Source organism: Microcoleus vaginatus PCC 9802, from assembly GCA_022701275.1.
Lineage (GTDB): Bacteria > Cyanobacteriota > Cyanobacteriia > Cyanobacteriales > Microcoleaceae > Microcoleus > Microcoleus vaginatus_A.
In genome coordinates, this window is record CP031740.1 from 1,173,085 (window position 1) to 1,230,755 (window position 57,671).

A 57,671-nucleotide genomic window follows, 5' to 3' on the forward strand; every position below is an offset into this window, starting at 1 on the left:
GTAGGGTGGTCAGCTTATCGCTGCGCGCCTGAAAATCAAGAACTGCTGACGCATACTAGCACTGTGGAGTCAATCTCAAATCTCAAATCTCAAATCTCAAATCGACTGACGCATCCTACCACTGTGGAGTCAATCTCAAATCTCAAATCTCAAATCGACTGGTGTACCCTACTGTTTATACACTTTGTCGATCGGAATCTCAATCTTAAAAGTCGTTCCGCATCCTATGGAAGAAATGCACTCAATCTTACCTTTGTGCTTTTCCACCACAATCGAGTGCGCGATAGACATTCCCAACCCCGTACCTTTCCCCACAGCTTTGGTAGTAAAAAACGGGTTAAAAATTCGCTCAACTATCCCCTCGGGAATGCCCGTACCGTTGTCTGAAATTTCTACCCTAACAGTGTTCTGGGGGGTTACACCCGTGGAAATAGCAATTCGTCCACTCTTTGTCTCTGATTGTGGAACCGATAACTGGTGATATCGTTCTTCAATAGCATCAATTCCATTAGCAATAATATTCATAAACACCTGATTCAGTTGGCTCGCATAGCACTCCACCAGTGGCAGTTTTCCAAACTCCTTAATTACTTCAATTTCCGGGCGGCTGTCCCGACTCTTCAAGCGGTGCTGCAAAATTAACAAAGTGCTTTCAATTCCCACGTGAATATTGACCGGCTTCATTGCGGATTCATCCAGCCGGGAGAAATTTCTGAGGGACAACACAATTTGCCGGATGCGCTCGGTTCCTACCTGCATCGAACCCACAACTTTTCTTAAATCCTCAGCCATGAAATCCAAATCTATCTCTTGAATGCGAGCGACAATTTTTGAATTAGGTTCGGGATACTCATGTTCGTAAAGACTCACCAGATCGAGCAACTGTTTTGTATACTGGTTGAGATAATCAATATTAGCGTAAATGAAGTTAACGGGATTATTAATTTCGTGAGCAATCCCGGCAACTAATTGCCCCAAAGAAGACATTTTTTCAGTTTGAATGAGCTGAGTTTGAGTAGAGCGCAATTCCAGGATCGCTGACTCTAAATCTCGAGCTTTTTCTCTTTCTCGCGCCTCGCTTTGTCGCAGTGCTTCCTCTGCTTGCTTGCGAGTCGTAATATCCTGGGAAACTCCAATTATTACCTTAGCCTGACCATCCGAATTCCTACTAAAAATAGTATCCCGACTTTGCAGCCACAAAAATTGACCGTTTGCTGCCCGTATCCGGTACTCAATTTCCCTAGTTTCGCCATCTTCAATCCCTCCAAAGCTCGCGAAATGTTTCATTATTTTATGCAAATCTTCGGGGTGTATTAACTGAGGAATGAGTGACGAATCCATCGCTGTAATTTCGTCGCTGGTATAGCCCAAAAGCGCGAACATAGAAGTATTAGTGTAGATATTCCGCTGTTCTTCCAAGTCGTAGAGATATAAAATACCGGGAGTAGCCGATGCTACTTTTTGAATGAACTGCTGGCTTTCTTGCAAAGCTAACTCAGCTTGCTTGCGATCGGTAACATCAACGGCGATGCCGTCCCAAAGAATATCGCCATTTTCTTTAGCTTCAGGACGCGACATTATCTGCAACCAGCGAATCTTGCCTGAAGGTAGCACTATCCGTCCTTGCCACTGCCAAGGTTGCAAAGTCTGGGCAGAAATAGCACCCGATTCCTCATAATTTTGGCGGTCTTCGGGATGAATCAAATCTGTTACCAAAGCCGCATTTTGCAGAACATCTTCTGGTTCTAACTCAAAAAGTTCTCGGCAAGCAGCACTTATGTAATGAAAACAGAAAGAGCCATCTGGACACAACAAAAATTGATAAATGATTCCCGGCAAATTAGCAGACAGCTTTTGGTATCTTGCCTCGCTTTCCCGCAGTGCTTCCTCTGCTTGTTTGGGTTCCGTGATGTCAGTAATTGAACCAACCATGCGGACTGCTTTTCCAGATGCGTCCCACAAAGCTTGTCCCCGACTCAATATCCATTTGTAGGCGCTGTTGTAACACCACAAGCGGTATTCGGTGATGTAATGCGGCGTTTTTCTCTCCAAGTGTTCTTGAAGAAGTTGCTGAGAAATCGCTAAATCATCGGGATGTAAACTCGTATTCCATTTGTTATTGTAATCGCTAATGTCACTATCTTCGTAACCAGTGATTTCCTTAAAGCGCTCGGACACAAAAAGTTCCCCTGTTTGCAAGTCCCAGTCCCAAATGCCGTCATTGTTGCCTTTGAGCGCTAACTGCCAGCGTTCTTCAGTTTGCATCAATTGAGCAGTTCTCTGTTGGACTCTATTTTCTAATTCTTGATTGAGTTGTTGGAGACTTTCTTCTGCCTGGTTGCGTTCGATCGCAATTCCTGCTAAATTATTCGCGGCTTCTATTAATTGCAGATCAAAAAATTTGGGGTAGCACGGTTGGGAATAATACATTCCAAAAGTTCCCAAAACTTGACCCTGCGAGGAGAAAATAGGAGTAGACAAGCAAGCTCTGAGTCCAAAACTCAAGGCTAAATCTCGATAATTTTCCCACAAAGGATCGCTGGCAATATCTGTAACTATCACCTGTTGGCGGGTAAAGGCAGCAGTGCCGCAGGAGCCTACATCCGGGCCGATGGCTCTGCCATGAATAGCAGCATTGTAACTGTCGGGCAAATTGGGCGCGGCTCCATGTAGCAAATGTTTGCCGTCTGGTGCTAGAAGCAATATCGAACCGATGATATCTCTAGATTGCTGCTCGATAATTTCAACTAAGGTATTTAAAGTATCGCCAAGAGAAGCGCCCTTGGCAATCATTTCTAAAATTTGTTTTTGACCGGTCAACCAACTTTCAGCTTGCTTGCGCTCCGTAATGTCGCGGGCTACCCACAGAGCCGTGTTTTTTTTCATGGGCGAAATGGTAGCGGCAAACCACTTTTGTACGCTGGCAATTTCCAGGTTATATTCAAAAGTACAGGTTTGATTTGTAGCGAGGGCGGTGCGAATTTGCTCCAGAAAAAATTCTCCCTTTTCTGGGTCGAATAATTCGCTGATTTTTTTATCTGCCAATTCCGCCGATGGCTTGTACAATAATTGGGGATTTGTCGGGGCAATTTTCAGGCATCGTCCCTCAAGATCGACCTCGAAAATTACGTCGTTCATGGCAGCGAACAAAGCTCGAAGTTCCGCTTCAGAAGCTTGCAGGGCGATTTCAGCTTGTTTGCGATCGCTAATGTCGCGCCCCACTCCTTGACACTCAATCAAGCTGCCCGTACTGTCAAAAATCGCCCGATTCGTCCACTGCTGCCAGCGAGTTTCCCCTGTTTCGAGAACGACGCGGTGTTCACAGCTAACGACGGGGTTTTCTAGGCTTAGAGAACTGAAACTGCGGCTGATAATTTCTTGGTCTTCGGCCGGCATTAAGGGCATAAAAGTATGGCCCTCCAAATCCGATCGCGATTTATTGAAATAGCGGCAGTAGACATCGTTGACAAAAGTCAAAATTCCGCTCGGCAAGAAACGGCAAATCAGTTCGGTTTGGTCTTCAATAATTGCCCGATAGCGAGATTCGCTCTCAAGCAGCGCGGCTTCTGCTAAGACGCGATCGCTAATATCCGTCCCGATACAAAGCAGTCCTGCCAAATTTCCCTTCGCATCTAGTAAAGCTTTATTTGTCCACGCTATCCACACCCTTTCCCCATTGCTGCGGATGTTTTCATTTTCGTTTTGGAAGTATTTTTCCGGCTGTGTCAAACAGCCTCGAATCATTGCCGCCAGGTCACTTTCGGATAAATCTGTTTTCGGTATAATTGTGCCGATCGCACTTTTGCCCATGATTTCTGCTTCTGAATACCCGAAAAAAGTTTCAGCAAACTCGTTAAAAAAAGTAATCTTGCCTTCACTATCTAACTGCACAATCATGCTGTTAGCATTCTCAACTAATTGCCGATACTTAATTTCGCTGGAACGCAGTTTCGCACGACCGTACACCCAGCTAAAAACCGCCACCCCGCTGAAAACAGCCAGCAAGCCACCTCCAAAAACCAGCCAGCCCCGAAACGGCGAATTCGCAGACCATCCTCCCGCCGGAATTGCTGCCAACTGCCAGGAACCGTTGGGCAAAGTCACTTCCAGCATCACGGGATTGTGCTGAAAAATTGACCCGTCACCGAAAAACACTGGGCCGGATGCTCCAGTCCCGTCTTTGCCCCGCAGAGCGTATTGCAGCTTTGCTGAGGAGTCGTTGAGTCCTGCTTCCTCCATCAGGGAATTTTTGTCGATGATCAGGCCTGTCAAGCCCCAGTAAACTCCTGTTTCGGGCTCGGCACCGGAGGGTGTGAGAAAAATGGGCGATCGGCTGATGAACGTCTCGTCCCCCTCCAATAATTTCACTGGCCCGGCTAGCAAAGTTTTTCTGGTGTTGATGACCTCTTGGACCATTTGCCGCTGTTCGGGTAGCGCCGTCAAGTCAACCCCGATCACCGTTTCATTTCCCTCCCGTGGATAAATGTAAGCGACCGTCGTGCCTTTAACTAAAGTGATGGCGCGAATGCCCGGTTGCTGTGCCACCAGAATTCTCGCCGTCGCTGCAAACTCGGCTTCGGTGATGTTGGGGTTGTTGGAAAGGTAAGCCCCCAAACCCCGCATCAAAAACAGGCGGGAATTCAAAGAGCCTTCTAGCTTAGAACGGACTGTGCTGAGGCGATCGATGGTGCTAGCGCGGTTGTATTGAAAAAACCGCCGCTGTTCCGATCGATCTAAAATGCCAACTCCGACCAAAATTGCTATTGATGCCGAAATAGCTGCTAAATACGGTGAAATTTGGAATTTTTTAACCTTAAAGTATTCCATCTGCCGGGGGTTAAGGTATTTTTTTACGTCTTTAGATAGATTTAGTTTAGTTTGATTTCTCTCGCCAAAGGCAAGCTTTCGGGGATACCGGGCTTTTGGCAAGCGGGCGCGAGTTTTTTCTGTTCTAGGAGGCCCGTCGAACGTCGGCGATCTGTAAACCTCTAATCATCACTTCTCTGGACAAAGTTTTAAATCTCAAATCGACTGACCGAAAGTAATGTGGTCATAAGCCCCCGGATTCATTCCTCCGCAGACTCAGGACGGAGACTTTAAAAACCTCCCCATCCTTCCTAACAAGCCCCCGGATTCATTCGCAGGCTCAGGACGGGATCAATCTAAAATCTAAAATCTAAAATCTAAAATTGGTTGACTCGTCATTTATCGGGTAGGGCGCGCCATGCTCCCGCACCACAGCGGTGGGGGAGCGCGCACCCGAAAGACGGAAGTTATTAGCTAAAATAAGGTTAGCAATAATTTTTTTCAGCGCTACGGCTAATCATTCATAGGGGCAATTTGATGCAAGAACAGTTGATGGAAGCGATCGCACCTTACCGCGATCGCGTAGATTATCTAGAAGTTCGCCTCGAACAAAGCGAGTCAACTGCGATTAGTTTTCGCGGCCCTCAGTTAGATGCTGTCAACCGCAGTTTTAGTCTCGCCGGCGGCATCCGCGCCTGTCACAAAGGCGGCTGGAGTTTTGTAACTTTTAACGGTTTAGCAGAGTTAAAAAACCGCATTGAAGAAGCTGTAGTGCAGTCTCGTTTGGTTGGCAGCGAAAAAACTCTACTAGCAGATGTCACCCCGATTCAAGATTATGTAGCGGTGGAATTGGGCCGCGACCCGCGCTCTATTACTCTAGGCGAAAAGCGGAAATTGCTCGAATCTTACAATCAGTTGCTGTTAGATTATGACCCGCGAATTCAGACGACAATGGCAGGTTATAGCGACAGATTTGGGATTACTTATTTTGTGAATTCTCAAGGTACTTGCATCGCTCAAGAGCGCTTGGATGTGACCGGGCGTTTCGGAGCGATCGCCCGCGGGGAGGGCGGTGTCGTCCGCCAAGGGTTTGAGTCGATTCACTCGCGATCGGATTACGATGTATTGACAAATATTGAAGATCGTGTTAAAAGTGCTGCCGTTCGAGCTGTGGGCCAACTAGAGGCAAAATCGGTGAAAGGCGGTCAGTATCCGGTGATTTTAGACCCTTATTTGTCGGGGGTATTTATTCACGAAGCTTTCGGTCATTTGTCGGAAGCTGACGGGATTTACGAAAACCCGAAAATGCAGGAATTGCTGACTTTGGGTAAGCCTGTGGCGATCGAACAATTGAATGTAATAGACGACGCAACTGTGCCGGGATTGCCGGGAACTTTGAAATACGACGACGAAGGCGTGCCGGCTCAGTGCAAGCATTTAATTAAAAATGGAGTTTTAGCGGCTCGGATGCACAATCGCGAGACTGCGGGCAAAATGGGCGAAAGTCCGACGGGAAATGCCCGGGCTCTGAGCGCTACTTTTATGCCTTTGGTGCGGATGACTAATACTGCGATCGAGTCTGGGGAACATTCTTTTGACGAAATGGTTGCCGACATTGAGGAAGGAGTGTATGCAGTACGGATGTTGGGAGGACAAACCAACGGCGAAATGTTTACCTTTGCCGCGGCTCAAGGGTTCATGATTCGCGACGGCAAATTGGCCGAACCGGTCAGCGATGTCACTTTAAGTGGCAATGTATTTCAGACGTTAAAGGATATTGAGTCGATAGGAAATGACTCGGTTTATGCCTACGGCGGTTGCGGTAAAGGCGGCCAGAGCGGTCTACCCGTAAGCGTCGGCGGCCCCCATTTGCGGATTAAAAATGTCGTCGTCGGAGGAAGATAATCCTTAGTCATTAGTCATTAATTATTAGTTCAAAACTTACGCAACTGGCAGAGGGTGAAGGCGTGCTTACGCCCTCACCCTCTGCCAGTCCGGGGCACTGACAAGTTGACAAACCACTCACAATCTACCTACTATTGAGGGCTTCAGCTAGGTCGTTCGGTGTTTGCGAGACTTCAGAAATTACAGAGAAAGTGGGGAAGTGCGATCGCGATTAGAGACTTTACCCGACTTTGCTGATTTTTTGTTTAATTCCCCTTAAGTTGCCTTCATCTCTATCCGATTATTCTGCCTAATCGGAATCTCAATCACAAATTCTGCACCTTGATCTGGCTGCGAAAAACACTTCAAATCTCCGCCGTGCTTCTCCACCACAATCTGATAGCTGATCGATAATCCCAAGCCAGTGCCCTCACCCAGAGGTTTAGTTGTAAAAAAAGGATTAAACAGCCGATTTATTATATCGCTTGTCATCCCCGGCCCATTATCTTTAAAACTGATTCTTACCCACTCGCGATTCAGGATAGAAGTAGCAATCGTAATCGTCCTAGGCTCGTTTTTAATTTGCTCCGGGCTGCCTTTTTTATCATAGTGATTCAAGGCATAAATGCCATTGCTCAGGAGGTTCATAAATACCTGATTCAACTGACAGGCATAACATTCTATTTGTGGCAAATCTCCGTATTCTTTAATAACTTTAATAGACGAAGAATTCAGCTTAGCCTTGAGCTGACTCTGCAAAATTACTAGAGAGCTATCGATTCCCTCATGAATATTAACGGGTTTCATCTCAGCTTCGTCGAGGCGCGAGAAGTTCCGCAACGTTAGCACAATCTGACGGATACGTTCTGCCCCCAATTGCATCGAAGACAGCATTTTAGGCATATCCTCTTTGATAAATTCCAGCTCTATTTTCTCAATTAAAGCTTCGATTTCAGGGTATTTATGGGCATCGTGCTCCTGGTAAAGCGTGATTAAACTCAATAGCTGATGAGTGTAATCATTGACATAATTTAAGTTGCCATAGATGAAGTTAACAGGATTATTAATTTCGTGGGCAATCCCGGAAATTAGTTGTCCTAAGCTAGACATTTTCTCAGTCTGAATAAGCTGAGATTGGGTGCGCTGTAAATTTTGCAGTGCCCGTTCTAGTTGGATGGCTTTTTCTCGCTCTCGCGCTTCCGATTGCCGCAATTTCTCCTCTCTTTCTTGGCGGGAGCGCTCGTTTTCCTTTAGCTGCTGCACATGACATAAAGTTTTGTTAATGGTAATTTCTAAATCCTGAAAATTTATAGGCTTAATCAAAAAGTCAAAGGCCCCGCCATTCATCGCCTTTCTGATATTCCCCAAGTCGCCATAAGCAGATATAACTACTGTTTTGACCATAATAGTAACGAGCTCGTTAAGTTTCGCTAGCAAAGCCATACCATCCATGACTGGCATATTAATGTCTGTCAGGATAATATCTATATCCGGCTGCTCTCGCAACGTTGAAAGCGCTTCTACGCCATTGTGTGCAAAAAAAACTTGGTATTCTCCTGTGCGGATCTTTTGTCTAAATTTCTGGCAAATTAAAGATTCTAAATCTGGCTCGTCATCCACAAATAATATTTTGGCTGACATATTGCGAGCTATTTCGGTCGTAGGCGACATTTTGTTGACCCCTGGGGTTCATTAACTTATTCGACGAGTAATTTTTATCTACTTTACGTCCTATTATAGATGATTTCAGGAGTAATGAAAAGGCTGATTTCTACAATGGCAAACCCGATGGCTGGAATTGGCTCTGAGTTTGGTAAAAGTCGATGGATTAGCTAAGGTTGAGTGTCGCCCTCGTTTGTCTGATTGGAATTTCAATCCATAACTCTGTTCCCTGCCCCACCTCTGAAAAACAGTTCAATGCGCCTCCATGCTTCTCATGTACTATTTGGTAGCTTATATAGAGACCCAAACCAGTACCCTCACCTACAGGCTTAGTAGTAAAAAATGGTTCAAAAATACGGTCTTTCACCTCTGCCGTTATTCCCGGCCCATTGTCCCGAATTTGAATGACGACACGGGATTTTTCCTCTAGCAGAAAAGTGCGAATAGTAATGGTGAGGGGGCAAGCGAGGATGTCATCTAGTGACCGGTGTTTGTTGTACTCATTTAAAGCATCAATCGCATTAGAAAGGATGTTGATAAACACCTGGTTGAGTTCTCCAGCATAGCATTCCACTAAAGGCAGATTGCTGTACTCCTCGATCACTTGAATCTCTGGACGCGCTGCCCTTGCTTGAAATCGATTATGCAAAATCAGCAGGCTGCTTTTTATCCCCTCGTGAATGTCAACCGACTTTATGTTAGCTTCATCCAGTCTTGAGAAGTTACGCAAAGACAAAATAATCTTCTGAATGCGGTCAACACCCCCTTTCATCGACACCATAATTTGAGGTAAATCTACTATTATAAATTCCAAATCTATGGCTTCGATTTCAGCTTGAATCTCAGAATTGGGAGGGGCGTACTGCTGATAGAGATGCAGCAGGTGCAGTAGGTCTTGAATATAATCACTGACGTGGCTGATATTGCCGTAGATAAAGTTGACGGGGTTGTTGATTTCATGGGCAATCCCCGCAACCACTTGACCCAAAGAAGACATTTTTGCAGTCTGAATCAGTTGAGCTTGGGTCTTTTTTAGGTCTTGCATACAGTTCTGTAAATGCTGAGCTTCTTCTCTAGCGCGAGCTTCTGACTCCCGCAAGCGCTGATTTTCTTTTACCTGTTGCACCTCGCGCAGCGTTTTGTTGAGGGTAATTTCTAGATCCTGAAAATCTATAGGCTTGGTTAGAAAGTCAAAAGCACCGAAGTTCATCGCATTTCTTATATTTTTCATGTCGCCATAGGCTGATATAACTATTGTTTTGAAAGCCAGGTTTATCTGATTAAGTTTAGAGAGTAAAGTCAGGCCATCCATTTCAGGCATATTAAGATCGGTCACTATTATATCTATATCCGGATGTTGTTTCACTTTTTCCAGCGCTTGTACGCCATTGTGGGCAAAAAAAAGCTGCCATTTTTCGGCGCGGATTTTTTTTCTAAATCTCTGGGAAATTAGAGATTCTAAATCGGGTTCATCATCCACAAATAGTATTTTTGCTGACATATTAATTTTTCAGGGACTCTTAAAAGTCATAAAAATTTAGCGTTCCATAAGGACAGAAGTAAAATGCAATTGAGCACTTTTAACTCGACTGAGGTACTGCTTTCAATTACCAATTACCCATTAGCAATTACTAAATATGTTTCCTTGTGAATTTACTCCAAGTTGAGTATTTTATTTTTGAGTGTATCAAAATTAACAGGCTTAGTAATATAGTCATCAGCTCCATAAGCCATTGCGGTTTGGTAATTTCTATCATCTCCATAAGCCGTAATCATAAAAACTTTTAAATCGGGAAACTTTTCTTTGAGAATCCTGAGTAGTTCGAGTCCATTCATTCCTGGCATATTAATATCCGATAAAATCAAGACAATAGACGCTTCAGCCTGGTTTTCTAAGTAGTTCAAAGCTGCCTCTGCAGACAGGCAAAAATGAAATTGAATTTGCCCGGCTTTGATTTCTTTCCTAAATTTCTGCTTGAACAGTGACTGAATATCTTCCTCGTCGTCTACCACCATTACTTTCATTTTTTTTACTCCTTAACTTTCGCTACTTTTTTGGTAATGTGATTATAAACTCTGTGTATTTTCCTACTTCTGTTTCGACTTTTAGTTCTCCGCGATGTTGCTGGACGATAACATCCTGACTGATAGACAGACCTAGACCAGTACCTTCGGCTGGTGGTTTTGTAGTAAAAAAGGGATTGAAAATTTTATCGAGTACCTCTGGTTTTATACCTGAGCCATTATCGCGAATGCGGATTTCAATCGCCTCACCAAGATTTCGAGTTTTCACGTCAAGCAGCGGTGAAAATACTTCTCCGATTTCTTGTTTCTTTTTATAGGCTGCATAGCAAGCATTGCTAATAATGTTAAGAAAAACCCTGCCGATGTCTTGTGGCACGACATCTACTTCGCCAATGTCATTGTCATAGTCTGTTTCTATGGTAATGTTAAAAGCAGGTTCCTTCGCTCGCATCCCGTGATAGGCTAAATTGATATATTCGGCTAATAAACTATTTATATCTGTAGCTTCCCAGTGACCGCTTTGTCCGCGAGAATGCAAAAGCATATTGCCCACGATTTTGTCTGCTCTTTGACCGTGTTGATTGATTTTTTTAAGATTAGCTGTGAGATCGGTTAATAGCTCGGCAATATCCTCACTGGTTTCGGGATCTAAACGTTCTGCTTGATTTTCAATTTTTTCAAACAGTTCTTCTGTTAATTCAGCAGAAAGTTCTGAGAAATTGTTGACAAAGTTTAAGGGGTTTCTGATTTCATGGGCAATGCCTGCGGTTAAACTGCCCAGAGAAGCTAGTTTTTCTTGCACAACAATTTGATTTTGCATAGCTCTGAGATTTGCTTCTATCCGCTGGCGCTCTTCAATCTCATTCTGCAATTGCTGCACAGTATGGGTGAGTTCAGATGTACGATTCTCAACTTTGATTTCTAGTTCCTCATTCGCTTTTTGCAGGGATTCTTGGGCTTGCTTGCGCTCGCTGATATCGCGCAGAATCACCACATATTCTTGCATACCTTGATTGGAAAGCGAAGCATTTTGAGAAAATCGGTCGGAGATGGCAACTTCCAGGATGCGCGAGTCGCGATTGGGTAGGTTAAGAGCTTGTTCGCTGCGGCTGGGCCACCGATCGGGCTCAAAAGCTAATCCGGGCAGTAGTTTGTTCAGGGGATGCCCTAGGAGTCCAGTGGTGTCGATTCCGAAAACGCTTTCAGCAGCGGGATTAGTCTGACGAATTACACCTTTTTCATCCAGCACTACAATAGCATCTAGGGCAATGGTAAAGAGTTGTTCTGCTCCCTCTCGTGCTTCGTTCATGGAGACGACCTGGGGTAAGCTCGTCCAGCAGGCAACGGCCACGCCGACAAAGCCTATGGTCATCACCAGAACAATCAAAAGATTATTGGCAGCATCACCTGGAAGTCCGTCTAATGTGGCTCTAATCACCCAGGCGATCGCGGCAGTGCTACAGATCAAAAAGATCAGGATGCCTACCTGAAGCGCCACAAAATCCTTAGTTATCCTGTAGGACTGACCCCGATAAAGCTTAATCCACCATGCAGGATGGAATGGCGCAAAGGAAATGCGACGGATAGCCGCATCCACTGCCAAAATAGCCACAGGAAACAGCAAGCCGATCAGCAGGTCTTGCCAGTTCCAAGCCAAGCCTCCAACAATCAGGACAACTGTTTCCACCAGGAAAAAGCCTCCAGACCACCAAGGCCATAGCACTTCTGGCCTATCCCGACGCACCCATAGCCCCAAATGGACTGTCATAAAGGCGGTCAGCGAAGCAGTAGCGCCCACCATTACTAAACGCGCTATATCTCCCCAAGCGAGACAGATGAGACTGAGCAAGAACGTCAGCACCAGGGCTGGGCCGAGCACGCCCCGTGGGGAGACAACACCGAATACTGGCGATATGTGCCCGTCCAAGGCAAGTTGGTACAAAACGCGGGGAGTGTTGGAAACCGCTGTGGCGGAACTTAGGAGGCAGCCCGCGACGATCAAAAGCGTCACCATAAATGAGGCCCACGGCCCCCAGAAGAGTTTAGCTGCGGATAATAGGTTTAAGAATGTGTCGTCTTTTAATCCAGGTTCTGTTGCCAAGCGCATCAGTACCCAGGAACCGACCAGATAGGGAATAGGCATCAACCAAGCCGCAAAGGTCAGAAACCGCAAAGTCTCCCCCGGTCGTTGGCTATCAGCGACAAATGAGGCAGCAGTTTCACCGGCGTAAGTAGCGTAGGCGCCAAAAAAGAACCATTTTGCCCATTCAACCCAGGAAAAGCTAGGCCAACTGTCGGGAAAAAAGCCGGGGCTAGCTGGGGATAGTAATAACCAGCCGATGCCTTGAGTGCAAAAAACTAAGAGGAATCCTACAGCGGGTAGAACGAAACATAAATGCAGGATACTCAAGGCGCGGGTGCCACTAAACGCCACAATAAAGGCGAGTACCGTAAAGCCAATTTTCAGGGGTATCTCAGGACATGAAATCCCTAATGGTTTCAGGTTGGCTTGGATCAGGGCTGTGAGGATCAGGGCGTTGACGGTTGTCACCGATAACCAAGCAAAAAAGTATCCCATCGCCCCATACCTACCCAACCAGGGATAGTTACTTAGCAGCCGCGCCGTATAGTTGAGCGTTCCCCCTGCCATCTCTGGCCACTTCCTGCCCAAGCTTTGCATCTGAAAGTTCAGCAGCATCCCCACAATTGTTGCTGGTACCCAGACGAAGATAGCTTGAGGCCCAAGAGCAGCGTGTATAGCCGGTGCAGCGCTAATCCATAGCAGAGGACCCGTAAGGCCGAACCCCCAAGTTTCCAGTGTCGTTAGGGTGGGCTGGAGGCGCATGGGCGATCGCCTATTAAGATTTTCTGTTGGGGAAGGCTGAGTTGGTTCTGAATGGTAGCCGTTTGCTGGCTGGTGTCGGATGTCTGTCGCCATCAATTTTACCTAATTACATTTTATTTCTGACTTCTGACTTAAACTAATTTCGCGTTTTTTAGCCATATTGAATTTGCCCGGCTTTGATTTCTTTCCTAAATTTCTGCTTGAACAGTGACTGAATATCTTCCTCGTCGTCTACCACCATTACTTTCATTTTTTTTACTCCTTAACTTTCGCTACTTTTTTGGTAATGTGATTATAAACTCTGTGTATTTTCCTACTTCTGTTTCGACTTTTAGTTCTCCGCGATGTTGCTGGACGATAACATCCTGACTGATAGACAGACCTAGACCAGTACCTTCGGCTGGTGGTTTTGTAGTAAAAAAGGGATTGAAAATTTTATCGAGTACCTCTGGTTTTATACCTGAGCCATTATCGCGAATGCGGATTTCAATCGCCTCACCAAGATTTCGAGTTTTCACGTCAAGCAGCGGTGAAAATACTTCTCCGATTTCTTGTTTCTTTTTATAGGCTGCATAGCAAGCATTGCTAATAATGTTAAGAAAAACCCTGCCGATGTCTTGTGGCACGACATCTACTTCGCCAATGTCATTGTCATAGTCTGTTTCTATGGTAATGTTAAAAGCAGGTTCCTTCGCTCGCATCCCGTGATAGGCTAAATTGATATATTCGGCGAGTAAACTATTTATATCTGTAGCTTCCCAGTGACCGCTTTGTCCGCGAGAATGCAAAAGCATATTGCCCACGATTTTGTCTGCTCTTTGACCGTGTTGATTGATTTTTTTAAGATTAGCTGTGAGATCGGTTAATAGCTCGGCAATATCCTCACTGGTTTCGGGATCTAAACGTTCTGCTTGATTTTCAATTTTTTCAAACAGTTCTTCTGTTAATTCAGCAGAAAGTTCTGAGAAATTGTTGACAAAGTTTAAGGGGTTTCTGATTTCGTGGGCAATGCCTGCGGTTAAACTGCCCAGAGAAGCTAGTTTTTCTTGGACAACAATTTGATTTTGCATAGCTCTGAGATTTGCTTCTATCCGCTGGCGCTCTTCAATCTCATTTTGCAATTGCTGCACAGTATGGGTGAGTTCAGATGTACGATTCTCAACTTTGATTTCTAGTTCCTCATTCGCTTTTTGCAGTGCTTCTTGGGCTTGCTTGCGCTCGGTGATATCGCGCACGATCGCCACATATTCTTGGAGATCCTGATTGGAAAGAGAAGCTTGTTTAGAGAATCGGTTTGAGATGGCAACTTCGAGGATGCGCGAGTTTCCATCGGGTAAGTTGAGGGTTTGTTCGCTGCGACTGAGCCACTGCTCTGGCTGAGCCGCTAATCCGGGTAGTAATTTGTTCAGGTAAGACCCAATTAGCCTTGTAATATCTATTCCGAAGACGCTTTCAGCAGCGGGATTAGTCTGACGAATTACACCTTTTTCATCGAGCACTACAATAGCATCTAGGGCAATGGTAAAAAGCTGTTCTGCTCCCTCTCGTGCCTCGTCCATTAAGACAACCTGGGATATGCTCGTCCAACAGGCAACGGCTACCCCGACAAAGGTGATACTCAAGACTAGCACTACCAAAAGATTAGAGGCAAGACTTGAGTTAGCCTCTAAGGGGATACCAAACAACCAGCCGACCGTAACGGCGCTAGAAACCAGTAAAATCGCGACTACAACCTGAAACGCCACAAAATCTGGTATCAAGCTCTTGCGATCTTGCCGATAACACTGAATCCACCATTCTGGATGAAACGGTGCAAAGGGAATGCGACGGATAGCCGCATCCACTACGAAAACAACCACAGGAAACAGGAACCCAATCAGCACATCTTCCCGACTCCAAGCTAAGCCTCCAACCAGCAACAGCACACCATCAAAAATCAAGAAGCCTAATGCCAACCAAGGCCATCGCACTTCTGGAGATCGTCGCCGCAGCCAGAGTCCGAGATAGAGTGACATCAACGTTACCATGAAGGCAACAGAACCAATCACCAATAGCCGAGTTAGATCTATCCAAAATAAACCGATCAAATTAATTAAAACGCAAAATATCAAGCCCGGTTGCAGAACACCTCGTCGGGAAACGATCGCAAACACGGGTGCAACATATCCATCTAAAGCGAGTTGGTACAAAATTCGGGGAGAGTTAGAAACCGCAGTGGCGCAAGCTAGAAAACAGCTTGAAGCCAGCAACAGTGTCACGATTAATGAAGCTGACGGGCCCCAAAATGGTACGGCGGCTGCTAATAAATTCTTAAATGAGTCTTCCCCCAGTCCTTCAGCGGTGGCTAAGCGCATCAGTACCCAGGAGTTGGCTAGAAATATGGGAACAATTAGTGCAGCAGCTAAGTTCAGAAACCGCAAAGTTTCACTGGGACGACGGCTGTCGGCGACAAACGAAGAAGCGGTTTCGCAGGCGCAAGTAGCGTAGATCGCGAAACACGACCACTTAGCCCAGTCCACAAAGGTTAAGGTTGGCCAACTGCTGGGGAAAAGTCCGGGACTCTCTGGAGATAAAGCTAACCATCCCATCCCTTGAATGCCAAACACCAGTAGAAATCCAATTGCTGGGAACACGAAAAATGCGTGCAGTATTCCTAGAGCGCGAGTGCCGCTAAATGCCACAATATAAGCGATCAGTGTGAATCCAAGTATGAGAATTGTTCTGGGACACGGAATGCCCAATGGTTCCAGGTTAGCTTGGATGAGGTCTGTGATGACGATCGCATTCACTGAGGGATATACTACCCAACTCAGGAAGTAAGCGAATGCCGCATAGCGACCCAGAAAGGGATTGTTCCTCAGTAGCCTGGTGATATAGTTGGGCGTTCCCCCTGACATCTCTGGCCAATGTTCCCCTAAGCGTTTCACTTGTAGGTTGAGCATTACCCCCAACAGCACCGCGGGCAGCCAGACGAAAATTGCATTTGGGCCCAGAGCGGCGTACATTGGTGGTGCAATTGTTACCCATGCGATATGACCGCTCAGGCCAAAGCCCCAGGTTTCAATAGAACTCAGGCTTCTCTGGAGGCGCATGGGCGATCGGCTATTCAGATTTTCTGTTGGGGAAGGCTGAGTTGGTTCTGAATGGTAGCCGTTGGCTGGCTGCTGTCGGATGTCTGTGGCCATCAATTTTACCTATATATCATTTTGTGGATGTTGCAGTCGCTACCCGATGTTCCGCTTTATAGAGTGCAACTTTTTTGTGGGAAGTATTTTTGCTAGTCTTAAGTTTTGGCAAAGCTGCCTTCCCCAGTCAACCATTAAAATCTATCTCAATCCCTCTTCACTATTACATTATTACATTTTATTTCTGACGGATTTGGGCTACTTTCTGGTTATTTTAGCCATATTAAATTTCTTCTGCTTTGATTAATTTCCTATTTTTTTATTAACAGTGGCTGGATATTTTCTTCTTCGTCGTCTACCACCATTACTTTCATTTTTTTTACTCCTTAATTTCTGCTACTTTTTTTGGCAAGGTGATTATAAACTCTGTGTATTTTCCTACTTCTGTTTCGACTTTTAGTTCTCCTTGATGTTGCTGGACGATAACATCCTGACTGATAGACAGACCTAGACCAGTACCTTCCGCTGGTGGCTTTGTAGTAAAAAAGGGATTAAAAATTTTATCGAGTACCTCTGGTTTTATACCTGAGCCATTATCGCGAATGCGGATTTCAATCGCGTCACCAAGATTTCGAGTTCTCACGTCAAGCAGCGGTGAAAATACTTCTCCCATTTCTTGTTTCTTTTTATAGGTTGCATAGCAAGCATTGCTAATAATGTTAAGAAAAACCCTGCCGATGTCTTGTGGCACGACATCTACTTCGCCAATGTCATTGTCATAGTCTGTTTCTATGGTAATGTTAAAAGCAGCTTCCTTCGCTCGCATCCCGTGATAAGCTAGATTGATATATTCGGCGAGTAAACTATTTATATCTGTAGCTTCCCAGTGACCGCTTTGTCCGCGAGAATGCAAAAGCATATTACCAACGATTTTGTCTGCTCTTTGACCGTGTTGATTGATTTTTTTAAGATTAGCTGTGAGATCGGTTAACAGCTCGGCAATATATTCCTTTGTTTCGGGCGCTAAACGTTCTGCTTGATTTCCCAGTTCTTCAAACAGTTCTTCGGTTAATTCAGCAGAAAGTTCTGAGAAATTGTTGACAAAGTTTAAGGGGTTTCTGATTTCGTGGGCAATGCCTGCTGTTAAACTGCCCAGAGAAGCTAGTTTTTCTTGCACAACAATTTGATTTTGCATAGCTCTAAGATTTGCTTCAATCTGCTGGCGCTCTTCAATCTCGTTCTGCAATTGTTCTACAGTATAGCGGAGTTCAGATGTACGATTCTCAACTTTGATTTCTAGTTCCTCATTAGCTTTTTGTAGAGATTCTTGGGCTTGCTTGCGATCTGTTATGTCGCGCAGAATCACCACATATTCTTGTAGCTCCTGATTGAAAAGCGAAGCGTCTTGGGAAAATCGGTCGGAAATGGCAACTTCCAGGATACGTGAGTCTTCAGCGGGCAGGTTCAGGGTTTGTTCGCTCCGGCTGGGCCACCGTTCTGGCTGATTTGCCAATCCGGGGAGTAGTTTGTTCAAGTGACGCCCGATTAATTGACCAGTGCTTAACTCAAATAGACGTTCAGATGCTGGGTTAGCCTGACGGATCATCCCATTTTCATCCAGCACGACAATCGCGTCTATGGCAATTACAAACAGTTGTTCCGCCGCCTCTCGTGCCTCGTCCATCGAGACGACTTGGGGTAAGCTCGTCCAACAGGCAATGGCCACCCCGATAAAAGTGACTGTCAAGATCAGCACTACCAAGAGATTAGAGCCAACGCTAGAGTTACTATCTAATGTGGATCTAACAACCCAGCCAATACCGACGGCGCTACAGACTAGCAAAATCAGGACTACAACCTGAAACGCCACAAAATCTTCGATCTGGCTCTTGCGCCGGGCCCTGTAATGCCGAATCCACCAGGCCCGATGGAACGGAGCAAAGGAAATGCGACGGATAGCCGCATCCACTGCCAAAATAGCCACAGGAAACAGAACGCCGATCGTCAGGTCTTGCCAACCCCAGCCCAAGCCTCCGACCACCAAAACAACTCCATCGAAGACGAAAAAGCCTGCCCCCCACCAAGGCCATCGCACTTCTGGCGATCCTCGCCGCAGCCACATTCCTAGATAGAGCGCCATCAGCATAATCACGTAACTAGCAGAACACACCACCACGATCCTGGTTACATCTCCCCAAACCAGACCGATCAAACCGAGTAAAAGGGAAAATACCAGGGCCGGTTCCAGGACGCCCCGTCTGGAGATATAAGCGAAGACGGGTGAAACGTGACCGTCTAGAGCGAGTTGGTACAAGATGCGCGGAGAGTTGGAAACGCAAGTGGCGGAAGAAAGAAGACTGCTTGATGCCAGTAGGAGTGTGACGATCAATGAAGCTGACGGGCCCCAGAATGGTGATGCCGCAGCTAAGAGGTTATTAAACGAGTCTTCGCCCAGTTCTGGGGAGGTTGCTAAGCGCATCAGTATCCAGGAACTCCCCAGATACACGGGTGGAATCAGCCAAGCGGTTAAGCTCAGAACCCTCAAAGTTTCCCGTGGAAGGCGGCTGTCGGCGACAAACGAGGAAGCCGTTTCACAGGCGCAGGGACCGTAGATCGCAAAGAATGACCACTTGGCCCAGTCAATAAAGGTTAAAGTTGGCCAACTGCTGGGGAAAAGTCCGGGGCTATCTGGGGAGAAAGCTAACCATCCCATGCCTTGAATGCTAAACACCAGTAGGAATCCCATTGCCGGGATAATGAAAAATGCGTGCAGGATCGCTAAGGCGCGACTGCCGCTAAACGCCACAATGTAAGCGATTAATGTGAACCCAATTCTTAGCAACGTTTCTGGACAGGCAATGGCCAATGGTTCCAGGTTGGCTTTGATTAGTTCGGTGAGGATGATCGCGTTGACTGAGGGATATACAGCCCAGGCGAGGAAGTAGGCGATCGCCGCATAGCGACCCAGAAGCGGAAAGTTGCTCAGCAGCCTGGTTATATAGTTGGGCGTTCCGCCTGACATTTCTGGCCACTGTTCCCCTAAGCGTTTCACTTGCAGGTTCAGCATCACCCCCATCAATACGGTGGGCAGCCACACCAAAAAGGCATTTGGTCCGAGGGCCACGTGCATTGACGGTCCAATGGCAACGGCTGCGATAAGACCAGTCATCCCAAAGCCCCAAGTTTCAAGGGGACTTAGGGTTCTCGGCAGGCGCATGAGCGATCGCCTACTAAGATTTTCTGTTGGGGAAGGCTGAGTTGGTTCTGAGTAGTAGCCGTTTTCCGGCTGGTGTCGGATGTCTGTCGCCATCAATTTTACCTATTATTTTGGGGATTTTGCTGTCGCGACCCTGAGTTTCAGCTTTATAGCTTTTAACTTATTTCTGTTAAGCATTGTTGCTAGTTTTAAATTTTGGCAAAGCTGCCTTTCCCAATCCACCCTGAAAATCTATCTCAATGGATCTTCAATATTACCAGGACTTACGCAACTGTCACAGCTCGGTGTACCAGCACCAAAAAAATATACAATAAACATCGAACAAGAAGTTTTAGTTGCTCAATTAAATAACTTAATAGTAGCCCGTGTTTAATTTGATCTATTGTTTTACTATTTTTATCGGCTAAAGTTTTGAGCGCCTAAGCCACACAAGTTGATGACAAGCAATATGATTTGTTTGAATTCTAGCTTGACGGAAGTGGCAAGATTCTCTCCCGGTTAATTGCTTGAGTTCACTAGGAAATTGCTCCATTTTCCAACCAATAGCACACACATGAGTGTACGTTATTCGTGCGCTTATTGAGTTTGGTCGTTAGTCGCGACTGTCAAGTTGTCAGTGCTCGGGACTGGTGAAGGTGATGGGTGAGGGCGTGAGCACGCCCTCACCATGTGTCAGGGGCTTTAGTCTTGTAGTTATTAGTAGGGTGCGCCTCGGCGCAACTTACTACTACAGATAGTGTAAAAATAGAACGAATGCAGCGTAAATCTTGTTCTTTCCTCTTCCTTCTTCGTTCTGACTTCAGAACTTACGCAAAAAATGGTTCAATCGGCTATTGGTAGAGGCTCTGTGCGCCGAGGCGCACCCTACAAATAAAGTTTGTGCGTTCAGGAGTGTTTTTTCTTGCTTCTTTTTTCTTCCTTCTCAATAAAAAACCCCGGTTTCTTGAAGAAACGGGGGTTTTTCCTACCAACTAACAGAGGAGTCACAATTTAACAGGTAGCGGTTGCCGGAATTCTGCATTTCTCGCACAACCCTCTAAACCAAACTACTGGCAAATTCTAGTTGCAGCTTCTTTAAAGCTGTCTCATTTCCTCTTCAAGCACCCGAACCAAATCTTGATTCCCACTGGATCTCGCTACTTCGATGCGGTGAATCAGTTGCTTGTGAATGTTAGCGCGGTGGGTTTCTGCTACTTTTTTTACGTTTTGACGATTTGTGTTCATGGTGGACGTTCCTTATATTAATTTTGGTGTACCTGCTACTTCTCTAATATAGCGCTAAATTCCAAAAAGTATCTAAATTTACAAAAAATTTACAGTTGTTGACCGCTCGACCAAACTCCTGTATAAGATTGGTCATAAGTCAATAGCGAGGTCTTGACAATCAAAAAAAAAGGCAGAACGCTAGAGCTGCCGAAGGCAGAAAGCTAGAGCTGCAGAAGGCAGAAGGCAGAAGTAGAAATTCTCCCCATCTCACAACATTTACTCAAAGGGTAAGGTACTTATGACGTACCCAACATTTACTCAAAACTCACAACTTGCTTCAGCGCCTCTACCAACTGCTGAAGGTGTGCGATCTCGTGAGTTGCCATCAGCGAAATCCGAATTCGACTGACACTTACAGTCGGAGGCCGAATCGCCGGAGCAAAAATACCCATGTCCTTGAGTTTGCTCCCTACTGTTAAAGCTGCCGCTGCATTTTTTAACGGAAGACTGAAAATAGGCGAGAGGGAATTGCTAATTGGTAATTGGTGATTGGTAATCGCGCAATATTTGAAAGTTTCGATATTTTGTCGCAACCGAACTCGGCGTTCTGGTTCTTGCTGTACAATCCTCACAGCTTCCAAAGCAGCCGCCGCATCAGCAGGCGTCAATGCTGTAGTATAAATCCAAGTCGCAGCTCGATTACGCAGAAAATCAATTAAAGCAGCAGAGCCCGCAACGTAACCACCTAAACTTCCCAAAGCTTTGCTGAGTGTCCCCACTTGAATCAGTGGTGTTCCCGTACACCCGAAATGTTCTGCACAACCGGCACCGCTAGCACCGAAAACTCCTGTAGCGTGAGCTTCATCTACTAATACCATGCAGTTAAAGGTTTCGGCCACAGCCAACAACTGCGGTAGCGGACACAAGTCCCCATCCATGCTAAAGACGCTATCGGTAATAATTAAACACTTGCGGTATCTTGCGCGATTTTGCTCTAGCTTGACCTTTAAATCCTCAAGATTGCAGTGATTGTACTCTAGGGCAGTTGCACCACTGAGTGTGGCTCCGTTTTTCAGACTCGAATGGTTGTACTTGTCAGATAATATTAAATCGCGCTTGCCGACAACGGATGCGATCGCCCCTAGATTCGCCAAATATCCCGAACTGAATACTAAAGCATCTTCAGTTTGTTTTAAATTAGCAATAGCTTGTTCTAGCTGTCGGTGCAAATCGCGGTGTCCGCTGACCAACCTCGAACCCGTCGCACCCGTACCAAATTCCTTAGTTGCAGCCATAGCAGCTTGAATTAACCTGTCATGGCCGGCAAGTCCCAGATAATCGTTGCTGGCAAAGTTAATCAGCCTGTGGCTTGCTAACTTTACCACAGGCCCGGGGCAACTATCGATCGATTGTGGTGATCGATACCAATCGGCACGGCGAATTGTCTCCAGGGCCTTCTCTATCCAAGCGTAAGGGTCTGCGTTCATATTGGAAAGCGATCGGGTAATACGTTATATTAGCTGGTGATCAGTTCCTCCCTATCACAGAAGCATATGCCACTCACTAAAAAATACAGATTAGTCACCCGCAGCGATTTTGACGGTCTTGTCTGTGCCGTTTTGCTCAAAGAACTCGATATGATCGACGAGATTAAATTCGTGCATCCTAAAGATATGCAGGATGGAAAAATCGCAATAACAAATAACGATATTAGCACCAATTTACCCTATGTTGAGGGAGTTCATCTAGCTTTCGATCACCATTTCAGCGAAACTCTCAGACACGAGAAAATCAAAATTAACCACATCATCGATCCCTATGCAGCTTCTGCAGCTAGGGTACTGTACCAATATTATGGAGGCAAAGCAAAGTTTCCTGATATTTCTGAGGCGATGATGGCGGCCGTTGACAAATCAGATTCCGCTCAATTTGCCCAAGAAGAGGTTCTACATCCGCAAGAATGGGTGCTGTTAAACTTCATAATGGACGCCAGAACCGGGTTGGGAAGGTTTAAAGACTTTACCGTTTCCAATTATCAGTTAATGATGCAGTTAATCGATTACTGCAAAAATCATACCATCGATGAAATATTGCAGCTTCCTGATGTGAAAGAAAGAGTAGACCTCTATTTCGATCAAGAAGAAAAATTTAAAGAGCAAATACAGCGCTGCGCCCAAGTATATAATAATTTAGTTGTTTTGGATTTGCGTAACGAAGAGGTGATTTATGCGGGGAATCGTTTTGTAATTTATGCTTTGTTCCCCGAATGCAATATATCGATTCACGTACTTTGGGGACTGAAACAACAAAATACTGTTTTCGCAGTTGGCAAGTCAATCTTTAACAAAACTTCTAAAACTAATATTGGGGAGTTAATGTTAAGATATGGTGGCGGCGGACACCAGAATGCCGGAACTTGTCAGATTGAGAATGATAAAGCTAGCAAAGTTTTGACAGAGTTAATTGCCCAGATAGAGCAAAATGGTTAAATTGGCTTTATCTTTTTTGCAGTCAGGACTTGAGTCTTTGATTATTTTATTTTTCACGACTGAAGTCCTTACTACAAACGGAGATTTTCAGGACTGAAGTCCTTACTGCAAACGGGAGTTTAGTCCTCAAGGTTTTGAGCTGGCGGGTTCTGGGTATTGAGATTTTCTGAACTGTTGCCTTTGACTGGTGGCAAATGGTCTACCAAACCCATATCAAAAGCGATATCCGGCAACTCATCAGCGTTATATTTTCCTGGCTCAAACAATCGCCCCGGAGTAAAACAAGGCTGTTTCAATCGTACCACTTCCCCCGGTGAAAACATTCCCCTAAACATTTTGCGTTCGAGTCCCATAATTTCCGCTCCTAAAACAATTCTCGCATTAATCTTAGCAATTTTTGAGCGGCAGCTTCCCAATTAAACAAGTCCGCCGTCTCTCTAGCTTTTTGAGCTACCTGAAAACGCATCGGGTCTTCAACAATTTTTCGTAACTGTTCGCGAACAGACTGAACATTTGGCTCTGCCCAATGAGGAGCATTTGTAATTTTTAGATACTGAGTATCGTAACACTTTCCGACGGGAATTAGATCGTAAGCAATGGGATAGCAGTTATTAGCATTGGCGTACTCAGTCGGGCCGCCATACATAGTCATAGCCACAGGTAAACCGGCAGCAAAGGCATCCAAAATTTTAATCGCAAAACCCTCGCCGCGAAAAGGAGCTAAAAAAGCATCGGCTGACAAGTATAAATCAGCTAGTTCTGCTTTATTACAAAATTTAGGCATTATCCGAATTCTTGACTTGAACTTGCCGAATTGTTTTTCAATATTTACGAGATGTTCCACTATAACATCTGAATGTTTGCCGCCATCTTTGATTATTAACTCTACCTTAGAATCATCTCTAAACTCTTCCCAAAAAGCTTGAATGGCGAGATCCGTGCCAAATCTATACAAATCAAAAGAATTGGTCATGTGCAGAATATACTTTACATCTTTTTGGTCTTTTTGCGGTCGGGAAAAATAGAGTTGCGAGATTAAAGGATTGAAACCTAGAGGCATGACTGATACTTTGTCAGGCGGACATCCAGCTTTTATTAAGACGTTTTTAGAATATTGGCTGACGGCTAGTTTGTGGGATAAGTTATTGACAGCATCGTAAATCCAGTAATCATAATCATCAGTGTTTTTGGCGAATTCGTAATTAATAGCAAAAAGTTCTAAATTGAGATGTCCCTTGAGTTCTTTTAAAAAATAAGGTTTCCAGTAATGAGACCATTTTATCTGAAATAAGTCTGATGGTTCGGTGTTCATCCACTTTTCTAGCAGGTGGTTTTCTTCAGTTGTGGAATTGTCGCTGATCTGAGAGGCAATTGTTGAAGGTTCGACAGAAATTGGAATTCCCATTTTGTCTAAAGTTTGCGCCAGGGATAGCGTAATATCAGCGAAGGAGTTAAAGTGTTGAAAACCAACGTTAAAGTGAACCATATTTATTGGTTATTACTTATTAGTTATTGGAAACAAAGCCTCCGGGTATGTATTCCCAGACCGAGCCTGGGAACAAGACTAGAACACTAAAATACCACCATAAAAATTAATAAATAAAAAATAACAACTAACTAACTAATGACTAATTGGCCGATCGCACTAAAATGACTGTACAGTCGCACCCGCGCGCCACAGCTTCCGGGATGTTGCCGTGAATCACCTGCTTCAGCAGCCCTTCGCGGCTAGCTCCCAGGACGATCGCATCGCACTGATCGTTCTGAGCCAAATCAATTAAAGCATCAGAAACCGATTTAGCGCAAACCGAAGTCGCTATTATCGAACAGCTAACCCGGCGCTTGATAAACTCCGCCGCTTGCTTTAATTCACCGCGATCGGGTTCTGCACCAGAAGGCTGGTGAACCTGACACAATTTAATCTCCGGTACAGCACTCGCAGCCACTAAAGCAGGTAGCAGCCGCAAAGCCGCAGCTTGCTTGTAACCGCCGCGAATAGGCACCAACCAGCGGTGCAAACCCATCAGCGTGTGCAGTCCCAATTCTGGCCCTGGAATGTCTGAATTCGGCGGGGAAAGTTCAGTCTCAGGAGTCGCTGATGAATCTGAGGATCTCGCGAATGCGGGATTATCTGCGCCGTCAACTTTTTCGGGATTTAACTCCCATTCTATAGACGCATATTTCCGCCCGCTGAAAGTGGCGGAAAACTCATTTTTCTTGCGTTTTGCTAATAGTTTTTCGCTCCACTTCACCAAAACCACCTCGCAGCCTGCTTGCCTAATTACGGTATCGACAACATCCCCAAAAATGCGTCCTTTTGTGGAAAATTCGCCTTGCCAGCCCATCAAAATTAAATCGATATGTCGCTCCCTAATTGTCTCCAAAATCGCGTTAGGCACGTCGTGAGCTACCCGTATTTGGGTGTGTACCGGCAAGTTCCAATTGCGAACAATTCGCTCGGCTTGTTGCAGCAGGCGGCGGCTTTTGGTTGTCCGCACTGCGCTTTCTGAGGGGGAACTGTTGCGCGGTACTATGATGATTTGCAGGCATTCTAATTCGTAATTGCGATCGCGCGCAATCGCCGCGGCCAGCCGCAGCAAAGCGGGTGCTGTTTGGGGGTTGGAAAGCGGCACTAATAAGCGGCCGTTTCCGACTTGCGGAGCCCTGGTTTGATAGACAACATAGGAAGGTTCTGGATGCGGGCCCTGGGTTGTTTCTCCGCTGAGGCGATCGGATTCAACTCGGATAATGTCGCTGCGGGTAATAATTCCCACCAAACGGCGACCTTCTATGACTGGCAAACGGCTGATATTGTAGTTGTTGAGCCTGTACAATACCTCGCTTAAAGTATCCTTTGGTTTGACTGCGATCGGCTGTACAGTCATAAATTCTTTAAGCAGCGAGTTGCTGGATAAATTGCGCTCGCTGGCATTTGCCAAATCGGTTTGACTGACAATTCCGACTAATTTGCCATCTTCAACTACTGGAAATCCTCGGTGGTGCGATCGCGAAAATGCCTGCATCACTTCATCGAAAGTCAGCAGACTCGAAAGAGTTTCAACTCGGCGCTGCATCACGTCCTCTGCGTACAAGTCGCTCAAAGTATTGCTGGCAGCTTTTGCCTTTGTCAGTTGAATGCCGTTAAACTCCAAAAGGTGATTGTACAGCGAGCCGCTCTCTACCTTTTCTGCCATTAAATAAGCAACTACACAACAGATCATCAAAGGCAGCACTAATTTGAAATCCGCCGTAATTTCAAACACAATTACTACCGCAGTAATCGGCGCTCTAGTAACCGCGCAAAAAAACGCTCCCATTCCCGCCAAAGCGTAAGTTACCGGCGAACCGACGCCCAGGGAATCTGCCTGCACAATGCCCACCATGTGACCTAGTGCAGAACCCATAACTAGGGAAGGGGAAAACAATCCTCCCGGAGCCCCAGAAGCCGAGGCAATAATTGTTAGAAAAAAGTGAGCTATAAAAGCAATTAAACTCGTTATGCCACTTGCTTCGCCGGTCAGCATAAACTCCCGCAAACCCGTATTATCGCGGAAAGTTTCTGGGAGAAAACCTATTACTGCACCGCAGATTAGGCCAGCTATAGCAATTCGCGCTGGTAAGGGTAATTTGAGCGATCGCCTGTTAAATTGCAAGCTAGCAATAATCCCTTTCGTGAACAAAGCTCCCAGCAATCCAGCTAAAATTCCTAGCAGTATGTAGAAGGGAATTTCCTGAGCCTCAAAACTGCTTTGGTACTCGCGAAGGTTCAAATTTAAACTATCACCGCCCAAAAGCTGCGACACAACTGCACCGATAAATGAAGCGATAATCGCAGTCCCTAAAGTCAATCCCGAAACGTCGTACAGCAGTTCTTCAACTACAAACAAAACTCCTGCAATGGGAGCGTTGAAACCCGCAGCCAATCCCGCAGCAGCACCGCAAGCTATCAATTGTCGGCGGTAGTCTGGGGAAGTTGGCATCAAGTGACCTATCCAGCCGGCCAAAGATGCTCCTATTTGGACAGTTGGGCCTTGCCTGCCTAAAGTTAAACCGGAACCAACGGCTAAAATAGTGGTCAGAAGTTTGGCGACGGCTACTCGCAAATCTAAGGCAAGATTGACGCCGCCCAGAGCAGCTTTGACGTGAGGAATGCCACTGCCTGCAGTTTCGGGAGCAAAACGCTCAACCAAGAAACCTGTCAACAACCCACCCAATAAACCGACGCTGGGCAGTAATATCCAAGCTGGAATTACTGTCGAGGTAGCAACTCGCCAACTGCCGAGCCATCCGACTCCTGATTTGAGCAAAACGCCAGCCAGTCCTGAAATTAAACCGATCAGACAAGCTTCAAAAATAGCGAGGCGTTTCGGCCGTAAAAAAAGTTGAGATTTGATGACCCTGGAAGGTTCGCTAAATTGTTTAGGGATAGTTAGGTACGGCATAAATAGCGTAGATGGCCTGATAATGGTCTACTCGATCGCACTTTAGCGAAAAATCGTTCGACTTGGCAAAATATAACTAATTTTTAACCTGAGGTGCACCAAAATTAACGCAGATGAATTTTACTAATCGGCGTTATTCTGCCGTTGTTTACCCTATCATTTCCACCAATGTTTTCAAATCGGACACTTCCCAGTCTGGCTGGCCGCTGGCCGGCAGTGTCGCCCCAAATCCTGTTTTGTCGTGTCTGCGATTTACCCATTGTTTCTAGGGCTATTTCAGAGTGGCGAGTTGACGGTTTGTACGATCGCACTTGTTCCGCAGCAATCAACCAGTCGAATTCAACTTTTAAGTGGTGGGCTGTACCAACCAACAAGTCATCGTCAATATTGGAAATTACTGCCCGTTTGTATTTCTGCTTGAGTGCTGTTAAAGCTGCAACTGTATCGGGAAATGGTTGCCAATTTTCGAGGGAATCAAGCAAACAATTTATTTCAGTTCCTGATGCTGTTTCTGTCGGTTGAAAATTAAATCTGTGACTGAACTTGTTCACTATTTATTGCAAAATCTCCCGATATCTTATATAAGGATTATTTTGGTTTTCTAGTTGGGATTTAAATTTCGCAAAAATATCTAAAGTTCCTTCATCGCTGAAATCAATTTCCCGATTTAACAGCAAGTGTTTCAAGGCGGGTAATATCCCCCCTTTCCCAATCTATCAGAGTGCCGTAGCCGTCAAAACTAACTACTTCAAATTGATTAAATTCTAGCATAGTTCGCTCCTAGTTTAGGGTTGATATTCGGCAAATATCTCAATTTTACCCACAATGTTTTGATTGAATTGAGCCAATTCTTCGGCCGGAATCCAATATTCTTGGTGAATCGAACTGCCCACATTTTGAACCGGATAGTTTTTTAAGAATTCTGCCGCAACCCGAAAGCGAGTGGCATAGCCGAAATATCCCGATGCTGCATCTCTTGTATTCCAATCTCGCGCGATTTGTATGGCATAGGCTTTGTGAAGTACGGGATAAAAAGTAGGCTGAAAGGATAAGCGTGGCGGAAATGCCAGAAAATCGCTTTCTTTAATCAATTCCATTTCTTTTTTGCCGACGGCTCGGAACAGCGTTACTGTCTCTTGGTCTGAGATATTGATATTTTTAAACCAAGCTTTCCAACCGTCCCAATTGTGAACTATTTTCGCCAATTCAGCGTAACCGGCGGCGCCGGGATGGGAGCCATCGTTCTCGGTAAGTTCTTTTTGCCAAATTTCCGATTTTTGCAGCGGGGTGCAAACATCTAGATAAGGCACGTTTAACTCGCTGCAAACTTGAGAAAACTGTTCGGATAAGTTGGCAATCCGGCTTGTGCGATCGGCATCGATAACTGGCGGTGGCCCTACCATTAAAACTGGGACTCTTTCTTGAGCAGACTTGAGAATATATCGGGCATTTTCAATTGATTTCTCAACTTCTATGCGAATTTTTTCGTTTTCTAGGTAAGTGTCATTGACGCCAAAGGAAAATACTATTCTGCCGTCGCTGTAGTGAGGTAAGCGGCAAGAAACTTCGTTCAACCAACGAGTTTCTATATCGGCACTGGTTTCTCCCCTTATTCCTAAATTGTAGTAAGTAATATCGTGTCCTTGTCCGCAAGCGGCAGCGCAAATCCGTCCTGTCCAACCGAGACATTTTGGATCACAAGTACCGTTTACAAAAGAATCGCCGATAAAACAAATACGCATATTATGTGTGGGAATTGGGAATGGGGAATTGGTGACTGTTGACTGTTGACTGTTGACTGATGATTGATGACTACTAACAACTAACAACTGACAACTGACTACTAACAACTGCTAACTGCCAACTGTCAACTGACTTTAGTTTTTGCCGATGACGGACAATCCCTCTACAATTAGAGATGGTGTGTGGCAAGAACCGTTCCACTCGGAGTCTCCTCCCAATTCTACCAATTGTTTGAGGACGTTGTAGACGTTGCCAGCTACCATTGTGTCTTTGATCCTGCCGACTATTTGACCTTTTTTGACTCGGTAGCCGAGATCGACATTAATTGAAAAATCGCCGGAAATTCCCGCACTGCCGCCAAGCATTTGATCGACTACAATTCCGTCGTCTAATTTAGCGATTAAATCGATTAGCGAAAGCGAACCTGGTTTAATCAAAACATTGAACAAACTCGGCGTCGGATAGCTGCCCAAACCCGGGCGAAATCCGTTCCCGGTAGTGCCACTGCCCAAGGCTCGACCGGTGGTGCGATCGGTATAAAATAGCTGCAACACTCCGCTGTTGATAAAGACGATCGCCCGAGTCGGAGTGCCTTCGTCGTCAAAAGGACAGCTATAGGGCCCGATATCCGGCTGCTGGGAGAGGGTGACAAGCGGCGATGTCACTGGTTGGCCTAATCGATCGCTCCAAGGCGAAGCGCCTTCGATTACCTGTTTGCCGTTCAACGCCGCACAGACAGTCCCCCACAGCAAATCGGCGGCTTTGGCTGTAAACAGCACCGGCACGCGGCCCGTGGCGGGGGCTACATTGTCTTTCGCCCATTCCAAACGTTGCAAAACTCGCCTGGCGCTGGTGTTTAAGTCGAGGGTGCCGCGTTCGGTTTCGCCTTCCCAAATGTTGAGGAAATCTTCTCCCCGCACTAATTCTGCTGATAAGTAACCGCTGAGGGTGGTGTCGGTGTGACTGGAATCCAAGCCTCTGGTGTTCACCAAGCGGGTGCTCTCGATTTCGCAGTCGAGTTCGGCGGTGCAGAGGCTTTCTGGATAGGCTTCGCGGACGATCGCGATCGCCTCTTTGCCCCAGTTTACTAGCTGTTCCGCCGACACTGACACTCCGCGATCGGGATAAACAACTTTCTCACCGGTGCCGAGTTCGATGGTTTCCGGTTCGTTGAGTTGTGAAAGCGCGATCGCCCTGTCCACCAAAATTTGCAGTTCCACAGGCCCGTAGGCCACCGCCAAACCCGGCCGCCCATCCCGCCACAGCCGCAGTGCAATGCCTTCTGCTTGGGCGGTTTCTAGCTGTTTGAGGCGGTTTGCTTCAAAAAAGACCGGCCTTGACAGCGATTGCGATTCCAATACCTCAGCAGCTTCTGCACCTGCTTTGGTGGCTAGTTCTAACAGTTGTTCTGCTGATTGCTGGTTGGTCATTGTTCTCGGTGGTTAGTAATGGGCGATCGGTAATACCATTTTCGATTTTCGATTTTCGATTAAAGAATTGGCAATGACTTACGGGATATGGGTTGGGTTCACGGGCTTACATTTAGATTCTTTTGGGAAACGGGTGCAATGGGCGATAACAAGATTCTACGCATTTGTGATTGTTTGCATCCTGCCAAGGGCGTCAGTCGATTTTATATTTTAGATTTTAGATTTACTCCACAGATTAATCTGGGAGCTTTAACTATAATCTAAAACTATGAGCTCTCCACGACAGGATTACGTGGCACGGTATCCGTTTTTGGGCGGGGCCAGAAACCGACTTTTTTGCTGCGGTTCAGCTCTAAAAGCCGAGATTTTTCCTGAAAAAACCCGGTTGCTTAAATCTGATTGAGAATGCGGCCCGATATTAGTTATTGCCAAGCGAGCGACTAAATATTTAGTTCGTGCAGCAGCCAGAATCCTGCAAAAGATTCCGAGTCGGGATTCGACTGAATTGCTAAGAAATGTACTTGTTTTGCTTGTTTTTTCGCGGCTTCAAATCCTTTCGCTTCTCTCTCAGTTGCTGCGTCTCTGAGATTAGCTAAAATCCAGCGATCATTAGCTCCCGTATCTAATACCAGCCTAGCTGGTGGGCCGCTCTCAAATTTCAGAAAAGCCAACTCCAAGCCCGACATCCAACCTGCCAGGGCTGTTGCTCTCGACGAGTAGATAATTAGTCCCGGAATTTGCGTTTCAGGGGCGAGGCGTGTCATCGGTAGCCCGAAAGCTTCGCCAAATCCGATATCCCACTCGGACATTTCGTCAAAAGCGGCGATCGGCAAACTCACAAACGTCCATTTTTCGCCGATTAAAGCATCCGGCAGCGCAACTGGCGTTTCGGGTACAAATTGAACGCTCGGGTTCACAACCGCTTGATAGCCGGGTTCGGCGGGATAAACGTCTTGCATCCGTTCTTCCAGCCACAGGCTGAGGGCGAGGGTGCGGCGGCTGCAGGCGGCGGGAATGTCCAAGTCCTCGCAGGCTTTAGTAATCATGTTCGCCATTTGGCGGCGGAAAAAGCGGATTTTTTCGGGCCGTTTCGGTGCTGCGGCGATCGCCTCTTTAAGTGCACCCGCCAGCCACAGGGAATTCACGGTAGAACTGGAGCAGAATTGCGAGTAGCGAAACAGAGATTCGGCCTTGTCGCCTACATTCAGCGGGCTTTCGCAGATCAACACTTCCCATTTTTTTTTCTCTCGCTCGTCTAGGATTGGACGGCTGTAAAAGTCGAGTTCCCAAATAGTAGCCATGCCGCGCTGTTAAAAATTAATCCTTTCTCATGTTACCGGACAGCGGGCAAGTTTCTGATTTTGACAATTTAAGACTGATTTTCAATCGCGGGCGATCGCACTTTCCCAAAGATGGCCACTTTCCCTTGCAGCTTCCCGTGTAATTTTTGGCAGCAGTGCACAACCGGAAGCATTAGCAACTCCTCGGAGAACTGTTGCGGAGCAATCTCAACACGCGATCGTTTGTTAAACTTGTGCAAGCCCGGGAAAACAAACAATATAGCTTGATTCCATGAGACAAATCATTCTCGAAAAGATTGTTTCTACCTTACAACCTTTAGATTTTGTTCTCGCTTTGTGGCAAGGAGGTTCAGCAGCCCACGGATACACCGACGAGTGGTCCGACCTCGATATTGCGGTTGTGGTTGAAGATAACTGCGTGGAAGAAACATTTGAGATTGTTGAAAAAGCCCTCGCAGAAATTGCCGAAATCGAACTCAAATATCGAGTTCCCGAACCCGCTTGGCACGGTCAATCGCAGTGCTTCTGGCGGATCAAAGAAACCCCACCGTTTTTGCTAATTGATTTTGCCGTTTTTCGGCGCAGTAGCCGCAACGATTTTCTGGAAATAGAGAGACACGGACAAGTCCCGATCGCCTTTGACAAAGCTAATCTAATTCTACCCCCTCTTTTGAATAAAAACCAGCATTTATCCCAAATGCAAACCCGATTCAACGAAATTAAAGTCCGTTTCGATTTGCTGCAACCTCTGGTTAAAAAAGAGATTTATCGCGAACATTTAGTAGATGCGATCGGCAACTATCACAATTGGACGCTTCTCCCCTTAGTCGAACTGTTGGGCATGATTTACCGTCCCCACAGATACGACTTTGAACTAAAATATTTCACCCGAGATTTTCCGCCCCAAATAGTCGCTCGCATCGCACCACTTTTCTGCATTGCCCATCTTGAAGATTTGGCAGCCAAACAGCAAAGAGCTGAAGCTTTTTTTGCAGAAAGTTTACCGCTTGCAGAAGCTAATTTTTACTTTGATAACCCCCTAACACTACCGCAATAGGCTCAAGGTTTCGTACCGAAAGCGATTAATATAGTAGCATCAACCTTAAAGAGTAACATCCCATGACTAAACTCAGCGTTAACATCAACAGAATCGCCCTCCTCAGAAACTCTCGAAACATCGGTATCCCCAGCGTTACGGAAGCCGCAAAAACAGTAATTGCTGCCGGAGCTCATGGCGTTACAGTCCATCCCCGCCCGGACGAAAGGCACATCAAAGCTGCCGATGTTTACGAATTAGCTAAAATGCTAACCGTTGAGTTTAACATAGAAGGAAATCCGTTTCAGCCGCCATTTATGGATATAGTTTGCGACGTAAAACCGGCTCAGTGTACCTTGGTGCCCGACGCTCCGGACGTGCTAACATCGGATAGCGGTTGGAATATTCCCGAAAATCGCGATCGGCTCTTACCAATCATTGAAAAATTAAAAGACAACGGTATCAGAGTCAGCTTGTTTATGGACGCCGATGCTGCTCTCATGCCGCTAGCAAAAGAAGTTGGAGCAGACAGAGTGGAACTGTACACGGAACCCTACGCGACTGCTTTTCGCGAAGGTAGAGTTGAATTTGTGTTTCAACAATATGTCTTAGCAGCTCAAGCCGCTCAATCAGCAGGTTTGGGAGTGAATGCCGGACATGATTTAAATTTGCAAAACTTAGCTAAATTTTGCTCGATTCCTGATATACTAGAAGTATCGATAGGTCATGCTTTAATTGCGGAAGCGCTAGAAATGGGCTTGTCCCAAACAGTACAATTTTACCTAAAAATCCTGGCAGGTTCCTAATACGAATTAACCGCGTGTGGCAGGGCGCATTTGCCAGTGATAAGCTCATTTATATCAGAGATACTGACTAAATCTGCCCTAGAAAAATCCAGGATAAAAACTTACGAAAACAAGGGTTGGACGCGCTACAAATAGGGTAAGGTGAGGTTGGCAGCGCCCTACATAATTAGACGATCGTCAAAAATGAAGTAACACTACGGGCTGTGACCCCGTGGGGGTGCTAGCCGTTTTCTAGTAGCAAGGCAGAGCCAGAATCCCAGACACCGCGTTTTTTGGCTGGGGGCATTTCTTTAGCAAGATCCTCGGAAAAAGCTTTAATTTTCCTCGACCAAATTACTAATATTCTGTGATGATATTATACGTAAGTAGTATCATGAAAATGTCCCGAGAAACACAGGCTACTACTTCGCTCCCGCACTGCCAATTTGCTACCAGCAGGTTTTGTGCAAGTACGGGATATTTACGTGTATCCTATATCCTCCTGTAGCCTCTGTGCGATCGCCAGATTTAATCCGGTGAAAACAGGCAAACACAAGTAACCATATACAACTCCTTACCCCCCTTCGGAAGTGCGACATGAAAAAACTAATTTTACTGACTGGAATGCTACTCATGATGACGGCAAAATCAGTATTTGCCAGCCCAGTAGCCCAAAAAATTGCACCGAGCGAGCTGATGGCTGCCTCGGAAATTACAGAAACCGTTAACCAACCCGCTACATCTGGATCAGTTCCAAAGCTCGAACCCATTGAGCGAATGTCAACCTCGGAAATCCGAGAAACCATCAACCAACCCACCACCTATATTTTTGAAGGCGTCAAAGGGCGGGAACTCACTCTCTCCCTGTGGGCGGGACAACTGACAGCCGAACTGTACAGTCCCAACGGTGAAAATATGGGGGTTATTGAAAAAACAGATAATCAGTGGATTGGCCAGTTGCCAGAGTCCGGTATCTACCGCGTGCGAGTTACCCCGAAAGGTGAAACCACCAGCTTCGTACTGGGACGCGATTTTAACGCCAAGTGGACTTATAGGCCCGATCGCGCAATTCCCATAGCATTCAAGGAAAAACAAGCCACAATCAAACTCAAAATGTCCGGCTACCAAATCCAGCCCATCACGGTTCAAGGCAAGCAGGGGCAGACAATTAGGGTGACAGCTAACAAAAAAAATCTAGATCTGGCGATCGAATCTCCGTCGGGACAACTTCTGGATCAAGGCGAAGGTCAAACTTTTGCTCAACTCCCCGAGTCCGGAACCTACCGGGTAATCGTAGTTGCCAAGAGGCCGGTCAAGCCCTCAATCCGAGTTTCTCTGCAATAGCAAAGATTGCACAAATACTGTCGAGCGATCGAATTTGCGCCACCCAAAAAAACAGCTCCCCAATTGGGCGAGCTGTTTTTTGCGTAACATTAACCTTGGATCAGCGCTTCAAAACGTTCTTGTTTCCAAATGCAGCTTAAATCCGAGTCAGCTAAAGCTAGCTCTCGGTATAAATTAGGGATAAACTCAACAGCCCGCTGCAAATTGTCAAGGGCCAAATCAGCAAACCCCAGTAGCGCATAACAGCAAGCTTTATTGTAAAAAGCGTTAGCAAAATCAGGATTTATTTCTAAGACTGTTTCGTAGCAAGCAATCGCCTCAGAGTAGCAGCGTTTTCGCGCCAATTCCACACCCCGGTTGTACCAAATCAAATAATCTTCAAAGGGACGCTCAGATGTGGGAGTAAACTTGGCATTTCTCTGATTTAAACCTATTAATTTCTCCAAAGCAACTCTCCGTTCGCCCACCGCTTCGGCTCTGCCCGGTTGTAGAGCGATCGATCGGCTAAAACTAGCCACTGCTTGTTTGTAAAGTCCCATATAGTTCGCAGCTAGACCGCGATTGTACCAAGCCTTCGCGTCGTCAGGCTTAAACTCGATCGCCCGTTCAAAACTGTTGAGCGCCTGATAGTAAAGCTTGAGTTCCAACAAGGCATTACCTCGGTTGTACCACGCCCAAGCAGCCTCCGGGTGCAAATTTAAAGAGCGATCAAAACTCAGAACCGCCTTCTCGTACAGCCCCATATCGATCAGCGTCAGTCCCCGGTTGTGCCAAATACTTGCCGCGCACGGACTGAACTCCAGAGCCCGGTCAAAACTATTGAGAGCCTCCAACCACTGGCCCAACTTTCCTAAAGCAATAGCCCGGTTGTGCCAGCCAAAGCTCGCATTCGGCTCCACCGCCAAGGCCTCATCAAAACTCTTCAGCGCCTCTAAGTGCCGTTCTAATTTCCCCAGAGCCATACCTCGCCCGAACCAAGCCTTATAATGATCTGATTGCAACTTCAAAGCTCTGTTAAAGTTCGCCAGAGCACCATGATCATCGTTAGCTTCGAGGTGACGCGAACCCAGGTGGTAGTACCAAGCCGCTTCCAAGTTTTGAATTAAGTTCATAATATTTCGTATCTATCTTAAGGATGATTCTATCTCAAATCCTACTGGGAGTAAAACGGTAATTCCACTAAAAATCGGAAACTTTTGATACAGGGCGATCGCCGGTACAAACTGCCACTAACAACCTCAACAATTAGCCGTTGATCCTAACTATTTTTCTCTCGTAAAATGGTCTTTTACCTAATCGCACTCATCGCTTATTGAAGCTGCTGCGAATCTCAAATCAGCCTGAATCACGCCACTATTACCGCATCTCGAATTAGGTTTGCAGTTACACAAAGAGTCCTAGGGCGCCCCAAGTCTAACTGCAAATCTCATAGTGCGATCGAACTTCTGCTTGCCCTATTCAAGCAACCACAACCGCTGTTTTAGCATTCTCACTCAACAGCAACTGGCCTGTTGCATCAATACTAAAATCTTTGCCCAGCACAAAACCCTTGCCCATCAACCGCTGGCAAACAACCAGCGCAGTAATCCGGCGAATTTCTTCCATCACGTCAGCAGGAATCAAATAACTCAAACTCCAGAGGACGGACTCGCAGTCATACCAAATCAAACGCTCAATACTGACAATCATCAAAGCAGCTACACTGTCAACAGACAGCCGCCCTCTGAGATCTGCAATCAAATCTTTACCAATTAAGCTATTGCGACTCATCATCGCTCTAGCCATCTTCCCAATTTCTTGTTCGAGTTCTAAATGATTCATGCTTGGCACTGGCTTTTATTTTTTTAAAGCACTACTAAAAGTAAAAACAGTAGCCGCTACCAGGCTCTGCCCTAGCGTAGCTGACGCAGGCTCTACCGCAACTCTTTTAACAAAGTATACCTAAAGAAAGATCAAAAATATATCTAAAGGGAGATACCAAAATATTTTTTTTGAAACAAATTTGTCAACCAATTCCCACAAGAGTTTTTACGAGCAGTAAATTGAGTATTTATACTTAGTATGACCCGGAGTAAAGTCAATCGATTGAAGAATTGAAAAATTGAAGAATTGAAGAATTGGAGAAAGCGACCTCACGGAGGAATCCGGGGGGTTGTACCCAGGCTGCTTTTGGTCAAAAATGGGTAAATTCGATACATACTTAATAAAGTAGTTACTCCGGAGAAAAAACAGCAATGGCTGCAAACCAGGCAGACATCGATATTGCCCCCTTGATCGACTACGGCCTGATCGACCCCACCGCTACGCCAGAGCAAGTAGAAAACTGTTGCCAACAAGCAGAGAGATTTGGCTTTGTCACAGTTTGCGTGTATCCCGCCTACGTCAGACAAGCAGTTGAGTTGCTGCACGGCAAACGTCCCAAAGTCTGTACAGTTATAGGTTTTCCCACCGGTGCTTCAACTTCAACGGTGAAAGTTTACGAAGCTCTAGAAGCTGCAGATAATGGAGCCGTAGAGTTAGATGTCTCCGTTAACTTAGGATTGTTGAAAGCTGGAAGAATCGACGAATTCCACCGGGAATTAGCCCAAATTTGCGAAGAAACAAATCTCACCATCAAAGCAATTATCGAAAGTTCGCTTCTTTCCGATCCCGAAAAACAATTAGCGGCTGAGATTTGTATGGAAGCTGGTGTGGCTTATATCAAAACCAACACTGGCTTTTTTGGCCCGGCGAAAGTTGACGATGTGCGACTGCTGAAGGAAGTTACGAAGGGACGGATTGGGATTAAAGCGGCCGGCGGAATTCGTACTCATGAACAAGCTCTAGATTTGGTAGTAGCTGGGGCAACTCGTTTGGGGACTTCTCGTGGCCCCGAATTACTCCGCCAGCGCGATAATTTAGATAAAAGTCATTAGTCATTAGTCATTAGTCATTAGTTATTAGTTATTAGCAATGGCTAATTGGTCATGGCTAATTGGGAATTGGTGCGCCCTTACGCACCCTACAACTAAAAGTTCTGCCTATTGGACTGTTTTTGCTACTGTCTAGTAACAATACTTCGGACAGTTTTTGATTGCCAACAGTAGAATGACTGTTCCAGGTCGATCGACCAACGAGGAAAATGAAACTGTCCGAAGTAATGTAGTAAATCTAAAATCTAGAATTTAAAATCGAGTGACTCGAACTTACAAAGCAACTGGAATCAATCTCAAGAGTGCGCCGATCGGGGAATCTGATCGAGTGCTGACAGTTTTGACGCGGGAATTCGGCTTAATTCGAGCCGTAGCACCGGGTGTTCGCAAACAGCGATCGACCATCGGCGGTAGAAGCGAATTATTTGTCGTTAACGAATTGCTAATTGCCAAAGGCCGATCGCTCGACAAAATTACCCAAGCCGACACCGTACAATCCCATCCGGGTTTGAGCCGCAACCTCGGGAAACTCGCAGCCGCGCAATATCTGGCCGAATTGGCGATCGCCAGTGCTCTTTCCGACGAACCCCAAGAAGAACTCTTTTGGTTGCTGGGCGAACATTTGAGCCGTTTAGAGCGTTTGTCCGATCGCACAGAAATCCAATCCGCCGCCGTGCTTGTCGCCCACCTCAGCCACGGCATTTTTCACTTGCTAGCCTTAGCCGGCCTCGCGCCCCAAGTCCAAGTTTGCTGCGCCACCAGACAGCCGCTCATCCCCAATTTCACCGATCCGAACTGGCAAACCGGGTTTAGTATACCCTCTGGGGGAACCTTTAGCTTGTCCGAACTAGCTAACTTAGAGGCAGAACTCTCTTCAGAAACCGGTAGCTTGTACAAATCGGCCTCCCGTTCCCGCCAAATGAATAGCAGCAAACACTTGACAAATTTCGAGATTAATGCTAAGGAATTAGCAGCGCTGCAACAGTTGGCTAGTCCAGAACTAGGAGAGGGGATTGCCGATCAAACAACTTGGGTATCAGTAGAAAATATTTTGCGACAATATGCCCAGTATCATTTAGGTTGCACGATTCGCTCGGGAAGCTCGATCGACACCTACCTAGAGAGTTTTGAGTTTTAAATTTTGAGTGTTGATTTAAATAGGTGAACGGGCGATCGTACATCGCACCCCCAGCCTGCCGGATACCCGAACCAGCCGGCCATTTCAGATAAATTCTCAAGGTTGTTGCGACATCAGATAATAGATAGAGATAAAGTTACGAGATTATTAATAAACTTAGGGGTTAACACCTCAATTTGAAATTCCCATCCCCCCAACCTCCACCATCCCAGGCGATCCCCCCCAAATCCTATGATGCGACTGTCCGATTCTGATTTGACAATATCTGTTTTAGCTGTGACCCACCACAAAATGGAAGAACGAGAAAATTTTCCCGATTTTCGCTCCGATCCCGTCTTGGCCGATCGACAATGGAGCAACGTCCAACCCCCAGAAATGGATAAATATCCCACAACTCCCGAAACAGAGTCCAGCAACGGCAAAAGCCAACAACCCGAAGCACTCCCCCCGGTCCCCACACCAGAGCTAGCAGCCGAACTCTCCGAAGCAGTAGCCGAAACTCCCGAAAAAGAAACAGGATTTCTGCCAGTGCTCAAAAACCCAAATTTTCTAGCATTGTGGAGCGGGCAAGTTTTTTCCCAACTAGCAGATAAAGTTTATCTCGTACTGACGATCGCCCTCGTGGCCAGCCGCTTTCAAGCGCCAGATCAAACCATCAGCAGGTGGGTATCAGCAATCATGATCGCCTTTACCATTCCCGCAGTGCTGTTCGGGGCTGCCGCAGGCGTGTATGTCGATCGCTGGTCGAAAAAAGCTGTGCTGGTCGCCACAAACCTCCTGCGGGGAGGCTTTGTTTTAACATTGCCCGTACTGCTGTGGCTCTCTGACGGGTGGGAACTCGGTCAACTGCCACTGGGATTCTGCTTGCTGCTGCTAGTAACATTCCTAGTCTCGACCCTAACTCAATTTTTCGCCCCAGCAGAACAGTCAGTGATTCCCCTAATTGTGGAACGTCGCCACCTGCTATCGGCAAACTCCCTCTACACCACAACCATGATGGGTTCGGTGATTATTGGCTTTGCAGTCGGAGAACCTTTACTAGCTTTAGCCGACACCCTATTTTCCAACCTCGGCGGCGGACTCGGAATCGGCAAAGAATTAGTAGTAGGCGGAAGTTACGCCTTCGCCGGAGTGCTGTTGCTGTCGATGAAAACAGGCGAAAAAAACGAAGCCGAACACGAAGCGCCACACCCCCTAGCAGATTTGCAAGACGGTCTGCGTTACATCAACGATCAACCGAAAGTCCGCAATGCTTTAATTCAACTAATTATTCTCTTTTCCATTTTTGCAGCCTTGGCAGTTCTAGCGGTGCGGCTGGCAGAAATCCTCCCCGGTATGAAAGCGTCGCAATTTGGCTTTTTGCTGGCTGCGGTGGGCGTCGGAATGGCTTGTGGGGCGGCGACAGTCGGCTATCTCGGCCATAAATTGTCTCACTCCCAACTGAGTTTAATCGGATCGATCGGCATGGCACTTGCTTTGATGGGCCTTTCTGCATTTACACACCATTTGTGGCTCTCGGTGCTGTTCATTACCCTGTTGGGTTTATTTGCCTCATTGGTGGGAGTGCCGATGCAGACTACAATTCAAGCAGAAACCCCAGAAGAAATGCGGGGAAAAGTCTTCGGGCTGCAAAACAATGCCACTAATATCGCTTTGAGTTTACCCTTGGCTTTGGCCGGGGTAGCCGAAACATTTCTGGGTTTGCCCACAGTATTTTTGGCTTTAGCAGGATTAGCGATCGCTGGCGGTATCTTAACCTGGTATATTTCCCGTAGCAGTAATAGCAAAGTCGATCGAAGCTAAAAAATAACAAACTCTGATTTACTCGAATGCACATCGCTTGGCTAGGAAAAAAATCACCTTTTTGCGGTAACGTCACTTACTCCAGGGAAGTCACCAACGCACTATTAGACCGGGGATACCAGGTCAGTTTCCTGCACTTCGCCCAAGAAGCGGGCCCACTGGACAGGAACACTACGGGGTGGAACATGGCAAATGGTTCATGGGGAAAGGGAATTGCTCAAACCTCATATACCAATTCACTATCGCCCGCTAGTTGCAACGAAGTGTCTTTACCCTGTCACTACAAGTCGCAAATTTATACGATTCCCACTCTCAAGTCGCGCACAGTGCTGATGAAATCTCTGCGGCGGCTGAAACCCGATGTTGTTCACGCTTCCCTGACGCTTTCGCCTCTAGACTTTCTGCTGCCGGAAATTTGTCAAGAATTGAATTTGCCTCTGGTGGCGACTTTTCACCCGCCCTTCGATCGCAAATTGCGGAATTTGACATCGGGAACTCAACACCTGATGTATCAACTTTACGCTCCGTTTTTGGCGAACTACGACTCGACGATCGTATTTTCTTACATTCAGCGGGATATTTTGGTGCGCTTGGGAGTGCCGGAAGAACGGGTGGCTGTGATTCCCAACGGCGTGGATGCTGTTAAATATTCTCCAGGGCCTTCGGGGTTGAAGTCGGAATTAAAGGCCGATCGAATTTTTGTTTACCAAGGCCGCATTGCCCAGGAGAAAAATGTCGAGGCTTTGCTCAAGGCATGGAAACAGTGCAATTTTGGCCCTGGGAACGTATTGGCGATCGTAGGCGACGGGCCCCTAGCAGCCTCGCTGCAACTGTTTTTCGGCGAAGATGATGGCATTGTGTGGCTCGGATTTGTTGCCGAGGAGGAACGCCGGATCGAAATTCTGCGGGGGGCAGATGTATTTATTTTGCCTTCTTTGGTGGAGGGACTGTCGCTGTCGTTGCTGGAAGCGATGGCCTGCGGTTTAGCTTGTTTGGCAACCGATGCCGGTGCTGACGGCGAGGCCTTGGAGGAAGGCGCGGGGATAGTTTTGAACACTCAGCGGGTACGGAGTCAGTTGCAAACCTTGCTGCCGCTGTTTTGCGATCATCCTGAGTTGGGAATGCTGCTTGGTCAAAAAGCACGCCAACGGGCGATGGAGCGATACACTCTCAGTCAGAATATTACTGAGTTGGAAAAGCTGTACTCAGAGGTTTTGCAAAAGCAGCGCGTACCAATTCGCGGTTTAGCATAATTCAGCAGGAAGAAGGAACTCCTAACCAGTTGAAATTAATCCGTGTATCCGTGTCAAAATTCGTGTCGTGCCTTCCTTCTTCCTTTGCAAATGACTTACCGAAATCCTGCTCCTACAGTTGATATTATCATCGAATTAGCCGATCGCCCCCATCGGCCGATCATACTCATCGAACGCCGCAATATTCCCTACGGCTGGGCACTTCCCGGCGGTTTTGTCGATTACGGGGAAGCGGTAGAAACGGCGGCCAAACGCGAAGCTTTAGAAGAAACAAGCTTGAATGTAGAATTAATTGAGCAATTTTACGTTTATTCTGACCCCAATCGCGACGCCCGCGAACACACTATCAGTATTGTATTTTTAGCCTCTGCAACGGGCGAACCTCAAGCCGCCGACGATGCTAAAAATTTACAGATTTTTGAATCTTGGCAGATTCCCCATCAATTATGTTTTGATCACGATCGCATTTTGCGCGATTATTGGCGTTACCGTCATTATGGATTGCGTCCGCGTTTGTAGGTTGAGGATTTTTTAACCGCAGATGCACGCGGATTAACGCAGATTGATTACTATGATTTATCTGTAATTTATCTGTGTTAATCTGCGGTTAAATTCATTAAACTAAATTCTATGCCAAACTTGACAATATTAGGCGGAGGTGCTTGGGGTTCGGCACTGGCAAATCTGGGAGGCAAAAAAGGATCTCGAGTTAATTTGTGGTCGCGCAGCAGTTCTTTTAATCTAGAATCAGTTATAACAGGTGCGGATGTTGTTGTTTCCGCAGTTTCGATGAAAGGAGTTGGAGCAACAGTCGATCGGCTGCTGGCGTTAGAGTTAAGTCCCAGTACAATTATAGTTACTGTTACTAAAGGTTTAGACCCCGCGAGTACGCGCACTCCATCTCAAATTTGGCAAAATGCCTTTCCTAACAATTCAATAGTGGTACTTTCTGGCCCCAATCTTTCGGAAGAAGTTCAGCAGGGATTGCCGGCTGCAACGGTAGCGGCGAGTTCGGATTTAGCGGCGGCCAAACAAGTCCAAAATATTTACAGTTCTGATATTTTTCGGGTTTATGTGAATGAAGACCCGCTGGGGACTGAGTTAGGTGGAACTTTGAAAAATGTATTTGCGATCGCCGCTGGTGTTTGCGACGGTTTACAATTAGGAACTAATGCTAAATCTGCTTTGCTGACTCGCGCTTTGCCGGAAATGATTAGGGTGGGAGTTCGCTTGGGAGCTCGCGCAGAAACTTTTTATGGTTTGTCTGGTTTGGGAGATTTACTGGCTACTTGCAACAGTCCTTTATCGCGCAATTATCGGGTTGGTTTCGGATTAGCTAAAGGCAAATCTTTGGAGCAAATATTGCACGAATTGCAGAGTACGGCTGAGGGAGTTAATACTACTAATGTGTTGATTGATTTGGCTAATCAACGCGAAATTGAAGTTCCCGTTTCTCGTCAAGTTTATCGCTTATTAAATGGTGAAATTACTCCCGAACAAGCTGTTTTATCGCTGATGGAACGAGCTTTGAAACCGGAGATTTTATAACCTGTACGACTAGACAGGTAAGGACTTAAGCAAAGCCTAAGTCCCTACGGGTAACTGAAGTTCAAAAAGTGGTGTCACGAGTTGCTAGTTATGAATTAAGAGTTCTAAGCGACATTGGTTGAGCGGTCAGATTGAGGTTTTGAGCGCTCGGTAGAGAAAGAGTTTAAGGAATTGAAGATGAGTTGTGAATTCAAAACTCTTTATTTAACTCATAGCTGCCACTTAACTTATAACTCATAGCTTGCAGAGCTAGTGGAACCAGCTTTACATCTTGCCTTGCTGCATTACCTGTTGAAGGTGCTGCCGAATTTCCTGCGCGTGTTCCATGTCAGCTTGCTGCAATTTTTGAAACAGCTCAGCACAAGGCTGAGAACCCATTTCCTGAGCATCTTTCATGTAAGTGTCGTAGGCTTTCAAAGCTTCAGACTTGTTTTGCAAAACTGTTAACAAATCATACTCGAGGTTGCTGATGACGGAATTTCCGTTGGTGCTCATAAACTGACCCTCTGCTAGGATTTGTCCCAAGTTTGACCGATCCGGGGATGACTGTTCATCTGTCTAGAAGGGTAGATAATTTTTACTTTCCGCCGTAATAAAACGCAACTTCTTTATCTTTCAGTGGTGCGAAGTCAGCAGCAACGAGCATTTTATCGAGCTCGTTTTGAGGCAGATGTTTGACACCGATTCGGACAATGCGCGATCGCATTGTATTTGACACGCCACTGCGCTGTCTGCCGGCTTCTAATCCCATCACTTGCTTGTAGAGGTCTAATTTTGCTTGCGGAATCGGAGTACCGTCAAAGTCGATTCCGGAGGCGATCGCCACATCGATCGCATCTGCACCAGTTGTAGATTGAGCCGCTGAGTTTGTTTCTGAAGACATTGTGCTATTAAACCGAAGTTTGTTGTGGAAGCATTTTATCAGATCACTCTTTAATTTTGTCACATTTGTCAATATTTTGGGTTTGCATGAATATTTGACGTTTGCATGAATATTTGGCGTTTGCGCGAAAGTCCCCGGGGGTTTTAACCCCCGTCTCACAAAGCAAGTCCACTTCAGTGGACTAAATATAAAAATAAAAAATCCTTTGCAGTCGTTTTTAGAGGACTTTTGCTATTAGACACAGGTTTAAACGCCGGGGGACTTTCGGACTGACGAACTAACAAAGTGGCAGACTTAATTATAGTGAAAAAACCTATCTACTTCGCTCAAATCCACATTTCCCCCACTAACAATCACGCCAATCCTCGCATCTTCAGCCTTCACAACACCTGACAACAAAGCCGCCGCCGCTAACACTCCCGTCGGTTCCGCAACTATCTTCATGCGTTCCCACATAAAAAACATTGCCTGGCGAATTGCGTCTTCGGAAACTGTTACCATATCGTCCACATAATGGAGCACCAAAGGAAAGGTTAATTTCCCCAAAGATGGCGTGCGCGCACCATCAGCAATCGTATCCGGGTTAGTAACAGTTTGCAGCGTTTTCGTGCGGAACGATCGCGCCGCATCGTCTGCTTGCTCGGGTTCTACTCCTATTACTTTACACTGCGGAGACAAAGTTTTTGTCGCGATCGCACACCCGGAAAGCAAACCCCCGCCACCGCAGCAAACCAGCAGCAAATCCAACTCCCCAACTTCTGCGATTAATTCCAGCGCCGCCGTACCTTGTCCCGCAATCACCCACGCATGGTCATAAGGAGGAATAATTGTCAAGTGGCGTTCTGTGGCAATTTTAGCAGCTAACTCTTCGCGGGAAACTTGAGTGCGATCGTACAAAATAATCTCTGCACCGTAGCCGCGAGTCGCCTCTTGCTTGACTTTTGGCGCATCTGCCGGCATGACAACAGTAGCAGGAATTTCTAGCAACCGTGCCGCAAGGGCGATCGCCTGCCCGTGATTTCCCGAAGAAAAAGTCAGCACTCCCCGCTGTTTTTCGGCTTCAGATAGCTGCATCAAAGCATTGCAAGCACCCCGAAATTTAAACGAACCCGTGCGCTGAAAGTTCTCGCACTTGAAAAATACCTGAGAATTCGTCTGTTTGTTGAAAGTTTCCGAAGTCAGCACCGGCGTCTTGAAAGTTTTGCCCTGCAAGCGATTTGCCGCCGCCTCCACATCGGCGAAACTTACTGACAAGGAATTGTGGGCCCAGAAGTCGGCACTCATAGATTTTATATTTGGGCGATCGAGGACTCTATTTGTAGGCGGGGGATTGCCCGCTTCACTCCTACCATTAAACTATAAATTTTTATCATAAGCTTATTAATAATTATCATTAGCTGTGACGCTTAATTGTTAAAAAAGCTGTTGACTAAAATCAAAGTTATGACAATTTACTATCAAAAAGTAAAGGGTCATTTGTACTTGCACAGGAGAGGAATTAATGAATACAAATTTAACCACCGCCCGATTAATTGTAGGGAAACGGCACGGCGCCGTGTGCTGATTTTGGGTAATATCAAATTCCTTGGCATCGGAATTATTCATCTCTCTATTCCCTTTGTCTGTGCCCTCGGTGTCCTGTGCGGTTTAATCATTCCCATACAACCGGAATCGATATAACGGGTAAAATAAACCGGATTGGATGGTGAAATTGCCTTCAGAGTGCGATCGGCTCCAACCATCGACAACAAGGGAAAAGAAGACACGGCAATGCCATTTCCCTACTTAAAAAATAGCGACTAAATTGTTTAACAATTACCAAAAAAAAGGACACAGCATGCCTGTGTCCTTAACTCTGTATTGTAGGGACACAGCATAGCTGTGTCCCTAACCGTACCGATATCCCGATTAGGATTCTTGCCGTTTAGAACAAGAACAATTCAGTATTACCGGTCGGTCCCAAATTGACATCCACAGTGGCAAACAAACTGTTACCACCAACCGTAGAACCGTTGCTATCGTAATACAGTTTAGTAGACAAACCGTCGTAGATAGCCATGATGGACGGCCCGGTTAAAGTTGCTTCAAACACAGTTACATCAGACACTGTGCTGCTGTAAGCGTAGAAACTCGAACCCAAAGGCCCAGATCCGGTTGTAAAGGCTGCAAAACCAGTGCTGTCGAGGTTAATTACATCATCAGTAATGCTGTAATTGGTAATGAAATCCCCGCCGTCAGCAGTAGTTCCGCTGAACACAAACACATCCAAACCAGCACCGCCGTTGAGAACATTGGTTCCTACACCGCCGATTAAAGTGTCATTCCCCTCGTCGCCGAAGAGACTGTCGCTACCTGCGCCGCCGAAGAGACTGTCGTTACCCAAACCGCCGGAAATGCTGTCGTTACCCAAACCGCCGTCGAAAATGTCGGCACCAGAACCGCCGCTGAAGATGTCAGCAAACTCAGTACCCGTGACGCTGTTATCAGTCGCATCTCCGGTAAACAAGACAGGAGTGGTGAAGTTGTAACCGCCAGCACCTGAACCGAAATTGTTAAAGGCGATGGGGAAAGTATTTCCAGCCGTAGTTAAATCAGCAACGCTGCCTGAGTTGGTAGTAGTACCAGTAACAGTAGTGCCATTGGCAGAAGCGGCGATCGTACCTGTGAATACAAAGTCCGCCGTTCCCAGATTGGTAGCAGCAGTACCCAAATTCGCAATCAAGGTAGAACCATCGGCTGCGGTACCGTTCGAGTCAAAATACAACACAGTCTCGTTCGAGGCATTCGTAAATGCGAAGAAACCAGCCGTTGTAGAATTGCCCAGGGCTTTAGCTTGTGCATCTTGCAAAGAGGCATAACTTCCGCCTGTGAAAATCACTAACTCTTGGCCAGTAATGTCAGGATTTGAACCCGTCACACCGTCAAAGTTAGTCGTAGTCAAATTGCCGAATTCGCTCGCGGTAAACTGGAATTTGTCACTTCCAGAGGTAAAGTCGGCAATTGTATCACCGCCTTCGCCTGCTGCTTTGTAAACAAACAGATCCCCACCAGCACCGCCAGTCAGAATATCTGCACCGCTGCCGCCGCTAAAGATGTCAGCAAACTCAGTACCCGTGACGCTGTTAGCACTCGCATCTCCGGTAAACAAGACAGGAGTGGTGAAGTTGTAACCGCCAGCACCTGAACCGAAATTGTTAAAGGCGACGGGGAAAGTGTTCCCAGCAGCAGTTAAATCAGCAACGCTGCCTGAGTTGGTAGTAGTACCAGTCACAGTAGTGCCATTGGCAGAAGCGGCGATCGTACCTGTGAATACAAAGTCCGCCGTTCCCAGATTGGTAGCAGCCGTACCCAAATTCGCAATCAAGGTAGAACCATCGGCTGCGGTACCGTTCGAGTCAAAATACAACACAGTCTCGTTCGAGGCATTCGTAAATGCGAAGAAACCAGCCGTTGTAGAATTGCCCAGGGCTTTAGCTTGTGCATCTTGCAAAGAGGCATAACTTCCGCCTGTGAAAATCACTAACTCTTGGCCAGTAATGTCAGGATTTGAACCCGTCACACCGTCAAAGTTAGTCGTAGTCAAATTGCCGAATTCGCTCGCGGTAAACTGGAATTTGTCACTTCCAGAGGTAAAGTCGGCAATTGTATCACCGCCTTCGCCTGCTGCTTTGTAAACAAACAGATCCCCACCAGCACCGCCAGTCAGAATATCTGCACCGCTGCCGCCGCTAAAGATGTCAGCAAACTCAGTACCCGTGACGCTGTTAGCACTCGCATCTCCGGTAAACAAGACAGGAGTGGTGAAGTTGTAACCGCCAGCACCTGAACCGAAATTGTTAAAGGCGACGGGGAAAGTGTTCCCAGCAGCAGTTAAATCAGCAACGCTGCCTGAGTTGGTAGTAGTACCAGTCACAGTAGTGCCATTGGCAGAAGCGGCGATCGTACCTGTGAATACAAAGTCCGCCGTTCCCAGATTGGTAGCAGCCGTACCCAAATTCGCAATCAAGGTAGAACCATCGGCTGCGGTACCGTTCGAGTCAAAATACAACACCGTCTCGTTCGAGGCATTCGTAAATGCGAAGAAACCAGCCGTTGTAGAATTGCCCAGGGCTTTAGCTTGTGCATCTTGCAAAGAGGCATAACTTCCGCCTGTGAAAATCACTAACTCTTGACCAGTAATGTCAGGATTTGAACCCGTCACACCGTCAAAGTTAGTCGTAGTCAAATTGCCGAATTCGCTCGCGGTAAACTGGAATTTGTCACTTCCAGAGGTAAAGTCGGTAATTGTATCACCGCCTTCGCCTGTTGCTTTGTAAACAAACAGATCCGCACCAGCACCGCCAGTCAGAACATCTGCACCAGAACCGCCGCTGAAGATGTCAGCAAACTCAGTACCAGTGACGCTGTTAGCACTCGCATCTCCGGTAAACAAGACAGGAGTGGTGAAGTTGTAACCGCCAGCACCTGAACCGAAATTGTTAAAGGCGATGGGGAAAGTGTTCCCAGCAGCAGTTAAATCAACAATGCTGCCTGAGTTGGTTGTAGTACCAGTAGGAGAAGAGGCGATGGTACCTGTAAATACAAAGTCCGCCGTTCCCAGATTGCTAGCAGCAGTACCCAGATTCGCAATCAAGGTAGAACCACCTGCTGCGGTCCCGTTCGAGTCAAAATACAACACCGTCTCGTTCGAGGCATTCGTAAATGCGAAGAAACCAGCAGTTGTAGAATTGCCCACGGCTTTAGCTTGTGCAGCTTCCAAAGAGGCATAACTGCCGCCTGTGAAAATCACTAACTCTTTGCCAGTAATGTCAGGAGAGACCCCGGTAACACCGTCAAAGTTAGTCGTAGTCAAATTGCCGAAAGCGCTCGCGCTAAACTCGAATTTGTCTACCCCAACAGTAAAGTCGGAAATTTTATCGCCGCCTTCTTTAGTTGTCCTGTAAACAAACAGATCCGTACCACTGCCACCGCTGATGCCATCCAAACCGAGGCCGCCGGTGATGGTATCGTTGCCGTCGCCGCCCTTGAGGCTATCGTTAAAGTTGCTGCCGACAATCTTGTCATCGCCTGCTAAACCATCGTAATTAACTGGGGCCGGAGAAGTGGTGAAATCCACATTGTCAGGGCCGGCAGTACCGATAGGAATATTTAGTGGCGGGCCCGTGAAGACAAAGTTACTGACTTGCAGGCGAATGTTCAGCGCGAAACTGGCCACAATTTCAAAGCGCGCCCCAACAGCAAATACCAGTACAGAACGGCCGGTAGCGGCATCTGTAAACTGACAGAAAATAGGCGCCTCTGGGTTGCCACCCAACTGTGCAAACCGGGCTTGCAAAGTCGCGATGCTGGTAACACTGGTATCCAGAGTGAAGTCGAGCAAATTAGCGCTGCCGATCGACCCAGGAGCAGAATTAAGAGTAATGTCCAGTCGGGTCAAGCTAGAAACGCTGAGATTACCAAAAGCTGCCGTAGAAAGCTCTAAAACATCGTCAGTGACATTAAAGTCAGTAATAAAGTCAGCTTCTGCAACTGTTTGAATCTCTTGGCGGGAAGTGCGGTAAATAAAGCTATCCTTTCCAGCACCCCCAGTGAGAATATTGGTTCCTAGACCACCTTCGATCGAGTCATCATCATCGCCACCTTTAATTTTGTCGTTGCCCAAGCCTCCTTTTATTTTGTTTTTGCCTTTACCGACTTCGATATCGTCATCGTCATCGCCACTGTCGATATCGTTATCGCCATCGCCGACTTTAATTTTGTCCTTGCCTTTGCCGCTGATGATTTTGTTTTTGCCTTTACCGACTACGATATCGTCATCGTCATCGCCGCTGTCGATATCGTTATCGCCATCGCCTGCTTTAATTTTGTCCTTGCCTTTGCCACCGATGATTTTGTCCTTACCTGTGCCGGCTGTAATGTCATCGTCACCATCGCTGCCTTCGATGTCGTTATCGAGCGTCGCAGAACCGACAATAACTTGAGGTTCTGTAGTGCCAGCAAAGTTAAAGACATTTTGCTCGACATTGACGCTAAAACGCTGGCTGGGGAACTCTGCTCTGCCGTTGCTAACTTTAAAGCCAAAACCAGCCTTACCCTTATAACCTAATGTCGCTTTGAAACTTACGAAGCCTGCGTTAATGTCTGCTTGAGTGAAGGTCGAACCGGGTTGTACGGCGACTCCCTTAAAGAATAGTTGGCCGGTTGTAGGATCGGGCAGCTCGGTTACCGTGTAGGTTATGCCGCTAGGACCTTGCTGGTCATCGACAAACTCCAACAACTCACGACTAATAGTTTGCTCGCCGCCGCTGGAACCAGCAACGCCGTTCTTATTAGCTCCGACTCGCGGAGGGTTAAAAATCGGGTTCGCAGTTGGAGTTGGAGTTTGAGTTGGAGTTTGATTTGGAGTTTGAGTTTGAGGATCAACTCCTAAAAAGTCGCTAGCATCGATCTGCGTTGCGTTGACATTCGACAATTGCACCAGCGTCTTGTTATTGACCCGAATTTCGGTATTGGCCTGGACTTGTACAAAGCTCAAGCTGTTAAAGTTTAAGCCGCCAGTCAGCATAAACTTGTCTTTGCCGTCTTCGTAGTCACTGATGACTGCACTTGCCCCAGAGTTACTGTCACTCAGGCCATAAACGTCATTTCCACCACCGCCGATACAGGTATGGTTGCCAGTACCGCCCATCAGCGTATCGTTGCCGTCGCCGCCCATCAGCGTATCCTCGCCGTCGCCGCCGCCGCTAACGCTGTCGTCGCCGTCGCCGCCGTCTGCCACGTCATTGCCGTCGCCAGTCACCAGGGTATCGGTGCCGCCACCGCCCATCACACTGTCGTCGCCAGCACCGCCCATCACGCTGTCGTCGCCGTCGTTGCCTTCACACTTGTCGTTGCCGTCGCCGCCCATCAGGGTATCGTCGCCGATGCCGCCGCTAACGCTGTCGTCGCCGTCGTCGCCGCTAACCTGGTCGCTGCCGCCACCGCCACTCACGGTATCGTTGCCGGTGCCGCCGCTAACGCTGTCGTCGCCGTCGTCGCCTTCACACTTGTCGCTGTCGGCACCGCCGCTCACGGTATCGTTACCGGTGCCGCCGCTAACGTTGTCGTTGCCATCGTCGCCACTGCAAACGTCGCTGTCGGCATCGCCGCGCACGATATCGTTATCTTTGCCGCCGTTAACGGTATCGTTGCCAGCGCCGCCGCTAACGTTGTCGTTGCCTCGATCGCCGCGCACGATATCGTTGCCTTCGTCGCCCCCGCAATCGTCGTCGTCTTTGCCACCGTAGATGCTATCGTTGCCGGCGCCGCCCTTAACGTTATCCTTTCCTTCGTTGCCGTGGGCCCAGTCATCGCCGTCATCGCCTTGGCAGGTGTCGTTGCCTTCGCCGCCCATCACGGTATCGTTATCTTTACCGCCGTTAAGGGTGTCGTTGCCTTTGCCGCCCTTAACCTTGTCGTTGCCACGATCGCCCCTTACTTCATCGTCCTCATCGCCGCCCTCGCAATCGTCGTCACCTTTACCCGCGTAGATTTTATTTTTGTTGCGACGGTTTCCTTTGATTTCGTCCTTGCCTTCTTTGCCGTATATCTCATCCTGATTGCCGGTGGCGACAATTAAGTCATCGTCATTGCTACCGACGACTCGGCGGCGCGGTTCCATGCCGTTGCCATCATCTAAGTCCTCGTCATCATCGTCATCAGTACCTCCAAAAGTCTGGAAAGCGATGCCGCTGTCATCAGCGTCGTCGCCCGCACCTTCTTCGGGTACGGCGTTAAACTCAGTCGTAAATTGGTCGTTATCGGCCACGATGCCAAGGCCAAGCTCTCTTTCGAGCGCTTCATTAATTAAGTTGGTTGAGTCCTCTGCGGAAATTGTAGGGGTGTTAGTGTCTAAACCCCCGACAGAATTTTGTGTTTCATCTGGCTTGGGAAAAAGTGTTCCCGATTCATTTTCTAACGCCAATCGTTCTTCCATCGTTGATATTTCCCAAAAAATGGTAAGCTTCTTACAATCACTTTATCACTAAGCAGGAGGCAGCAGAAGAAAAAATCTAACTTCATACTTTCGCCTACTAGAGGAGCTTATCTCCTCATCTTTACTATTATAGATGCCACTTAAACTGCAAGGGTTTTTTTCACTGTATTGCGAGTTTTATCTTCTGCCCTTGCCAACCAAAATTAATTGATCCGCCACCTACACCGTAAGCGCTGCGCCGAAGCGCCGAGCTGTTTAGATGTTCTCCGTAGTTTCTACAGTAAGCTGCGCCGAAGGGCTCTTGATTGTAGATTTTCTACGTAATTTCTACAGTGAAAGAGCTTAATTTAAACTCGCAACTTACAACTCCCAAATAACTACCCAAAACCTGTATCCCCAAAATTTTCCCCTTGCTTTTCTTGCGAACTCGGCTGAGTGCATTGAATTTTTCTAACACTCCCAGCTTTGACAAATCCTTCCCTGACTTAGGATTTGAATCTCTTGACTAAACGACTGCACGCTTCTAATTTTAGTTCCCGATGAGTAATTAGAAATTTAGATAATTCCCCCCTGCAAATATTTGTTCTAATTTTTAGTTGCACAATTTTCTCTCGATTCGAGGAAACCTCGGGAACTGAGAAAAAAAAATTTTTTCGGATCAATACTAAGACTTAAACCAAAATATATCTATCTCAAGACAGATTGCCAAATGTGGAATTAAGTAGTATAAGGTAAAGTCATTTTTGGTGAAAGTTGCAAGCTCGATCGGCATTTTGAGCGGGAATGACCCACGGCGAGGCTGCGAAACCCTATTGTTTTGTAGAGGCTTCGCTACCAAATCCAATAATTCTCCGAGAAACCGGCCTGATGAGGCGTAATCCTCTAGATGCCAAAAATGATGGTTGCTTGAGAGTACCGGAATAATTTGATGGCCGTTGTATTGTTGAGAGTTCTTGGCTGGTTACGTTTATTTTTGCTGCTTAACTTTAACTAGATTAAGAGAGTTAAATAAAAAGTTTTCTATATCATGAAAGCGGTAAATTAGCAATAAGTTATTAGCAATTATTGATGGTCAACAATCGATTACCCATCGCCACTGAGGTCTTAAGGATGAGGGCGGAGGGCTTACGGATGAGAACCCAGGGCTGACCAATTAATTAATTGACACAAAATCAAGATTACACATGGGGGGTTGGTGGTATAGGATAAGCGGTAAAGACCGATCGACCGATCGCCAAAAAAAATAAAATACTCAACTTTGCCTGCGATATTGCCCTGAAACCGGTTGGCGTGAGCTGAAGTAATTTTAATAAGAACTAGAGATCCGCCTGGTAAAGTGCCTCCAATTTAACTTTACTCAGCAATGAGAAACTCAAGTTCACGACGAATCTAAAGGGGTCTGCGGTAGAGGTGCAAAATGTTAAAGATAGGAAGATTGGAGAAAATTCGGCTTTCACCGAGCCACAGGGCAATCAAAACTAATAAACTGTTATTAAAGTACAACTTTTATATTCTCAAAGTGTTTGAACAAATATATATGACCCTAGCGATCGCCCGATCGGGGGAAGCGCATTCAGAAACTTTGATAGAAAGAGTAAAAAATATGTTGCCGAGTGCTATTGCTAGCCACAAAAACGCAGGCAAATTCAGAATTAAGGCGGGAGGGCGCTAAATCCGTGAGCCAGGAATTTCAACTCTCAGTCACCCCTGTTGGGGACGACGAATATCTAGTGCGGACAGAAAGGGTTGCACCCGGTGTACCCTTAGCCGAACAACAAGTCCGCTGGCCGATCGACGAATGGCTTGCACTGTCTGCTCAACTGATGAACGACCCGCTGGTGGGCTTGCTCCAGGGAAAAGTAGTACAGGGAAGCAATTTGGCTGGTCGCGGCCTCTCCCGTTCGGGAAACAACTCAGCGCCCAATTTAGTAGCTCTGGGGCAACAATTATACAGCGGGCTGTTTCAAGGAAACTTGCGCGATAGCTGGACTTGCGCTCAAGGCATCGCCCAGCACCGCCGAGAAGTGCTGCAACTGCGACTCGGACTCAAAGGCCGGCGCTTGCCGCGGCTGCCGTGGGAAGTTCTGCACGCCGGCGATCGCCCTTTGGCAACCGGCACCGATGTCGTGTTTTCTCGCTACCAACCAGGTACAAGTTTGTTCAAACAAACCCGGATACTGCCTAGTAGCGGGCCACTAAAAATTTTAATGGCGATCGCCTCTCCGAGCGATCGAGACAGCTTGCAGCTCAAGCGAGAAGTGCTCCACCTGCAACAAGAACTCCAAAACCGCACCGCTAATCCTCTCAAAAACAGCCCGCATTCCCCGGAAATTCAACTGACTATTCTCGAACAGCCCGATCGAGAACAACTTACTCAAGCCTTAGAACAAGGACACTACCAAGTCCTGCACTACGCAGGCCACAGCAACTTAGGTTCCAGAGGTGGCGAACTCTACTTAGTCAGCAGCCGCACCGGCTTAACCGAAACCCTCAGTGGCGACGACTTAGCTGGATTGCTTGTTAACAACGGTATTCAGATGGCCGTGTTCAACTCCTGCCGTGGCGCCTACGGCGACCCATCAGACCTCGCGGACGACAGCCCGGAACGGAACTTAACCGAAGCTCTAGTGAAGCGGGGCATTCCGGCAGTGCTAGCAATGGCAGAAAGCATCCCCGACGATGTAGCCCTAACTCTGACCCGGTTGTTTTACCGCAACCTCAATCAAGGCTATCCAGTCGATCTCAGCCTGAGCCGGGCCAGAGCTGGGCTAATTTCTGCCTACGGTTCTCACCAGCTATACTGGGCTTTGCCCATTCTCTACCAGCACCCGGACTTTGACGGCTATCTGATCGGCGGCCCAGCCCACAGCGCGACATCCGGGTCTCGGGTGCAAATAATCGCGTCGGGAACGCCGCCGGCTCTGGCGGGTACAGAATGGAGTGCGCCACCTTCACTCTCGGCGATCGCCCAATACCCCCCAATCCCAGCCAATCGATCGCATGAGTCAGACAGTTCTGACGGCGAAGTCTGGGAATACTTTCCCGACCAATTAAAAGATCGCAGGGATTGGGTTCACCAGAACGATCGATTCGATGCTACTAATTCACCGAACTCACCGACGGCTTCGCCGTCCTCTATTCCTAATTCTGAGTCTTCGGCGATCCAAGCAACTCGCGCCGCTGCACCGACTCAGAAACCCTTAAAAAAACCGGGGTTGAAAAAATCTGTCGCTCTAATGCTTTGCTTATTGCCCGTGGCTTTGAGTGCTGGCTTTTTTGGGTGGCGCTACTCGCACCAGCGAGACACGAAACCTGAAGAGTTACTACCGGCGGTACGGACTCCCCTGTCGCAAAATTACCTGCAACAACGTCACTAAAAGCGATCGCCCACTGCAATGCGGAATTTAGACCCTCTTGGCATGGCTCCAAACTGGGTGGGGTTTTTGCTGGCCATTCGCGATCGGCTGTCGGTGGAACAGTGATCAAAAGTATGCTGCTCGATCGAATCTCGGACTTACCTTCATCAAGCCGGTTTTTACCGAAAATAAGCAGCAGCGCAACCAAGCATCTAGCAAGAAACCGGGTTTCTCGTCGAGAGAGTAAGTCCGGGACTGCTTGATATAGAATTCGTCAGTCGATTGTAGATTTTAGACTTCGGCTTGAGCCCTGAGTCGAACGATTTGAGATCTTAGATTTACTCCACAGATGAATCTGGAAGCTTGAACAAGAGTCTAAAATTTTGATCTCTCCACGACAGGAGTCGGTGGCTTGTATGCGTTTTTGGGCGGGCTGATTCGGCAGCAGGAGCATTCGTCATTCGGCACAAGACAATAAAAGCCAGAGTTGCAACAATTAAGAACGTCCTCACCGTCAGTGCGGTTGGTATATTTCACAATAATTAATTATGGAAGCGGCTGTGAGTTTGACGCGCCCCTCCAGTTGGTGCATAAATTTTGAGAGTCTGGCAGTTTACAGGCCATGAGTGGAAACCAATACATTTCCATCGAAACTCCCTGTTGGGAACCGCTGCTAATTTGTAGTGCATCAAACATTTAAGCAGTTGTGCATTTAACTCGGTCTTTTTCAATTCCCCTGTGGAAATAACCTCAAATTCTTTGGCTTGGGGCCGTAGGAGGAAGATTTTCCCGAGTTCCCCCGAGACATCTACTGATTCGTAGCGAAGTGTTAAGAGTCGCGAAGCAATCTCGCCCGATCAAAACTATTCCCCTCTTAGTGGCTGCCCGATGTTTCTGCCGCCCCCATTGAGTCGGGTTTTAGCTTAAACCCGTTCACCGAAGAGGTGAAATTTCCTTCAATTTTTAGCGGATTGCCTTCCCCAGACTGCGTTCTGTGCAAGTTATATGCCCAACACCTTAATAGAAGATTGCTCGTTGGTATTTGGGGTTTTGAGGGGATTTCGATCCCGAAAAATCGGGTTTATACCATTTTAGATTTTAGATTTTAGATTTTAGATTGAAGAATTGGGAATGACTTATTCCATAAGGGTTTGGAGCACGGGCCTACCGTTGGATTCTTTTTGTAAACTGGTTTTGTAAGTAGCTGGCAGGGGCATCGAGAACAAGTGCTGCCTCCCCTTGTTGAGGTAAAAGTTAACCCCGGCAGGTAAATGCTGTCGGCAGATTTGCAGCGGCTGCGCTCTAGGTATTTCGATTCATGGCTGTCTTGTTTTTACCTTGACCACAGACTCGATCAGGGATTGGTGAATGCAGGGAACAGACTTTACTGTAAAAAAGTAAAGCATTTAATTTGCGACAATAATTTCCCGCGCGATCGCTCCGAGGCTTACACAAGCATGTGG

General features: G+C 46.8%; 34 protein-coding genes and 2 pseudogenes. 14 read left to right on the forward strand and 22 right to left on the reverse strand.

Annotation, left to right across the window (positions count from 1 at the left end):
• Window positions 1-168: 168 nt before the first annotated feature.
• Window positions 169-4,827, reverse strand: a complete 4,659-nt coding sequence (locus tag D0A34_04980; protein ID UNU18310.1) for a PAS domain S-box protein — start codon at window positions 4,825-4,827, stop codon at window positions 169-171.
• 516 nt (window positions 4,828-5,343) lie between these two features.
• Here D0A34_04980 and D0A34_04985 point away from each other — a divergent pair.
• Window positions 5,344-6,711, forward strand: coding sequence for a TldD/PmbA family protein (locus D0A34_04985; protein ID UNU18311.1), 1,368 nt, complete (start codon window positions 5,344-5,346; stop codon window positions 6,709-6,711).
• 255 nt (window positions 6,712-6,966) lie between these two features.
• Here D0A34_04985 and D0A34_04990 read toward each other — a convergent pair whose 3' ends face one another.
• The 8 genes and pseudogenes from D0A34_04990 to bioF all read right to left on the reverse strand — a co-directional run bounded on the left by D0A34_04990 (window position 6,967) and on the right by bioF (window position 22,257).
• A complete protein-coding gene (locus D0A34_04990; GenBank protein UNU22176.1) occupies window positions 6,967-8,331 on the reverse strand; it encodes a response regulator in 1,365 nt (454 codons plus the stop codon).
• Between the two features lie 187 nt (window positions 8,332-8,518).
• A complete protein-coding gene (locus D0A34_04995) occupies window positions 8,519-9,853 on the reverse strand; it encodes a hybrid sensor histidine kinase/response regulator (GenBank protein ID UNU18312.1) in 1,335 nt (444 codons plus the stop codon).
• Window positions 9,854-10,005: 152 nt separating this feature from the next.
• Entirely contained in the window at window positions 10,006-10,377 is a 372-nt protein-coding gene (locus D0A34_05000; GenBank protein ID UNU18313.1) for a response regulator, read from the reverse strand.
• 22 nt (window positions 10,378-10,399) lie between these two features.
• Window positions 10,400-13,315, reverse strand: coding sequence for an amino acid permease (locus tag D0A34_05005; protein ID UNU18314.1), 2,916 nt, complete (start codon window positions 13,313-13,315; stop codon window positions 10,400-10,402).
• 73 nt (window positions 13,316-13,388) lie between these two features.
• A pseudogene (locus D0A34_05010) lies at window positions 13,389-13,472 on the reverse strand (response regulator).
• Window positions 13,473-13,494: 22 nt separating this feature from the next.
• Window positions 13,495-16,407 (reverse strand): amino acid permease, encoded by a 2,913-nt coding sequence (locus tag D0A34_05015; protein UNU18315.1) that lies wholly within the window; start codon window positions 16,405-16,407, stop codon window positions 13,495-13,497.
• Between the two features lie 319 nt (window positions 16,408-16,726).
• Window positions 16,727-19,657: a PAS domain S-box protein gene (locus D0A34_05020; protein UNU18316.1), complete on the reverse strand. Its 2,931-nt coding sequence runs from the start codon at window positions 19,655-19,657 to the stop codon at window positions 16,727-16,729.
• A gap of 1,427 nt (window positions 19,658-21,084) precedes the next feature.
• The gene (gene bioF / locus D0A34_05025) at window positions 21,085-22,257 is read right to left on the reverse strand and encodes an 8-amino-7-oxononanoate synthase (GenBank protein UNU18317.1); all 1,173 of its coding nucleotides are present in this window, start codon (window positions 22,255-22,257) and stop codon (window positions 21,085-21,087) included.
• Between the two features lie 66 nt (window positions 22,258-22,323).
• On the opposite strand from bioF, the gene D0A34_05030 reads away from it, so the two are divergent.
• On the forward strand, window positions 22,324-23,259 hold the full coding sequence (locus D0A34_05030) for an exopolyphosphatase (protein UNU18318.1): 936 nt from the start codon (window positions 22,324-22,326) through the stop codon (window positions 23,257-23,259).
• 119 nt (window positions 23,260-23,378) lie between these two features.
• On the opposite strand, the gene D0A34_05035 is transcribed toward D0A34_05030, so the two are convergent.
• The 7 genes and pseudogenes from D0A34_05035 to D0A34_05065 form a co-directional block, all read right to left on the reverse strand.
• Complete coding sequence (locus D0A34_05035) at window positions 23,379-23,612, reverse strand: hypothetical protein (protein UNU18319.1); 234 nt, start codon at window positions 23,610-23,612, stop codon at window positions 23,379-23,381.
• Window positions 23,613-23,623: 11 nt separating this feature from the next.
• Window positions 23,624-24,745: a glycosyltransferase gene (locus tag D0A34_05040; GenBank protein UNU18320.1), complete on the reverse strand. Its 1,122-nt coding sequence runs from the start codon at window positions 24,743-24,745 to the stop codon at window positions 23,624-23,626.
• Window positions 24,746-24,887: 142 nt separating this feature from the next.
• A complete protein-coding gene (locus tag D0A34_05045; protein ID UNU18321.1) occupies window positions 24,888-27,701 on the reverse strand; it encodes a CBS domain-containing protein in 2,814 nt (937 codons plus the stop codon).
• A 148-nt stretch (window positions 27,702-27,849) separates the two neighbouring features.
• Window positions 27,850-28,472, reverse strand: a pseudogene (locus tag D0A34_05050) (haloacid dehalogenase).
• Window positions 28,473-28,486: 14 nt separating this feature from the next.
• Entirely contained in the window at window positions 28,487-29,443 is a 957-nt protein-coding gene (locus D0A34_05055; protein UNU18322.1) for a lipolytic protein G-D-S-L family, read from the reverse strand.
• Window positions 29,444-29,578: 135 nt separating this feature from the next.
• Window positions 29,579-30,874 (reverse strand): TldD/PmbA family protein, encoded by a 1,296-nt coding sequence (locus D0A34_05060; protein UNU18323.1) that lies wholly within the window; start codon window positions 30,872-30,874, stop codon window positions 29,579-29,581.
• A 440-nt stretch (window positions 30,875-31,314) separates the two neighbouring features.
• Entirely contained in the window at window positions 31,315-32,175 is an 861-nt protein-coding gene (locus tag D0A34_05065) for a DUF1092 family protein (protein UNU18324.1), read from the reverse strand.
• 271 nt (window positions 32,176-32,446) lie between these two features.
• Between D0A34_05065 and D0A34_05070 the strand changes: the two genes are divergently transcribed.
• The 3 genes from D0A34_05070 to D0A34_05080 all read left to right on the forward strand — a co-directional run bounded on the left by D0A34_05070 (window position 32,447) and on the right by D0A34_05080 (window position 35,340).
• Entirely contained in the window at window positions 32,447-33,232 is a 786-nt protein-coding gene (locus D0A34_05070; GenBank protein ID UNU18325.1) for a nucleotidyltransferase domain-containing protein, read from the forward strand.
• 62 nt (window positions 33,233-33,294) lie between these two features.
• A complete protein-coding gene (locus D0A34_05075) occupies window positions 33,295-34,017 on the forward strand; it encodes a pyridoxine 5'-phosphate synthase (GenBank protein ID UNU18326.1) in 723 nt (240 codons plus the stop codon).
• A 576-nt stretch (window positions 34,018-34,593) separates the two neighbouring features.
• Window positions 34,594-35,340, forward strand: coding sequence for a hypothetical protein (locus D0A34_05080; GenBank protein ID UNU18327.1), 747 nt, complete (start codon window positions 34,594-34,596; stop codon window positions 35,338-35,340).
• An 89-nt stretch (window positions 35,341-35,429) separates the two neighbouring features.
• On the opposite strand, the gene D0A34_05085 is transcribed toward D0A34_05080, so the two are convergent.
• Together D0A34_05085 and D0A34_05090 are read right to left on the reverse strand one after the other, a co-directional pair.
• Window positions 35,430-36,452: a tetratricopeptide repeat protein gene (locus D0A34_05085; GenBank protein ID UNU18328.1), complete on the reverse strand. Its 1,023-nt coding sequence runs from the start codon at window positions 36,450-36,452 to the stop codon at window positions 35,430-35,432.
• A 346-nt stretch (window positions 36,453-36,798) separates the two neighbouring features.
• Entirely contained in the window at window positions 36,799-37,161 is a 363-nt protein-coding gene (locus D0A34_05090) for a hypothetical protein (GenBank protein ID UNU18329.1), read from the reverse strand.
• A 413-nt stretch (window positions 37,162-37,574) separates the two neighbouring features.
• Between D0A34_05090 and deoC the strand changes: the two genes are divergently transcribed.
• The 6 genes from deoC to D0A34_05120 all read left to right on the forward strand — a co-directional run bounded on the left by deoC (window position 37,575) and on the right by D0A34_05120 (window position 43,994).
• Entirely contained in the window at window positions 37,575-38,255 is a 681-nt protein-coding gene (deoC, locus tag D0A34_05095; protein UNU18330.1) for a deoxyribose-phosphate aldolase, read from the forward strand.
• Between the two features lie 259 nt (window positions 38,256-38,514).
• Complete coding sequence (gene recO, locus D0A34_05100) at window positions 38,515-39,390, forward strand: DNA repair protein RecO (protein ID UNU18331.1); 876 nt, start codon at window positions 38,515-38,517, stop codon at window positions 39,388-39,390.
• Between the two features lie 231 nt (window positions 39,391-39,621).
• Window positions 39,622-41,193: an MFS transporter gene (locus D0A34_05105; protein UNU18332.1), complete on the forward strand. Its 1,572-nt coding sequence runs from the start codon at window positions 39,622-39,624 to the stop codon at window positions 41,191-41,193.
• Between the two features lie 26 nt (window positions 41,194-41,219).
• Window positions 41,220-42,446, forward strand: a complete 1,227-nt coding sequence (locus D0A34_05110; protein UNU18333.1) for a glycosyltransferase family 1 protein — start codon at window positions 41,220-41,222, stop codon at window positions 42,444-42,446.
• Window positions 42,447-42,536: 90 nt separating this feature from the next.
• The gene (locus tag D0A34_05115; GenBank protein ID UNU18334.1) at window positions 42,537-42,965 is read left to right on the forward strand and encodes an NUDIX hydrolase; all 429 of its coding nucleotides are present in this window, start codon (window positions 42,537-42,539) and stop codon (window positions 42,963-42,965) included.
• 111 nt (window positions 42,966-43,076) lie between these two features.
• Entirely contained in the window at window positions 43,077-43,994 is a 918-nt protein-coding gene (locus D0A34_05120; GenBank protein ID UNU18335.1) for an NAD(P)H-dependent glycerol-3-phosphate dehydrogenase, read from the forward strand.
• A 264-nt stretch (window positions 43,995-44,258) separates the two neighbouring features.
• Here D0A34_05120 and D0A34_05125 read toward each other — a convergent pair whose 3' ends face one another.
• The 3 genes from D0A34_05125 to D0A34_05135 all read right to left on the reverse strand — a co-directional run bounded on the left by D0A34_05125 (window position 44,259) and on the right by D0A34_05135 (window position 46,161).
• Window positions 44,259-44,489 (reverse strand): hypothetical protein, encoded by a 231-nt coding sequence (locus tag D0A34_05125; protein ID UNU18336.1) that lies wholly within the window; start codon window positions 44,487-44,489, stop codon window positions 44,259-44,261.
• A gap of 82 nt (window positions 44,490-44,571) precedes the next feature.
• Complete coding sequence (locus D0A34_05130; protein ID UNU18337.1) at window positions 44,572-44,877, reverse strand: DUF4090 family protein; 306 nt, start codon at window positions 44,875-44,877, stop codon at window positions 44,572-44,574.
• Between the two features lie 294 nt (window positions 44,878-45,171).
• Complete coding sequence (locus D0A34_05135; GenBank protein ID UNU18338.1) at window positions 45,172-46,161, reverse strand: threo-3-hydroxy-L-aspartate ammonia-lyase; 990 nt, start codon at window positions 46,159-46,161, stop codon at window positions 45,172-45,174.
• A gap of 159 nt (window positions 46,162-46,320) precedes the next feature.
• Between D0A34_05135 and D0A34_05140 the strand changes: the two genes are divergently transcribed.
• The gene (locus D0A34_05140; GenBank protein UNU18339.1) at window positions 46,321-46,557 is read left to right on the forward strand and encodes a hypothetical protein; all 237 of its coding nucleotides are present in this window, start codon (window positions 46,321-46,323) and stop codon (window positions 46,555-46,557) included.
• Between the two features lie 244 nt (window positions 46,558-46,801).
• On the opposite strand, the gene D0A34_05145 is transcribed toward D0A34_05140, so the two are convergent.
• Complete coding sequence (locus D0A34_05145; GenBank protein ID UNU18340.1) at window positions 46,802-52,852, reverse strand: calcium-binding protein; 6,051 nt, start codon at window positions 52,850-52,852, stop codon at window positions 46,802-46,804.
• A gap of 1,417 nt (window positions 52,853-54,269) precedes the next feature.
• On the opposite strand from D0A34_05145, the gene D0A34_05150 reads away from it, so the two are divergent.
• Together D0A34_05150 and D0A34_05155 are read left to right on the forward strand one after the other, a co-directional pair.
• Entirely contained in the window at window positions 54,270-54,524 is a 255-nt protein-coding gene (locus tag D0A34_05150; protein ID UNU18341.1) for a hypothetical protein, read from the forward strand.
• Window positions 54,525-54,528: 4 nt separating this feature from the next.
• Complete coding sequence (locus D0A34_05155) at window positions 54,529-56,229, forward strand: CHAT domain-containing protein (protein UNU18342.1); 1,701 nt, start codon at window positions 54,529-54,531, stop codon at window positions 56,227-56,229.
• Window positions 56,230-57,671 lie beyond the last annotated feature (1,442 nt).

Bases quoted from the DNA above. Each gene is read 5' to 3' on its own strand.
- D0A34_04980 (UNU18310.1), bottom strand. From the start codon at position 4,827: ATGGAATACTTTAAGGTTAAAAAATTCCAAATTTCACCGTATTTAGCA.
- D0A34_04985 (UNU18311.1), top strand. From the start codon at position 5,344: ATGCAAGAACAGTTGATGGAAGCGATCGCACCTTACCGCGATCGCGTA.
- D0A34_04990 (UNU22176.1), bottom strand. From the start codon at position 8,331: ATGTCAGCCAAAATATTATTTGTGGATGACGAGCCAGATTTAGAATCT.
- D0A34_04995 (UNU18312.1), bottom strand. From the start codon at position 9,853: ATGTCAGCAAAAATACTATTTGTGGATGATGAACCCGATTTAGAATCT.
- D0A34_05000 (UNU18313.1), bottom strand. From the start codon at position 10,377: ATGAAAGTAATGGTGGTAGACGACGAGGAAGATATTCAGTCACTGTTC.
- D0A34_05005 (UNU18314.1), bottom strand. From the start codon at position 13,315: ATGGCGACAGACATCCGACACCAGCCAGCAAACGGCTACCATTCAGAA.
- D0A34_05015 (UNU18315.1), bottom strand. From the start codon at position 16,407: ATGGCCACAGACATCCGACAGCAGCCAGCCAACGGCTACCATTCAGAA.
- D0A34_05020 (UNU18316.1), bottom strand. From the start codon at position 19,657: ATGGCGACAGACATCCGACACCAGCCGGAAAACGGCTACTACTCAGAA.
- bioF (UNU18317.1), bottom strand. From the start codon at position 22,257: ATGAACGCAGACCCTTACGCTTGGATAGAGAAGGCCCTGGAGACAATT.
- D0A34_05030 (UNU18318.1), top strand. From the start codon at position 22,324: ATGCCACTCACTAAAAAATACAGATTAGTCACCCGCAGCGATTTTGAC.
- D0A34_05035 (UNU18319.1), bottom strand. From the start codon at position 23,612: ATGGGACTCGAACGCAAAATGTTTAGGGGAATGTTTTCACCGGGGGAA.
- D0A34_05040 (UNU18320.1), bottom strand. From the start codon at position 24,745: ATGGTTCACTTTAACGTTGGTTTTCAACACTTTAACTCCTTCGCTGAT.
- D0A34_05045 (UNU18321.1), bottom strand. From the start codon at position 27,701: ATGCCGTACCTAACTATCCCTAAACAATTTAGCGAACCTTCCAGGGTC.
- D0A34_05055 (UNU18322.1), bottom strand. From the start codon at position 29,443: ATGCGTATTTGTTTTATCGGCGATTCTTTTGTAAACGGTACTTGTGAT.
- D0A34_05060 (UNU18323.1), bottom strand. From the start codon at position 30,874: ATGACCAACCAGCAATCAGCAGAACAACTGTTAGAACTAGCCACCAAA.
- D0A34_05065 (UNU18324.1), bottom strand. From the start codon at position 32,175: ATGGCTACTATTTGGGAACTCGACTTTTACAGCCGTCCAATCCTAGAC.
- D0A34_05070 (UNU18325.1), top strand. From the start codon at position 32,447: ATGAGACAAATCATTCTCGAAAAGATTGTTTCTACCTTACAACCTTTA.
- D0A34_05075 (UNU18326.1), top strand. From the start codon at position 33,295: ATGACTAAACTCAGCGTTAACATCAACAGAATCGCCCTCCTCAGAAAC.
- D0A34_05080 (UNU18327.1), top strand. From the start codon at position 34,594: ATGAAAAAACTAATTTTACTGACTGGAATGCTACTCATGATGACGGCA.
- D0A34_05085 (UNU18328.1), bottom strand. From the start codon at position 36,452: ATGAACTTAATTCAAAACTTGGAAGCGGCTTGGTACTACCACCTGGGT.
- D0A34_05090 (UNU18329.1), bottom strand. From the start codon at position 37,161: ATGAATCATTTAGAACTCGAACAAGAAATTGGGAAGATGGCTAGAGCG.
- deoC (UNU18330.1), top strand. From the start codon at position 37,575: ATGGCTGCAAACCAGGCAGACATCGATATTGCCCCCTTGATCGACTAC.
- D0A34_05105 (UNU18332.1), top strand. From the start codon at position 39,622: ATGATGCGACTGTCCGATTCTGATTTGACAATATCTGTTTTAGCTGTG.
- D0A34_05110 (UNU18333.1), top strand. From the start codon at position 41,220: ATGCACATCGCTTGGCTAGGAAAAAAATCACCTTTTTGCGGTAACGTC.
- D0A34_05115 (UNU18334.1), top strand. From the start codon at position 42,537: ATGACTTACCGAAATCCTGCTCCTACAGTTGATATTATCATCGAATTA.
- D0A34_05120 (UNU18335.1), top strand. From the start codon at position 43,077: ATGCCAAACTTGACAATATTAGGCGGAGGTGCTTGGGGTTCGGCACTG.
- D0A34_05125 (UNU18336.1), bottom strand. From the start codon at position 44,489: ATGAGCACCAACGGAAATTCCGTCATCAGCAACCTCGAGTATGATTTG.
- D0A34_05130 (UNU18337.1), bottom strand. From the start codon at position 44,877: ATGTCTTCAGAAACAAACTCAGCGGCTCAATCTACAACTGGTGCAGAT.
- D0A34_05135 (UNU18338.1), bottom strand. From the start codon at position 46,161: ATGAGTGCCGACTTCTGGGCCCACAATTCCTTGTCAGTAAGTTTCGCC.
- D0A34_05140 (UNU18339.1), top strand. From the start codon at position 46,321: ATGACAATTTACTATCAAAAAGTAAAGGGTCATTTGTACTTGCACAGG.
- D0A34_05145 (UNU18340.1), bottom strand. From the start codon at position 52,852: ATGGAAGAACGATTGGCGTTAGAAAATGAATCGGGAACACTTTTTCCC.
- D0A34_05150 (UNU18341.1), top strand. From the start codon at position 54,270: ATGTTAAAGATAGGAAGATTGGAGAAAATTCGGCTTTCACCGAGCCAC.